General features: G+C 63.9%; 38 protein-coding genes, 2 tRNA genes and 6 pseudogenes (1 of these 46 cut by a window edge). 13 read left to right on the top strand and 33 right to left on the bottom strand.

The features are described 5' to 3' along the window. A pseudogene (locus ACMHYJ_RS09105) lies at positions 1-298 on the bottom strand (hypothetical protein); the annotation flags it as partial. A gap of 184 nt (positions 299-482) precedes the next feature. Between ACMHYJ_RS09105 and ACMHYJ_RS09100 the strand changes: the two are divergent. Further along, positions 483-1244 (top strand): hypothetical protein, encoded by a 762-nt coding sequence (locus ACMHYJ_RS09100; RefSeq protein WP_414245855.1) that lies wholly within the window; start codon positions 483-485, stop codon positions 1242-1244. A gap of 27 nt (positions 1245-1271) precedes the next feature. On the opposite strand, the pseudogene ACMHYJ_RS09095 reads toward ACMHYJ_RS09100, so the two are convergent. From ACMHYJ_RS09095 to scpB, 12 genes and pseudogenes are all read right to left on the bottom strand, one after another. Beyond that, a pseudogene (locus ACMHYJ_RS09095) lies at positions 1272-1619 on the bottom strand (GNAT family N-acetyltransferase); the annotation flags it as partial. 123 nt (positions 1620-1742) lie between these two features. Then, a pseudogene (locus tag ACMHYJ_RS09090) lies at positions 1743-2129 on the bottom strand (YqiA/YcfP family alpha/beta fold hydrolase); the annotation flags it as partial. 162 nt (positions 2130-2291) lie between these two features. Beyond that, positions 2292-2561 (bottom strand): annotated as a pseudogene (locus ACMHYJ_RS09085) (YqiA/YcfP family alpha/beta fold hydrolase); the annotation flags it as partial. Then, complete coding sequence (locus ACMHYJ_RS09080; protein WP_414245854.1) at positions 2518-3954, bottom strand: catalase; 1437 nt, start codon at positions 3952-3954, stop codon at positions 2518-2520. The pseudogene ACMHYJ_RS09085 and the gene ACMHYJ_RS09080, both read right to left, overlap by 44 nt. Before the next feature lie 531 nt (positions 3955-4485). After that, positions 4486-6306 (bottom strand): translational GTPase TypA, encoded by a 1821-nt coding sequence (gene typA / locus ACMHYJ_RS09075; protein WP_414245853.1) that lies wholly within the window; start codon positions 6304-6306, stop codon positions 4486-4488. After that, positions 6303-7061 (bottom strand): tRNA pseudouridine(55) synthase TruB, encoded by a 759-nt coding sequence (gene truB / locus ACMHYJ_RS09070; RefSeq protein WP_414245852.1) that lies wholly within the window; start codon positions 7059-7061, stop codon positions 6303-6305. The genes typA and truB overlap by 4 nt, the downstream gene beginning before the upstream one ends. Before the next feature lie 40 nt (positions 7062-7101). Beyond that, positions 7102-7512, bottom strand: a complete 411-nt coding sequence (rbfA, locus tag ACMHYJ_RS09065; protein WP_414245851.1) for a 30S ribosome-binding factor RbfA — start codon at positions 7510-7512, stop codon at positions 7102-7104. A 14-nt stretch (positions 7513-7526) separates the two neighbouring features. Then, a complete protein-coding gene (gene infB, locus ACMHYJ_RS09060) occupies positions 7527-10544 on the bottom strand; it encodes a translation initiation factor IF-2 (RefSeq protein ID WP_414245850.1) in 3018 nt (1005 codons plus the stop codon). Between the two features lie 54 nt (positions 10545-10598). Beyond that, positions 10599-12083 (bottom strand): transcription termination factor NusA, encoded by a 1485-nt coding sequence (gene nusA / locus ACMHYJ_RS09055; protein WP_414245849.1) that lies wholly within the window; start codon positions 12081-12083, stop codon positions 10599-10601. Then, the gene (gene rimP / locus ACMHYJ_RS09050) at positions 12080-12550 is read right to left on the bottom strand and encodes a ribosome maturation factor RimP (RefSeq protein WP_414245848.1); all 471 of its coding nucleotides are present in this window, start codon (positions 12548-12550) and stop codon (positions 12080-12082) included. The genes nusA and rimP overlap by 4 nt, the downstream gene beginning before the upstream one ends. Positions 12551-12764: 214 nt before the next feature. Continuing rightward, a complete protein-coding gene (gene rluB / locus ACMHYJ_RS09045) occupies positions 12765-14360 on the bottom strand; it encodes a 23S rRNA pseudouridine(2605) synthase RluB (protein WP_414245847.1) in 1596 nt (531 codons plus the stop codon). Beyond that, positions 14326-14952 (bottom strand): annotated as a pseudogene (gene scpB, locus ACMHYJ_RS09040) (SMC-Scp complex subunit ScpB); the annotation flags it as partial. The pseudogene scpB and the gene rluB, both read right to left, overlap by 35 nt. Positions 14953-15020: 68 nt before the next feature. Between scpB and ACMHYJ_RS09035 the strand changes: the two are divergent. Continuing rightward, positions 15021-15097 (top strand) — tRNA-Met (locus ACMHYJ_RS09035). 188 nt (positions 15098-15285) lie between these two features. On the opposite strand, the gene ACMHYJ_RS09030 is transcribed toward ACMHYJ_RS09035, so the two are convergent. After that, positions 15286-15501 (bottom strand): hypothetical protein, encoded by a 216-nt coding sequence (locus tag ACMHYJ_RS09030; RefSeq protein ID WP_414245846.1) that lies wholly within the window; start codon positions 15499-15501, stop codon positions 15286-15288. Positions 15502-15544: 43 nt separating this feature from the next. On the opposite strand from ACMHYJ_RS09030, the gene ACMHYJ_RS09025 reads away from it, so the two are divergent. Further along, on the top strand, positions 15545-15736 hold the full coding sequence (locus ACMHYJ_RS09025; protein WP_414245845.1) for a hypothetical protein: 192 nt from the start codon (positions 15545-15547) through the stop codon (positions 15734-15736). On the opposite strand, the gene ACMHYJ_RS09020 is transcribed toward ACMHYJ_RS09025, so the two are convergent. Next, positions 15733-15996 carry a hypothetical protein gene (locus ACMHYJ_RS09020; RefSeq protein ID WP_414245844.1) on the bottom strand — a complete coding sequence of 88 codons (264 nt, stop codon included), beginning with the start codon at positions 15994-15996 and terminating at the stop codon, positions 15733-15735. The genes ACMHYJ_RS09025 and ACMHYJ_RS09020 overlap by 4 nt on opposite strands. Positions 15997-16839: 843 nt before the next feature. On the opposite strand from ACMHYJ_RS09020, the gene ACMHYJ_RS09015 reads away from it, so the two are divergent. The 4 genes and pseudogenes from ACMHYJ_RS09015 (at position 16840) to ACMHYJ_RS09000 (ending at position 19497) form a co-directional block, all read left to right on the top strand. Next, positions 16840-17070 (top strand): hypothetical protein, encoded by a 231-nt coding sequence (locus tag ACMHYJ_RS09015; protein ID WP_414245843.1) that lies wholly within the window; start codon positions 16840-16842, stop codon positions 17068-17070. A gap of 129 nt (positions 17071-17199) precedes the next feature. After that, positions 17200-17675, top strand: a pseudogene (locus ACMHYJ_RS09010) (transposase). Positions 17676-17873: 198 nt separating this feature from the next. Then, positions 17874-18137, top strand: a complete 264-nt coding sequence (locus ACMHYJ_RS09005) for a helix-turn-helix domain-containing protein (protein WP_414245842.1) — start codon at positions 17874-17876, stop codon at positions 18135-18137. 7 nt (positions 18138-18144) lie between these two features. Continuing rightward, positions 18145-19497: a type II toxin-antitoxin system HipA family toxin gene (locus tag ACMHYJ_RS09000; protein WP_414245841.1), complete on the top strand. Its 1353-nt coding sequence runs from the start codon at positions 18145-18147 to the stop codon at positions 19495-19497. Positions 19498-19650: 153 nt separating this feature from the next. On the opposite strand, the gene ACMHYJ_RS08995 is transcribed toward ACMHYJ_RS09000, so the two are convergent. Further along, positions 19651-19929 (bottom strand): type II toxin-antitoxin system RelE family toxin, encoded by a 279-nt coding sequence (locus ACMHYJ_RS08995; RefSeq protein WP_414245840.1) that lies wholly within the window; start codon positions 19927-19929, stop codon positions 19651-19653. Continuing rightward, positions 19919-20167: a type II toxin-antitoxin system Phd/YefM family antitoxin gene (locus tag ACMHYJ_RS08990; protein ID WP_414245839.1), complete on the bottom strand. Its 249-nt coding sequence runs from the start codon at positions 20165-20167 to the stop codon at positions 19919-19921. Before ACMHYJ_RS08990 ends, ACMHYJ_RS08995 begins: the two co-directional genes overlap by 11 nt. A gap of 304 nt (positions 20168-20471) precedes the next feature. Between ACMHYJ_RS08990 and ACMHYJ_RS08985 the strand changes: the two genes are divergently transcribed. Next, positions 20472-20921, top strand: a complete 450-nt coding sequence (locus tag ACMHYJ_RS08985; RefSeq protein ID WP_414245838.1) for a hypothetical protein — start codon at positions 20472-20474, stop codon at positions 20919-20921. 10 nt (positions 20922-20931) lie between these two features. On the opposite strand, the gene ACMHYJ_RS08980 is transcribed toward ACMHYJ_RS08985, so the two are convergent. Further along, the gene (locus tag ACMHYJ_RS08980; RefSeq protein ID WP_414245837.1) at positions 20932-21663 is read right to left on the bottom strand and encodes an N-acetylmuramoyl-L-alanine amidase family protein; all 732 of its coding nucleotides are present in this window, start codon (positions 21661-21663) and stop codon (positions 20932-20934) included. Positions 21664-21693: 30 nt separating this feature from the next. After that, positions 21694-21783: transfer RNA gene (locus tag ACMHYJ_RS08975), tRNA-Ser, on the bottom strand. A 54-nt stretch (positions 21784-21837) separates the two neighbouring features. Between ACMHYJ_RS08975 and ACMHYJ_RS08970 the strand changes: the two genes are divergently transcribed. Next, entirely contained in the window at positions 21838-22821 is a 984-nt protein-coding gene (locus ACMHYJ_RS08970; protein WP_414245836.1) for an NAD(P)H-quinone oxidoreductase, read from the top strand. A gap of 268 nt (positions 22822-23089) precedes the next feature. Here the strand turns inward: ACMHYJ_RS08970 and pnp are convergent, their stop codons facing one another. The 8 genes from pnp to ACMHYJ_RS08930 form a co-directional block, all read right to left on the bottom strand. Beyond that, complete coding sequence (gene pnp, locus ACMHYJ_RS08965) at positions 23090-25243, bottom strand: polyribonucleotide nucleotidyltransferase (protein ID WP_414245835.1); 2154 nt, start codon at positions 25241-25243, stop codon at positions 23090-23092. Between the two features lie 158 nt (positions 25244-25401). Next, on the bottom strand, positions 25402-25671 hold the full coding sequence (gene rpsO / locus ACMHYJ_RS08960) for a 30S ribosomal protein S15 (RefSeq protein WP_414245834.1): 270 nt from the start codon (positions 25669-25671) through the stop codon (positions 25402-25404). Positions 25672-25839: 168 nt separating this feature from the next. Then, entirely contained in the window at positions 25840-26613 is a 774-nt protein-coding gene (gene pssA, locus ACMHYJ_RS08955; RefSeq protein WP_414245833.1) for a CDP-diacylglycerol--serine O-phosphatidyltransferase, read from the bottom strand. 10 nt (positions 26614-26623) lie between these two features. Beyond that, a complete protein-coding gene (locus ACMHYJ_RS08950) occupies positions 26624-27304 on the bottom strand; it encodes a phosphatidylserine decarboxylase (RefSeq protein WP_414245832.1) in 681 nt (226 codons plus the stop codon). A gap of 116 nt (positions 27305-27420) precedes the next feature. After that, on the bottom strand, positions 27421-28536 hold the full coding sequence (locus ACMHYJ_RS08945) for an alkene reductase (RefSeq protein WP_414245831.1): 1116 nt from the start codon (positions 28534-28536) through the stop codon (positions 27421-27423). A gap of 311 nt (positions 28537-28847) precedes the next feature. Further along, positions 28848-29864, bottom strand: coding sequence for a ketol-acid reductoisomerase (gene ilvC / locus ACMHYJ_RS08940; RefSeq protein ID WP_414245830.1), 1017 nt, complete (start codon positions 29862-29864; stop codon positions 28848-28850). A gap of 55 nt (positions 29865-29919) precedes the next feature. Next, positions 29920-30411 (bottom strand): acetolactate synthase small subunit, encoded by a 492-nt coding sequence (ilvN, locus tag ACMHYJ_RS08935; RefSeq protein WP_414245829.1) that lies wholly within the window; start codon positions 30409-30411, stop codon positions 29920-29922. Between the two features lie 11 nt (positions 30412-30422). Continuing rightward, complete coding sequence (locus ACMHYJ_RS08930; protein ID WP_414245828.1) at positions 30423-32144, bottom strand: acetolactate synthase 3 catalytic subunit; 1722 nt, start codon at positions 32142-32144, stop codon at positions 30423-30425. A 405-nt stretch (positions 32145-32549) separates the two neighbouring features. On the opposite strand from ACMHYJ_RS08930, the gene ACMHYJ_RS08925 reads away from it, so the two are divergent. Continuing rightward, positions 32550-34787, top strand: a complete 2238-nt coding sequence (locus tag ACMHYJ_RS08925; RefSeq protein WP_414245827.1) for an FUSC family membrane protein — start codon at positions 32550-32552, stop codon at positions 34785-34787. Here ACMHYJ_RS08925 and yaaA read toward each other — a convergent pair. Next, positions 34777-35562: a peroxide stress protein YaaA gene (yaaA, locus tag ACMHYJ_RS08920; RefSeq protein ID WP_414245826.1), complete on the bottom strand. Its 786-nt coding sequence runs from the start codon at positions 35560-35562 to the stop codon at positions 34777-34779. The two genes, ACMHYJ_RS08925 and yaaA, sit on opposite strands and share 11 nt — an antisense overlap. A gap of 214 nt (positions 35563-35776) precedes the next feature. On the opposite strand from yaaA, the gene ACMHYJ_RS08915 reads away from it, so the two are divergent. Next, a complete protein-coding gene (locus ACMHYJ_RS08915) occupies positions 35777-36076 on the top strand; it encodes a helix-turn-helix domain-containing protein (protein ID WP_414245825.1) in 300 nt (99 codons plus the stop codon). Positions 36077-36175: 99 nt separating this feature from the next. On the opposite strand, the gene ACMHYJ_RS08910 is transcribed toward ACMHYJ_RS08915, so the two are convergent. From ACMHYJ_RS08910 to ACMHYJ_RS08890, 5 genes are all read right to left on the bottom strand, one after another. Further along, positions 36176-36880, bottom strand: coding sequence for a TerC family protein (locus tag ACMHYJ_RS08910; protein ID WP_414245824.1), 705 nt, complete (start codon positions 36878-36880; stop codon positions 36176-36178). Positions 36881-37180: 300 nt separating this feature from the next. Then, positions 37181-38395, bottom strand: coding sequence for an MFS transporter (locus ACMHYJ_RS08905; RefSeq protein ID WP_414245823.1), 1215 nt, complete (start codon positions 38393-38395; stop codon positions 37181-37183). 20 nt (positions 38396-38415) lie between these two features. After that, positions 38416-38640 (bottom strand): hypothetical protein, encoded by a 225-nt coding sequence (locus ACMHYJ_RS08900; protein WP_414245822.1) that lies wholly within the window; start codon positions 38638-38640, stop codon positions 38416-38418. 104 nt (positions 38641-38744) lie between these two features. Beyond that, the gene (locus ACMHYJ_RS08895; protein ID WP_414245821.1) at positions 38745-40775 is read right to left on the bottom strand and encodes a bacteriohemerythrin; all 2031 of its coding nucleotides are present in this window, start codon (positions 40773-40775) and stop codon (positions 38745-38747) included. Positions 40776-40789: 14 nt separating this feature from the next. Continuing rightward, positions 40790-42220, bottom strand: a complete 1431-nt coding sequence (locus ACMHYJ_RS08890) for an NAD-dependent succinate-semialdehyde dehydrogenase (RefSeq protein ID WP_414245820.1) — start codon at positions 42218-42220, stop codon at positions 40790-40792. A 333-nt stretch (positions 42221-42553) separates the two neighbouring features. Between ACMHYJ_RS08890 and ACMHYJ_RS08885 the strand changes: the two genes are divergently transcribed. Together ACMHYJ_RS08885 and ACMHYJ_RS08880 are read left to right on the top strand one after the other, a co-directional pair. Next, positions 42554-43429: a branched-chain amino acid ABC transporter permease gene (locus ACMHYJ_RS08885; protein WP_414245819.1), complete on the top strand. Its 876-nt coding sequence runs from the start codon at positions 42554-42556 to the stop codon at positions 43427-43429. Between the two features lie 4 nt (positions 43430-43433). Further along, a protein-coding gene (locus ACMHYJ_RS08880) for a branched-chain amino acid ABC transporter permease (protein WP_414245818.1) crosses the window boundary here: on the top strand, positions 43434-43740 show its start. The gene runs 626 nt beyond the window's last position; 307 of the gene's 933 nt are visible here — the first part of the coding sequence; it begins with the start codon at positions 43434-43436; its stop codon lies off the right edge, out of view.

Here is a 43740-nt window from a genome sequence, read left to right as displayed (position 1 = left end):
GCAGGGCTTGCGGGCCGTCCAGGCGGTGTTCGACTTCCACATGGATCAGCAGCCAGGCACGCGTGCCGTCGCGCAGGTGCACTTGCGCCAGCTTATCGACCAGGCGGCGGCCTTTTTTGCCTGGCAAGACGATAGCTTGCAGTTCCTTATCGAGGAATTCCGGGGGGATGGCCCAGTCGATGGCCTGGTACAGTGCGGGGGTCAGCAGGGCCAGGGCCTGTGAGAAGTACAGTTCCAGCGCCAGCTTCCAGGGGCTGTCGTGGTCGTCGGCAGTGGACGGGGGCGGGCGTTTGGGCATGGCGGGCATCCGAGGGCATGGATGCCTCATTATTCCGGGGATCACCCGGCCCCAGGCGGGCAAGGGGACAGAAAGGGCATACCCGATTTCTCACGACAAAAAATCTTCACACGTCATGAAACCGAAACCTGTCCCCTGTTTTTCGCTTAGGCAATTGCAGCATGCCGCCCGGTACAATAGCGCCATGGATTCCAACAAAACAGCTTTTCTGCTTACCGACCCCCTGGCCGACCAGGTATCCGCCCAGGATCAGGCCCAGGGGGCCCTGCTGGCTCAAAACCTGTTTACCCAGGTTTTTCGTGAGGCCACCCAGGGCAAAACCCTGTCGCCCGCCATCCAATCCCAGTTGGAAGCCGCCCTGGGCTGGGTGCACCGGGCCGGTGACCTGGACGCTCAGGCGGCACGGCTGGAGTTGCTGTTGATGGGGCTGGATCAATGGGGGCTGGCATTCAGCCAGGCGTTCCAGATTACGGCCATGCCTGGCCTGAGCGCCCTGATCAGCCAGCTGCGCACGGGCCTGTCCCCCCAGGCCGAAGCCAGGTTCTTGCAGAAATTCGAGCAAACCCAAACCCAGCCAGGCAGCGGGATTGATTTCAAAATCAATCTGCGGCGGCAAATCCATCTGGCGTTATGGCATGCCATGGGCAGCGCCGCCACGGCGGATGAAGCCCAGCCGATCCTGCAGGCGCTGGGCAGCCAATTGCTGGCGCTGAACCGGCAGATGCCCGACCTGGGCTGGCGTCTGGTGGCCGACGCCCTGGCCCATATGCAAATCCGCCTGCTGCGGGACGCCCAGGCTTCCGGGCAAAGCCAGGCGGGCACGCAGCAGCTGCTGGCCGCGCTGCGCCAAGCCATGCCGCTGGACGACTACCAGCGCATCATGGCCCATGCCACGCAGGCGCTGCTTGCCTGGCAGCGCCACCCGCGCCAGACCGAGCCGTCCTGAACAGCCCGGGCCCGGCGCACATCCCGATCAAAACACCAGGCGCATCAGCCGATGGGGGATGCCGGCGTCCATGAAAGTGTCGCCTTCTTCGACAAAGCCATGACGGGCATAAAAGGGCCGGGCATGCAATTGGGCGGCCAGCACCACCTGGGTGTCGCCCCGTTCGCGGGCCGCCCGCACCAAAGCCATCAATAATCGGGATCCCACCCCCTTGCCCCGCCCAGGCTGGCGCACGGCCATGCGGCCGATGTGCCCGTCGGGCAGCAAGCGCCCCGTGCCCAGGGGGATGCCGGCTGCATCAAAGACCAGGGCGTGCAGGCACTCGGCGTCCATGGCGTCCATCTCTTCTTCAGGCGGAACATGCTGCTCCTGCACGAAGACTTCCAGGCGAATGGCGGATGCCTGGTCGCCCAGCAAAGCCCAATCGCCCAGCACCAAACGGTTCGCATCGGCATCCGGCGCATCCGGCGCACCGGACGGACGCCGCGACGAACCGGCCAGCACGAAGTCCAGGACTTCGGGCAGATAGGCGTCAAAATCCGCAATCCCGTGGTCGCTGCCCTGGATGATGCGCTGCCGGGCACCCGCGAAGCGCGCCTGCATCTCGCGCCAATCCAGAACTTCGTCGCCCGTGGCGGCCAGCAGGAAATAGCGGTCTGGCTGCGTCAGCGCGGGAATATCCGCTTCGGCGCGGGCCAGTTCATCGACATGAACGGGCAGGAATTCAAAGGGTTCATCCCCGTGAAACGTGCGGTGTGAGCCCACCTGGGTAGCCAGATCGCGGGCGGCCCGCACCACGGGATTCAACAGCACGGCGCGGCAGCCCAGGCGTTCGGCCAGCCAAGTGGCATAAAAGCCCCCCAGCGAAGACCCGATGACGACCAGGGGCGGCGCCGGCGGCAACAAAATATCAGCCCCGGTCGTCGCCCCGATCTGCCCCGACGACAAGCTATCAGCCCCGGTCGCCCTGACCTGCCCCGGCGACAAGATATCGGCCCCGGTCGCCCCGATCTGCGTCGGCGACAAGGTATCGACCCCAACCGGCCCGGGCGGCAAAGTGCCCGCCGCCCCGGTGCCGCGGGCCGACGCCGGCACATACCCCCGCGCCGCCGCCAAATCCAGCGCCAGGCGCAAGGCGGCGGCCGGGCTGGCGGGCAACTGCGGACAGCACCAGCGCGCCGCCAGGCCGCGCCGGGCCAGCTCGGCCGCCATCAGACGCGATTTGTACGATTCGGGCGAAGACCGGAAGCCGTGCAAATACAGGATCACTGGCTTACCCCTGCAAAGCCTGAATCGCGGCCGCCACCCCGGCCCCATAGGCCGGATCGGCCTGGGTACAGTGCTGGATGTGCAGCGCATGCACATCGGGCGTGACCCCCGCAATGGCCCGCGCGGTATTGTCGAACAGCGCCTGCTGCTGGGCGGGCGACATCAGGCGGAACAAATTGCCCGGCTGCGAAAAATAATCGGTGTCCTCGCGGTGGTTCCAGTGATCCGCCGCGCCTTCCAGGCTGAGGGGCGGTTCGCGGAATTCGGGTTGCTCGGCCCATTCGCCGGCGCGGTTGGGCTGGTTGCCCGTCAAGCCGCCGTGATTGCCGTCCACCCGCATGGCCCCATCGCGGTGAAAGCTGTGATAAGGACAACGCGGCGCATTGACCGGAATCTGGTGGTGATTGACCCCCAGACGGTAGCGCTGGGCATCGCCGTAGGAAAACAGGCGGGCCTGCAGCATGCGGTCGGGCGAAAAGCCGATGCCCGGCACCACATTGGCCGGCGTGAACGCGGCCTGTTCGACTTCGGCGAAGAAATTGTCGGGATTGCGGTTGAGTTCCAGCACCCCCACCGGGATCAAGGGATAATCGCCGTGCGGCCAGACCTTGGTGAGATCAAAGGGATTCAGGTGGTAGCTGCCGGCGTCTTTTTCCGGCATGATCTGCACCGACAGCGTCCAGCGCGGGAAATCGCCCTGGGCGATGTGTTCGTGCAGGTCGCGCTGCGAACTTTCACGGTCGCGGCCGATGATCTCGCCGGCCTGGGCATCGCTCAGGTTGCGGATGCCCTGCTGGGACTGGAAATGGAATTTCACCCAGAAGCGTTCCTGATCGGCATTGATGAAGCTGAAGGTATGGCTGCCGAACAAATGCATGTGGCGGTAATCGGACGGAATCCCCCGGTCGCTCATGACGATGGTGATCTGGTGCAGGGCCTCGGGCAGGCCAGTCCAGAATTCCCAGTTGTTCTGGGCGCTGCGCAAGCCCGTGCCGGGATCGCGTTTGACCGCGTGGTTCAGGTCGGGGAATTTCAGCGGGTCGCGGAAAAAGAACACCGGCGTATTGTTGCCCACCAGATCCCAGTTGCCTTCTTCGGTGTAGAACTTCATGGCCACGCCCCGGATGTCGCGCTCGGCATCGGCGGCGCCGCGTTCGCCGGCCACCGTGGAAAAACGGATGAACATCGGGGTCTGTTTGCCCACCTCGGAAAAAATGGCCGCCCGTGTATAGCGGGTGATGTCGTGGGTGACGGTAAACGTGCCATGGGCCCCGGCCCCCTTGGCGTGCATGCGGCGCTCGGGGATGACTTCGCGGTCGAAGTGGGCCAGTTTTTCGAGCAGCCAGACGTCCTGCAGCAAGGCGGGGCCCCGCGGGCCGGCCGTCATGATGTTCTGGTTATCGACAACAGGGGCCCCTGCGGCAGTGGTCAGTTTTTTCATGGATGTTCTCCTGTAGAGTCCAGCAGTGCCCGCGGCACTGCAATAGCCGGGACATCGGCATGGCATTCAGTCTAACCAAGCCAATGATTTAAATAAAATTAATTATTTCTTATAAATCATTAGCTTTAATCTATGGATTGCCGACCGGCCGCCAATGTCAACCGCCTGGCCGGCGCCCTCAGCGTACCCCCGGCCGCCCAGCACAGGCAAGCCACCCGCTGTTGCAAAGTTTCAGGCGCGATCCCGCACGCGGCGGACAATCATCAAAACATCCTGGCGATGGAATCGGCATCCCATTTCGGGAGGCAGTCCATGCCGGGCGCACCAAATAAAAACCACCGCCTGCAATCCAACAAGCGGTGGTTCAGTGTTCAGCGCGCCATCTGCCCGCCAGGCATGCGCGCCCGCATCGCTCGGTGCACAGGCCGGCGGCGGCCACCGCGCCTCACGCGGGCGGTCACGCACCAGCGGCCGAATGCGCCCCGATGCGGGTCTGCACCCGCGCCTGACGCGAGGGCAGACGCCGGCGGATCAGGCGGATTCGCGCAGGCTGCGGCGGCGTTCGTGTTCCTGCAGGTAGCGCTTGCGCAAGCGGATGGATTTCGGCGTGACTTCGACCAGTTCGTCATCGGCGATGAATTCCACCGCGTATTCCAGATTGAGCGCCACGGGCGGCACCAGGTCGATGTGCTCGTCCTTGCCGGACGCCCGCACGTTGGTCAGTTTCTTTTCCTTGATGGGGTTGACCACCAGGTCGTTGTCGCGCGAGTGGATGCCGATGATCATGCCTTCGTACACCGGATCCTGGGGCGAGACAAACATGCGGCCGCGTTCCTGCAGCTTCCACAGGGCATAGGCCACCGCCGTGCCGTCGTCCTGGCTGATCAGCACGCCATTGCGGCGTTCGCCCACGCCGCCTTCGCGCATCGGCGCGTAGTCGTCGAAGATATGGCTCATCAGGCCCGTGCCCCGCGTCAGCGTCATGAATTCGCTTTGGAAGCCGATCAGGCCACGGGCGGGGATGCGGTATTCCAGGCGGGTGCGGCCCCGGCCATCGGGCTGCATATCCTGCAAGTCGCCCTTGCGGCGGCCCAGTTCTTCCATCACGCCGCCCTGGTGCGAATCCTCCACGTCCACGGTCAGCAGTTCGTAGGGTTCGCAGCGCACCCCGTCGATATCCTTGTACATCACGCGCGGGCGCGACACGGCCAGCTCGTAGCCTTCGCGACGCATGTTTTCCAGCAGGATCGTCAGGTGCAGTTCGCCCCGGCCACAGACCTCGAAAACGGTGTCGTCGTCGGTGTCGTTGACCCGCAGCGCCACATTGGATTTCAGTTCTCGATCCAGGCGTTCGCGCAGTTGGCGGCTGGTGACGAACTTGCCTTCGCGCCCGGCCAGCGGCGAGGTGTTGACCATGAAGTTCATGGTCAGGGTGGGTTCGTCGATGCGCAGCATGGGCAGGGCTTCGGGCGTTTCCGGGTCCGTCAGCGTGCAGCCGATGCCGATATCCTCAATGCCGTTGATCAGCACGATGTCGCCCGCCTCGGCGGAATCCACCAGCACGCGATCCAGGCCATGGAATTTCAGCACCTGATTGACGCGGCCCTTGAAGGACTGGCCGTCCGGGCCGAACTTGCCGACCACGTCCTGGCCCGCGTGCAAGCGGCCCCGGTTGATGCGGCCCACGCCGATCTTGCCCACGTAGCTGCTGTAGTCCAGCGAAATGATCTGCAGCTGCAGGGGGCCGTCGGCGTCGTCTTCGCGCTGCGGCACGTACTGCAGAATGGCATCGAACAAGGGGCGCATGTCGCCCGAACGCACCTCGTCGGTCAGGCCGGCGTAGCCGGACAGGCCCGAGGCGTAGATCACCGGGAAATCCAGTTGTTCCTCGGTAGCCCCCAGCTTGTCGAACAGGTCGAACGTGGCATTCACCACGAAATCCGGGCGCGCGCCCGGGCGGTCGACCTTATTGACCACGACGATGGGCTTCAGGCCCAGGGCCAGCGCCTTGCGCGTCACGAAACGGGTCTGCGGCATCGGGCCCTCGACGGCATCGACCAGCAGCAGCACGCCGTCCACCATGGACAGCACGCGCTCGACTTCGCCGCCGAAATCGGCGTGGCCCGGGGTGTCGATGATGTTGATGTGTGTGCCTTCGTATTCGACCGCGCAGTTCTTGGCCAGGATCGTGATGCCGCGCTCGCGTTCGATATCGCCCGAATCCATGACGCGCTCGGACACCTGCTGGTTGTCGCGAAACGTGCCGGACTGCCGCAGCAGTTGGTCGACGAGAGTGGTTTTGCCATGGTCCACGTGGGCAATGATGGCCACGTTGCGCAAAGCTCGCTTCATAGGATGTTTTCCTCGGTAGAAACACTTGCTGGACGCAGTCCGTCCGGCAAGGCATGTAAAGGGATCAGCGCCGATGCCGGCGCTTCGAGGGCCTGCAAGGCTTCCAGGCCGATGGCCTGTTCAATGGAGAACGGCCCCGCCGCGGTGCGCCGCAAGGCCGACAAATGCCCCAGGCAGCCCAGGGCGCGGCCGATGTCCTGGGCCAGGGTGCGGACATAGGTGCCTTTGCTGCAATGCACGCGCACGCGGGCGGTCTGGCCGTCGCACGCCAATAAATCCAAGGCATGGATGGTGATCCGCCGGGGCGGACGTTCCAGTTCGATGCCCTGGCGGGCGTATTCGTACAAAGGCTTGCCGTCGCGTTTCAGGGCCGACACCATGGGAGGAATCTGTTCGATTTCCCCGCGAAAGCCCTCCAGCGCGGATTCCAGGGCATCGGCCCGCACCCCGGAAAAATCCGCGCCGGCACGGGCGACGATATGGCCGGTCAGGTCGCCACTGTCGGTTTCTTCGCCGAACGTGATGGTGGCCTCGTAGATTTTGTCGGCTTCCAGCATGGCGGCGGAAATCTTCGTGGCCCGGCCAAAGCAGCAGATCAGCAGCCCCGTGGCAAACGGATCCAGCGTGCCCGTGTGGCCCGCCTTGCGGGCGTCCACCGCGCGCTTGGCGCGCTGCAGCGCGTGATTGCTGGAAAGGCCTTCGGGTTTGTCCAACAGCAGGACGCCGTCGAGCAACTGCCCACGTCGGGAAGCCATCGTTCTATCCGTTTTAAAAAGATGAGTGACGACCGCCCGATCAGGGCTGGTCGTCCGGGTGTTCGAGTTCGGGGATGTCCGAGGCGCCTGCCTGGGGACGATTGGCCCGGTCGATGAGCTGGGAGAGTTCGATCCCGCGTGCCAGGTGCGCATCGTGGAAGAAGCGCAGGGTGGGAACCGTGTGGATGTGCAGCAGCTTGAACAACTGCGAATGCAGCCAGCCGGCCTTGTCGTTCAGGGCCTTGGCAGCGGTATCGGGCTCGGCCCCCAGCACGGTGAAATACACCTTGGCGTGGGCATAATCGGCAGACAGCTCCACCCCGGTCAGGGTGATGAGCCCGGCCTGCGCGATGTCCAGTTCGCGTTGCACCAGGCCGGCCAGATCCTTTTGGATTTGATCGGCCAGGCGCGTATTGCGACTGGGATTGGGTTTGGATTGATGACGGCCCATGATGATCCCTGCCCTTACAGCGAGCGGGCGATTTCCTTGATTTCAAAGACTTCGAGCTGGTCGCCGATCTCGATGTCGTTATTGCCCCTGAGGGTAATCCCGCAATCGAAGCCGGACTTGACTTCCTTGACATCGTCCTTGAAGCGGCGCAGGGAATCCAGCGTGCCGGTCCATTGAACCACGTGGTTGCGCAGCAGGCGAACCTGCGAATCGCGGCGCACCAGACCTTCCAGCACCATGCAGCCGGCGATGTTGCCGACCTTGGAGACAGTGAAGATCTCGCGGATTTCGACCATGCCGATGACTTCCTCGCGCTTTTCGGGCGCCAACATGCCGGAGAGCGCGTTTTTCACATCGTCGATGGCGTCGTAGATGATGTTGTAGTAGCGCAGGTCGATGTCGTTGGTCTCGGCCAGCTTCTTGGCGGACTGGTCGGCGCGCACATTGAAGCCGATGATCACGGCGCCGGAGGCGATGGCCAGATTGACGTCGCTTTCGGAAATGCCCCCGACCGCCGCATGCACCACCTGCACCCGGACTTCGTCCGTGGACAGCTTGAGCAGCGACTGCACCAGCGCTTCCTGGGACCCCTGCACGTCGGTCTTGACGATCAGCGGCAGGGTGCGCACGCCCTCGCCCAGGTTGTCGAACATGGATTCGAGTTTGGCGGCCTGCTGGCGGGCAAGCTTGACATCGCGGAACTTGCCCTGGCGGAACAAGGCGATTTCGCGGGCCTTGCGCTCGTCGGCCAACACCAGAACCTCGTCGCCCGCCGCGGGGACTTCGGCCAAGCCCTGGATTTCGACCGGCGTGGATGGCCCGGCCTCGGCGGTGGACTTGCCGGTGTCGTTGAGCATGGCGCGGATCTTGCCGAACGCCACCCCGGCCAGGACGGCATCCCCGCGATGCAGAGTGCCGCTTTGCACCAGAATGGTGGCCACCGGGCCACGGCCCTTGTCCAGGCGGGCTTCGATGACGATGCCCTTGGCCGGCGCATCCACCGGGGCCTTGAGTTCGAGGATTTCGGCCTGCAGCAGGACGTTTTCCAGCAGGTCGTCGATGCCCTGGCCGGTTTTCGCCGACACGGGAATGAAGGGCACGTCGCCGCCGTATTCTTCGGGCACGACTTCTTCGGCCACCAATTCCTGCTTGACGCGCTCGGGGTTGGCTTCGGGCTTGTCGATTTTGTTGATGGCGACCACCAGCGGCACATTGGCCGCCTTGGCATGGTGGATGGCCTCGCGGGTCTGCGGCATGACGCCGTCGTCCGCCGCCACGACCAGGATCACGATGTCCGTGGCCTGGGCGCCGCGGGCGCGCATGGCGGTAAAGGCTTCGTGGCCCGGGGTATCCAGAAAGGCCACCACGCCACGGTCGGTCTTGACGCGATAGGCGCCGATATGCTGGGTAATCCCCCCGGCCTCGCCCGTGGCGACCTTGGTGCGGCGGATGTAGTCCAGCAGCGAGGTCTTGCCGTGATCGACGTGGCCCATGACCGTGACCACCGGCGCACGCGGCAGGGCATCGGCCTCGGTGGCTTCGGTATCGGCCAGGAAGGCTTCCGGGTCGTCCAGCTTGGCCGCGATGGCCGTGTGGCCCAGTTCTTCCACCACGATCATGGCGGTTTCCTGATCCAGAATCTGGTTGATGGTGACCATCTGGCCCAGCTTCATGAGGTGCTTGATGACCTCGGCGGCCTTGACGGCCATCTTGTGGGCCAGATCGGCCACGGAAATGGTCTCGGGGACGTGCACCTCGCGGGCGATGAATTCGGCCTGTTGAGGTTCCGGGTGGTGTTCGGCCTGGCGGCGGCCCTTGCCCCGGCCGGATTTGCCCCGGCCGGATTTGCTGCCCGAGCGCCAGGCATCCTTGCCCGCCCCGGCGGACAAGGTATCGGCCTTGGAAGGTTTCTTGCGGCCGTCGTTGGACCAGCTGGAAGACACGTCCGCCGTCTTGATGACCTTCTTGCCTTCGGATTCTTTCTTGACGGCCGCTTTGCCCGCCGGCTTGTGCAGGGTCTTGGCGGCCTCGTCGGGCTCGGGCGCGCGCAGCACCTTGCGCGGCTGGCGCATCATCTCGCGCAGGGCGGCGGCTTCGGCCTCGGCGGCCTTGCGGGCGCGTTCGCGGTCGGAATCCGCCGGGGCGCGGCGGGCCTTGCCCGGCGTGGCGGCGGGGGCGGCCACAGGCGCAGTCGAGGATTCGGGGCGCGCGCTGCCGGGCTTGTGATTCTGCCGGGAGTCGGGCTGCGTGCGGGGAGTATGGCTAGAAGACGCCTGGCCGGCAGCGGACTGCGGCTTGGCAACAGGGGTGTCGATCACGATTTCCTGCTTGGTTTCCTTGGTTTCGATGGGAGCAGTGGCGGGCGCTGCCGGTGGGGCGGATTGCGGTGCGGGCGTTTGCGCCGCGTCGCCCGAAGCCGCCGTGACGGCCTGGGCGGGTGCGGCGGGCGCATCCTGGGGCGCGCCGGCCGGCGGGGTGTCCGCCGCGGCGAGCGTCGCCGGCTGGGCCGGGGCTTCGGCTTGCGGCGCGGCGGTGGGCGCGACGACGCCAGCCGAGGCGTGCGGATTTTCAGCGGGCACGGGGGCGGCGGGCGCCTGGGGCGCGGAGGCCGGCGCTTGCGGCGTGGCCGCCTCGGGGGCCGCAGCGGCAGGCGCGGCCTGCGATTGCGATCCGGCTTTGGCCTGCGCCGCCGCCAGTTGGGCCGCCTCGGCGCGCGCGGCATCCAGGAGTTCGGTGCGGTCGCGCTTGACCAAGACACGCTTCTTGCGGACTTCGACCTGGATGGTGCGCGACCGCCCGGAACCATCGGCCTGATGGATCTCGGACGTCTTGCGCCGGGTGAGGATGACCTTCTTGCCGGAGTCGGTGCCGTGCGAACGCCGCAGGGATTCCAGCAAGGCGCCTTTATCCGCCTCGGTCACGTCCGCGTTCACCGAGTCGAGCTGGACGCCGGCCGCGCGGAAATGATCCAGCAGAACGTTGGCGGGCATATTCAGTTCTTCGGCGAATTGGGCGACAGTGTTACTCGGCATTCGACTCTCTCTTTGACTTCGTTAATGGGGCGGCGGGGCTGATGAGACCGGAGGCTAGGCCTCGTCGTCTTCAAACCAGTGGGCCCGCGCCTGCATGATCATGTCGCTGGCGGCGTCTTCCGGCAGCCCCGTGATCTCGGCCAGTTCGTCCGCGGCCAGTTCGGCCAGATCGTCCAGGGTGACGATATGGTTTTCCGCCAGCTTGGCCACCAGTGCGGCATCCATGCCCTGGATTTCGAGGAGATCCTGGGCGGTCTGGACGCGCTCCTCCTGGGCGATGGCTTCGGTCAGCAGGGCGTTGCGCGCGCGGGTGCGCAGTTCGTTGACCGTTTCCTCGTCGAAGGCTTCGATATCCAGCAATTCTTGCAGGGGCACATAGGCCACTTCTTCCAGCCCCGTAAAGCCTTCGTCGATCAGGATGTCGGCGACTTCCTCGTCCACGTCCAGGCGGGTGACGAACGCATGGCGCAAGGCCGTGCGCTCGGCATCCTGGCGATCCTGGCTTTCCTCGGGCGTCATGATGTTGATCTGCCAGCCGGTGAGCTCGGATGCCAGGCGCACGTTCTGCCCCCGGGCACCAATGGCCTTGGGCAGGTTTTCTTCGTCGACCACGACGTCCATGGCATGTTTTTCCTCGTCCACCAGGATGGATTCGACATGGGCGGGGGCCAGCGCGCCAATGACGAATTCGGCGGGATCGTCGGCCCAGAGGACAATGTCGACCTGTTCGCCGCCGAGTTCGTTGCGCACGGCGGTAACACGCGAACCACGCATGCCCACGCAAGTGCCGATCGGGTCGATACGCTTATCGTAAGCCACCACGGCGATTTTGGCACGCACGCCGGGATCGCGGGCGGCGGCTTTGATTTCAAGCAGGCCCTGTTCGATTTCCGGGACTTCGTTCTCGAAGAGTTCGCGGATGAAATCGGGGGCGGTGCGCGACAGGATGACCTGTTGGCCGCGCGCGGCATGGTCAATTTTAAGCACCCAGGCGCGCACGCGGTCGCCCGCGCGGATGTTTTCCTTGGGGATCATTTCCGCACGCGGCAAGCGGGCCTCGACCCGGCCGATTTCAATGATGGCATCGCCCTTGTCCAGGCGCTTGACCGTGCCCGCGACAATGGTTTCCCCCCGGTCGAGGAAGTCGTTGAGCACTTGTTCGCGCTCGGCATCGCGGATTTTCTGCAGGATGGCCTGCTTGGCCGCCTGCGCCCCGATCCGGCCGAACTCGATGGGTTCGAGAGGCTGCTCGATATACTCGCCGATCTCGATGCCCGGCACGATATCCTGCGCGTCGGTCAGGAGTTCCTGCGCGTCGGGTTCTTGCAGCCCGGCCTCGTCGGGCACCACCAGCCAACGACGAAAACCTTCGTGTTCGCCGGTCTGGCGGTCGATCGCCACGCGGATATCGACGTCTTCCTTGAAGCGTTTTTTCATGGCCGAAGCCAGCGCGCCTTCGAGCGCCCCGAAAACGACTTCGCGTTCGACGTTTTTTTCACGCGCCAAGGCGTCGACCAATAGAAGAATTTCGCGACTCATCGCTTCTTACCTTTGAAATCGAGGACGGGGTCCAGGTTGGCCCGGTCCACATCGTCAAAAGAAAACGGCAGCGTCTGGGGCTGCCCTGCCTGATCTTCGTATGCCAGACTGAGGACGGGGGTTTCGGTGCCTTCAACCTGCAAAATGCCGGTGAAGGCCTTACGCGACTGGACGGGTTCGCGCAGGCGGATCTGGACGCGCTGGCCGGCAAAGCGGACGTAATCCGCCAGGCGGCGCAACGGCCGATCCACCCCGGGGGAACTGACTTCCAGGCGTTTGTAGTCGATGTTCTCGACCTCGAAGGCGTGCGACAGCTGGTGCGAAACCTGTTCGCAATCCTCGATGCGCACCCCGCCGGGACGATCAATCGTGACACGCAAAAGCCCCAGAGGCGCGCGTTCCACATCGACCAGTTCCACATCGAACCCCAGCAAAGCCTGCTGGGTGACTGCAAAGATATCCGCCATAAAATCCAAAAAAAAGGGGCTGTCCAGCAGCCCTTGGTAGGCCCTGCGGCCTGTGCCGCAAGACGGTCTGAAGAATCGCCGAAAACCTGCGCACAGCACCGGGCAACACCAAAAGCCGCCACAATGCACCGCAGGTTTCCTTGGGCACAGCACAAAATGCTGTAAAGCCTTAGATTATAACAGCATTTGTTGTGGACATCAGGTTTTTTTAATTTCAACGTCCACGCCCCAGGCGGGCCAGTTGGGACTCGTGCGCGTGCGCCCCCTGTGGCTGGTGCTCGCCGCCCCCCTGACCCCGAGGCTTGCCGGGCCGGCGGCCAGGCTTTTTGGCCTGAGGCTTGGGGGGCTTGACCGCCTTCGGCGCCGGCGGCTGGGTGGCGGCCCCGTCTTGCCGCGCCACAGCCTTGGCCTTGTGTCCCTTGGCTTTGTGCGGCTTTGCCGCCTGCGCCGCCGCAGCCTTGGGCGGCGCGGATTTTTTCGCCGCCGACCCTGCCGCCCGGGCCGGCTTAGCCGGACGCGCGCCCTGCGGCTTTTTATTGCCGCGCGGCTTGTGGCCGTCGACGTCCATGCCCCGACCCGCATCGGGATGACCATTGGCCAGCCCGCCGCTGATCAGCAAGCCCGTGGTGAAGGGGTCGATGGCCTGCTGGCGCCCGCCCGACAAACGGCCCCGGCGGTTGAATCGGGCGCCGTTCTGGCCATTCTGGCCGGGCGTGCCGAAGCCGGGCGGCAAGGCGCTGGCATGCGACAAGGGCTGGCGCTCGGACTGCTCGTCGGCATCGTCGTCCACGGCCCGGATCAGGCCCAGGTGCACCATCAGGCCGCCCACCAGTTGGTCATCGAGCTCGTCCCAGCGGCCACGGCGCAAATTGCTGGGCAGGATGACCTCGCCGAAGCGGGTGCGAATCAAGCGGCTGACGGTCACGCCGGCCGCCTGGAACATGCGGCGAACCTCGCGGTTGCGACCCTCGGACAGGGTGACGCGATACCAGCGGTTGCTGCCTTCTCCGCCCAGGTATTCCAGGGAATTGAACTGCGCCGGGCCATCTTCGAGCTGGATGCCGTGGGTGAGCTCGGTTTGCTTTTCGTCGGTGAGCTCGCCCAGCACGCGCACCGCGTATTCGCGTTCGGCCCCGTACCGGGGATGCGACAAACGGTTGGCGAGTTCACCCGAGGTGGTGAAAATCAGCAGACCCTCGGTATTGAGATCCAGCCGCCCCACCGAGAGCCACTTGCCGCTGCGGATGCGCGGCAAGCGGGCAAAGACGGTGGCGCGGCCACCGGGATCGTCGTGGCTGACGATCTCGCCCGCCGGCTTGTGGTACAGGATGACGCGCGGCAGCTTGCCCGCCTTGGGGCGCGACACCAGCCGGCCATTGACCCGCACCTTGTCGTTGGGGCCCACCCGCTGCCCCACGTGAGCGGGCTCGCCGTTGACCGACACCCGGCCCGCCACGATAAGGTCTTCCATGTCGCGGCGCGACCCCACCCCGGCCTCGGCCAGCACCTTGTGCAGCTTGGGCATCAAGGCATCATTATGCAGATACGCATCCAGCCGCTGGGCAGTCTGATGATCGTTCAGGTAAGCCAAGGCGCGGTCGGCTTCTTCGGCGGTGCCCGCATCCGGCTCGGGACTGCGTTCGGCACCGGCGGCGTCCGCCGGGGCATCGCCGCGCCGGCGCCGGAAGGGGGTGCGCAACTTGCGCCCGCCGCGGGATCGCGCCGCTGCGGGGCGATCTTCGGACGGGGCCGATGACTTAGCGGCGGTCTCCGGGGTCGCCTGAGGCGTCACTTCGTGTTCTGCTGTCATGGAGTTCGGTGATTCCTTGAGGTTCTAATTGTGAGATCGAGGGTTCATCCAGGGGCAGTGCCCCCAGGGCGCGCTCCGCGGACTGATCGTCCAGGGCGGGCAGTTCGTCCAGCGCCCGCAGGCCCAGGTCATCCAGAAAACGGCGTGTCGTGCCCAGCAAAGCGGGCCGCCCCGGCGCATCCCGGTATCCCAGGGTTTCAACCCAGCCCCGGTCTTCGAGGGTGCGGATGATCTGCGCCGAAACGGTCACCCCGCGAATGTCCTCGATGTCGCCCCGGGTAACGGGCTGGCGCCACGCGACAATGGCCAGGGTTTCGAGCAGTGCACGGGAATAACGAGGGGGCTTTTCTGGATGAAGGCGCCCAAGATAACGCTGCATATCGGGACGGCTTTGGAACCGCCAGCCGCCGGCCAACTGCACCAGCTGCAAGCCGCGTTCTTGCCAATCGAGCTGCAGGGCAGCCAGATGGCGACGCAGGTCGTCCCCGGAAACGGTGTCTTCAAAGAGACTGCGCATCTGCACAATGGATAACGGTGCATCCGCACACAACAAGGCGGTTTCTAATACCCGCAAGATTTCCGTTGCCATCATTTTATCGTGAACTCCAAAGCTTTGCTTGCATTATTTTTGCAGACTATGTTATAGTTTAGTTCTTCAGACGCGGGATGGAGCAGTCTGGTAGCTCGTCGGGCTCATAACCCGAAGGTCATAGGTTCAAATCCTATTCCCGCAACCACCTTTAGAGATGGGTCGGTCACTAAAACGTGCCGGCCCATTTGCATTTCTGCCCACACGTGACCATCGGCGGCCAAATCCGGGCACACCGGCACCAGCATGTCGCCCAGCACCACTCGGGCTTGCTTCGTATCTGCCGCCAGGATCCTTCTGAGGCGCAACAGCATCTTCTTATAGATGGCCCCCATTCTATTCTGCACGACCGTCATGAGGCCCCCAACCGCGCACCGCGATAGCCTCGGCCACGGGCCGCACCCAGATCGGCGTGCAGGACAGCTGAAAGGTCTTGCCCGTGCGGGCCAGCAGGATGGTGCGGCCGATCTCCTTACCGATGGCCCGGGCGGTGCAGCGTGGCACGGCGTTGCCAATGTGCTCGCGGTGCACCTGGTCGGACGCGCCGTGCATCAGAAACGATCCACGGTTGGCCTCGGCGTAGTCGTCGGGGTATTTGACCCTGTCGGATCACGATGGGCTGCTGGAATTGCCGCGCACCCACGCGGTCATCAACGATATCCAGTGGCTGATCAAAAGCCTGCGCCACACGATCAACGATCAGGGCCTGACAACGGCCCTGGAGTTGGGGCGAATGGGGGGGGATGATGAGGGGGCGGCTGAAGAAAACGGGCAGGCCGAAGATTAAAGCCAGCCAAAGCCCTTGGCCATGACCGCCAGCATCGCTGCGAAACCGCCAATGATCCAGTAAAATTGGGTGCGCATGTCCCCGCGCATCTGACGGATGTCTACCCGGATGTCTGATATATCGCGCTGGATGTGTTCGACAGCGGCTTCAAGTTTTGCGACACGAGCTTCCATGTGCCCATTATCGCCGCCGCCACCCCCTGGCGCAACAACTTGCAGCGGATCGGCTTGGCCGAACAAAGAAACAACGTTATTTGCCATCGAGGCCACCTGTTTGCAATTGATTTTCAGCCCATTGCAGAACCATTCCCAAATCGAACAAGCGGATGTTGCCGCAGTTTCTGCAACGCATGCTGATGATGTCCACCCCGTACCGGCTCAAGTGAATCGCGCCATCGGTGCCAGAAGGCAGCACCTGGTGCTGACCATCCCCCCTGGTGTATACGTCCCAGCCTTCTGCGCCGCATTCCCGGCACCTTGTTTGTAATTTTTTGGCGGCAGAATACTGTCAAAAAATGCTGATTAAATCACCCGCCTGGATTTTTCGCTTATCACCATCATTTCCTTAAATAGCTTTTTGCGCCGCTGGCTGAATAGCAAAACTGCCCGCCTCTGGGGCCAGTACAGTAAGACCCGCTATTGCAAGTGCAGTGGCCAGTAGCCTGGCCCTCTTTGCCCTTGCTGACCGGCGCAAAACCATTACCCCCGGCATTGCCTGCGGAACAGCTTCGTTTGGATGCGCTGACCGACCCGTCGTTACAAACGAACGTCTTTCCCTGGCAGTGCGAGATGCCACCCTTTTTCCCAGAGCAGGGTTGATTGGCCGCCCAGGTTTGAGCTGAGAAAACAAGCAAAGGGAGCGCTAGGAATACGACATGGAATTTTTTTCTCAAACTGGAATTTCCCCCGTCGCCAGCATCCAGCCAAACGCTTCTTGATCCATCAGCACGACACCCATGGCTAACGCTGCGGTGAGTTTGGCGGGGCCTGCGTTTGGACCGGTGCACAGAAAGGGCAGCTTGGTTGCGACGCTTTTGCGTACGAGTAGCCCGGCTTCGCCAACCTGGAAATTTCGTCAAGCCCATAAAAAGGGATAGGCAATTCTTGCCCGAGGGCTTATGGTTATTGGTTCTCACGCCACACAACCAAAAAGAATCGCCGATACCAAATCGTACCACTGAACAACTGGATTTTGGGCGCCTCGGGCGGCGCCATCTGGAAGCGAATTTCGAGGGTGGAGACCTCAGTTCAGACGGCGGGCTGATGCCGCTGCGCCAGATTGACGCCCGCACGGGCCTGTCGCGCATGGCGGCCCGTGCGCTGACCGAGCGCTGACCGAGCGCCGAGCAGCCGGTCGTATTCAGCATCGCCTGCACGACATGCTGGCCCAACGCCTGTACGGCCTGTGCTGCGGCTACGAAGACCTGAACGATCACGATACCTTGCGCGCCGACTTGCTGATGCATGCGGATCATCATCCGGGGCGACTCGGGCTTTTGCCGCCAGCGGCTGATCCGCTGGTGCGAACGCAGCGACGTGCAGTACATCATTGTCATCGCCTGGAATACGGCGCCCAGGGCGCCAATCCGCGCTTCGTGGTCACCAACATTGCGGGCTCGGATGCCATGCAGTTGTACGAGCGACTGTACTGTGCCCGAGGCGAAGCCGAGAACCGCATCAAGGAAGCCCAGTTCGATCTGTTTGGCACGCGTGCCAGCTGCCACCGGTTCCTCGCCAATCAGTTCCGGCTGCTGCTGGCCGCGCTGGCTTATACGCTGATGCAGCGTCTGCGCGAGGTGGCACTCAAAGGCACCGAGCTGGAACGTGCCAGCGCCGCGACCATCCGGGTGCGTTTGCTGAAAATCGGTGCGGCGATCGTGCGCAATACCCGCCGGGTGCGCATCCTGCTGGCCTCGCACCATCCGCTGCGCCACGGTTAGAGCGACTTCACCTCTTTCTAAAACCCACGAAGAACAGCCAAAGATAAATGCCCACTTTCTGCTGATTCACCCTTCCACAAACCATAGACTGTAAATATAAAATACAATTTATGGACTGTATTTTTCTTATCTCGCCAGTTGCATATCGTCGTTTTACAAAGTAAAATTTGTATACTGGAAATACAAAGAGAGGTTTGTATGTCAGACTTCACAATCCGCACCGCGGAGCAGCTTCCCCTGCTGTTGCAAGCATTCCGAAAGCAAGCCGGTTTCACGCAAGCTGACCTCGCAAGCCGACTGGGCGTCACACAGCAGACGCTTTCCTCTCTGGAGCGCAATGCAGAAAAAGTCAGTGCTGGCCGACTACTGACGCTGTTGAGCGCACTCGGGGTAGAAATCGTGCTGCGTCAAAGCGGTGCCCCACACACACCCAAACCGCCATCAACCGCTCCCGACTGGTGAGTGTGACATGGGAAGGCGCTCACACACACGGACTCTGTATCTTTGGATGAACAACGCTTTCGTCGGCACTTGGCGCGTGCATCCCCATACGAGCGAGATGCTGCAGTATGACGACGGCTGGGTGGCCTCCGAACAAGGCCGACCGCTATCTCTATCCCTGCCGTTTACTCCAGGCAACCAGCCGCACCGCGGCGATGCTGTACGAGCCTACTTTGAAAACCTGCTCCCAGACAGCAAGACCATTCGCGAACGCATTGCGCGCCGGTTTCAGGCGGGCTCGACGCAGGCCTTCGCGTTGCTGGCCGAAGTCGGGCGGGACTGCGCAGGCGCATTACAAATACTTCCCGATGACGCCCCACCCCAAGGCGTTGAAGCGGTAAACGCCACGCCGTTGGACAATACGGGCGTGGCTCGTGTGCTGCGCGGCGCCCTGACGCCAGCACCACTGGACGGCCGAGACCTCGATGCAGATGATTTCCGAATTTCCATCGCGGGTGCGCAGGAAAAGACCGGACTGCTTTGGTTCAACGGCCAATGGCATCTACCCCGCGGGGCAACGCCAACTTCGCACATCCTCAAGTTGCCGCTGGGCTTGGTCGGCAATTTCAGGTTTGACATGAGCGAGTCAGTGGAAAACGAATGGCTATGTTCCAGAATTTTGCACGCCTATGGTCTGCCAGCGGCACAAACACAGGTTGTCGAGTTCGAGGATATGAAGGCGCTTGCCGTCGAGCGCTTCGACCGCAGGTGGTGGGAGGGTAAACAAGGCAATCGGTGGCTTCTGCGGCTGCCACAAGAAGACATGTGCCAGGCAACAGGGACGCCGCCGCACCTGAAGTACGAATCCGACGGCGGGCCTGGCATCCGCACCATCATGGAATTGCTGGCCACATCCAGCAAATCTGTCCATGACAAGCGCACATTCTTCCAGGCCCAAGTCCTGTTCTGGATGCTGCGGGCCACCGATGGCCATGCGAAGAACTTCAGCATTTTCCTGCGCGCCAGGGGCGCCTACGAACTTGCGCCGCTATACGATGTACTTTCCGCCTACCCGGTCATCGGCTCGGGAGCAAACCAGCTATCCCCATTCAAAGCGAAGATGGCCATGGCGGTACGCTCCAAGAATGCACATTGGGTCATGCGTGACATTGCACGACGGCATTGGGTGACAGTAGGGACAGTGCACGGCATCATGGCGCCGGACGGTCGGGGCGTCGAAGCGGTGCTCGACGAAATGGTCGCCCAAACCCCGGAGGTCGTGCATACGATTCGTGCGCAGTTGCCTGACGGATTCCCCGCGCACGTGGCGGACAGCATCCTCAGCGGGTTGCAGGCAGCGGCTGAAAAATTGGCCAAGTAACCAAGCATGCGAGCATGTTCGTCCACTCCTTCATGTAGGCGCTTTCGCCGCTGCCATGCGTAACAGCACACTGCTCATACAAAAATAATACAAAGTGATGAACCTCAATCGACGCGCATTCCGTACTTTGCTACCTGCCTTCGTTGCGAAGAATCAGCGCTTGTCCGCCACCGCATAGACTGCATTGCGTTCGCGCTTGCCGATGACAACAACGACGACCACTTCGGCATCGCGTACCTCACAGACCAGCCGATAGCCACTGGATTTCAGCTTGATTTTGTAGCGGTCGGCGTGGCCGGACAGCTTGGCGGCAGGCACATGCGGGTCTTGCACACGTTCAGTGAGTTTTTTCTTGAATTGTTCGCGCAGCGTGTTGTCGAGCTTGTGCCACTCTTTCAAGGCCTCGTCTTTGAACTTCAGCCTATAGGTCATCCAGGGAGACCTCGATTTCCGCTTGGCCTTGGCGGGCATTGGCGATAGCGTTCAACTCAAGGTCTTCCAGGCGGTTCAGCAAGGCTTCATAGGCCTTTGCAGGGACGCAATAGAACGCGGGCTCGTTGCGGTTGAGGATGGCGACGGGCGCCCCCTCGCCCGCCGCCACAGTACCCATGGGGTTGCGTTTGAGCTCAGAAACGCTGGCCGTCGTTTCGGCAAGAACAGTGTGAGCCATGTGGAGAGCCTCTATAAGAGTATTGTTAGATACCCTCATATTAGCACTCTAAACAGCTCTTTCAAATGAAAAAGACCGGAATGGTAAGCAAGGCTCGACACCGCCGTCCGGCTCAAGCCGATACAGATTTCTTTAAATCAGCCAAGGCTTCTTTGCCATGACTAAAATTTTCCCACGTCGTCGGCCATAAGAAGCCAGGAGCCCGAGGCGAACGCGAAAGCGAAAGCGGAATCGCTTGCTCCCGGCACGCCGGGCATGACATTATCTTCAGCCTGCCCAACATCCGCCAACCCACGGAGGCATCATGAACACAACGGCTTTGCGCATCGCCCTGGCCGGCGCACTGGCGGCCACCGGCTTGCCGGCCCACGCCGACGACGCCATCAGCTGCCGGCTGGAAAACGGGAAGACCCTGGCGCTGTCCGAGCTGGGCACCCAGCCGCGCTATACCTATGGCAAACCGGGTCAGCCCGAACTCGCGCTGCCCGCCGGCAAGGCCAAGCAGCAGGTCTACAAAGGCCGCGCCATGTTTTCGGGAGGCGGGGCCACCTACCTGCGTTTCACCAACGGGCCGTATAGCTATGTCGCGTACAGCGGCATCGGCAAGGGCTGGGAATTCACCGGGCTGATCGTCTACAAAGCCGACAAGGTCATCATGGCATCACGCTGCGCGTATTCGGATTTTCCCCTGGACAGCGACGCGATCCATGCTGCGGAAGACCCGGACGAGCAGTTTTCCTTCCCCCCGGAATAAGCGGATGCTTTCAGCGCCGCCCCGGCTGGCCACCGTATTGGCGGATGGCCGCCGCCACCCGCGCCACCATCGCCCGGCGCGCATCGGCCCGATCAAGCCAGGCCGCGTCCTGCCGGTCGGTCATCACCCCGATCTCCAACAGCACGGCGGGCACTCGGCTATGACGCAGCACCGCCAGGCCATCGTATTGATACACCCCCCGCCGCGCATCCAGAAAACGCCGGTTTTCACCGGGAATCTCGCGCGCATGGTAGGGGTTGGGTGAACGACCCATGGCATTCAATTGGTCGCCCAGCAGGGTTGCCAGTCGCAACGACCCGGCATAGTCGCCATTTTCAGCCGACACGAAAAGCGCATACCCCTGCACGGGCTGCCGGGTTTCATAGCCTGTCCGGCCCTGGCAGCGCACCGCCTTCAGGTCGTCCGGCTGAACCGAATCGTGGTGGATGGACAACAGCAGGGTGGCGGACAGCAGGTTCGCCAGTTGGGCACGGTCGAGCAGCCCGATGTCCTGACCCGGGCGACGCGTCAGCACGACCCGCCAGCCCGCGCTTTCCAGCGCCAGCGCCAATTCGCCGGCGAAGCGGTCGTTGTAGACGACTTCCCGCGCGCCGCAGACCCCCGTCGCCCCCGGGCTGGACGGGCCATGCCCGGGATCAAGCACCACCAGGGGGCCCGCCGCCGACGCATGGCAGGCGACAAACAGCATCAGGCCGCAGCCGGCCACCCGGAGCGATGTCATGCGACCAACCTGTGAAAAAAAGGGGGATTCTGGCGGAAGCGGTGAGATTCGAACTCACGGATGAGTTGCCCCATCGCCGGTTTTCAAGACCGGTCCATTCAACCGCTCTGGCACGCTTCCCCGGTGAAGACCGCAAGTTTAACGCATAATTAAGCCTGTGTTAGGAGTCCTGCCATGCAAGCCATTGAAATCACCCGCCCCGGCGGCCCCGAAGTCCTGTGCCTGACGGATCGCCCTACCCCGGTGCCCGGGCCGGGCGAGGTTCTGATCCAGGTGATCGCCGCCGGGGTCAACCGCCCCGACGTGTTCCAGCGTCAAGGCAGCTATCCTCCGCCCGCGGGGGCGTCCGATCTGCCCGGCCTGGAAATCGCGGGCCGCATCGTCGGCGGAGAGCCGGAAGCCGCCGGGCTGTCCCTGGGCGACGAAGTCTGCGCCCTGGTGGCCGGCGGCGGGTATGCGCAATACTGCGTGGCGCCCGCCGCCCAATGCCTGCCGGTGCCGCAAGGCCTGTCCATGATCGAGGCCGCCGCCCTGCCGGAAACCTATTTCACCGTCTGGAGCAACGTTTTCGACCGGGGCCGCCTGGCGCCCGGCGAGACCCTGCTGGTGCACGGCGGGGCCAGCGGCATCGGCACCACCGCCATTACGCTGGCGCACGCTTTCGGCCACACGGTGTACGCCACGGCGGGCAGCGCCGAAAGGGTGCAGGCCATCGAGGCCATGGGCTGCGCCACAGGCATCAATTACCGCACCCAGGACTTCGTCGAGGAAATCCACCGGCTGACCAATCACCGGGGCGTGGACGTCATCCTGGACATGGTCGCGGGCGACTACCTGCCGCGCAACCTGAAAGCCCTGGCCGATGATGGCCGGCTGGTGATGATCGCCCAACTGGGCGGCGCCCACGGCAACATGAACTGCTGGCAAGTGATGGCGCGCCGCCTGACAATCACCGGTTCCACCTTGCGGGCGCGGCCCGTGGCGTTCAAGGCGGCCATTGCCCAGGCCCTGCAGCAGCGGGTCTGGCCACTGCTGTCGTCGGGCGCCATCCAGCCCAAAATCTACGCCACTTTCCCCTTGAACGAAGCCTCCAAGGCTCATGCCATGATGGACGCGGGCGAGCAGATCGGGAAAATCGTCCTGACCCTGGACACCTGAACAGGCATCACTGTCAGGCGCATCGGCCCATGCTGCCGCCATCGGTCGCCCGGACGCGCCATCGGCGGCACACAGACAAGCCGTCAGGACAAGCGGACGGCCTCACCCAACGCCAGGGGGTGGCCCCGGACAATCGAAAACGCCCCGATACTCGGATCGGGGCGTTTCGTTGTCTTGCAACAAGCGTTTGAGCCGCAGCCCCCACTTCGCCGCGTCGCCGGCCGGCGGCGCGGCAACAACGCAAAGGGGACCGCGCGGCTCCGCTTGCTTACTCGGCTGCCGGGGCCGACCCGGGCGCCGCGGGGCCGCCTTGGGCCTCGATCCCGCCAATGGCCTTGACCGACAGACGCAAGCGGCCACGGTCGTCGGCTTCCAGGATCTTCACGCGCACCGACTGGCCGACCTTCAGCACGTCGTTGATGTCGGCGATGCGGTAGTTGGCGATCTCGGAGATGTGCAGCAGGCCGTCGCGCCCGGGCAGCACCTGGACGATGGCGCCGAAATCCAGCAGGCGCTGCACCGTGCCCTGGTATTCCTGGCCCACTTCCACGTCGGCGGTCAGTTCCTTGATGCGCCGCTCGGCTTCGTGGGCGCGATCCAGGTCGGCGCTGGCGATGGTGATGTTGCCATCGTCGCCGATGTCGATCTGGCAGCCGGTTTCTTCCGTCAGAGCGCGGATGGTGGCGCCGCCCTTGCCGATCACGTCACGGATTTTTTCCGGGTTGATCTTCACGCGCAGCATGCGCGGCGCGAAATCGGAGAGTTCCTGGCGGGAGCCGTCGATGGCGGCGCGCATTTTTTCCAGAATGTGCAAGCGGCCTTCGCGGGCCTGGGCCAGGGCGACCTGCATGATTTCCTTGGTGATGCCCTGGATCTTGATGTCCATCTGCAAGGCCGTGATCCCCGTGACGGTGCCGGTGACCTTGAAATCCATATCGCCCAGGTGGTCTTCGTCGCCCAGAATGTCGGTCAGCACGGCGAACTTGCCGCCTTCCTTGATCAGGCCCATGGCCACCCCGGCCACATGATCCTTGACCGGCACGCCGGCGTCCATCATGGACAGGCTGCCGCCGCACACCGAGGCCATCGAGGACGACCCATTGGATTCGAGGATTTCGGACACCAGGCGCAGCGTGTATTGGAAGTCTTCGGGATCGGGCAGCAGGGGCAGCAACGCACGCTTGGCCAGGCGGCCATGGCCGATCTCGCGGCGCTTGGGCACCCCGAAGCGGCCGGTTTCGCCCGTGGCGAACGGCGGCATATTGTAGTGCAGCATGAAGCGGTCGCGGTACTCGCCCATGATGGAGTCAATGATTTGCTCGTCTTGCTTGGTGCCCAGCGTGGTAGCCACCAGGGCCTGGGTCTCGCCCCGGGTGAACAGGGCCGAGCCATGGGCGCGCGGCAGCACGCCCAGGCGGATGCTGATGGGGCGCACGGTGCGCGTGTCGCGCCCGTCGATGCGCGGTTCGCCGTTCAGAACCTGGCCGCGCACGATCTCGGATTCAAGCGCGAACAGCATGTTCTCGACTTCGACGTGATCGGGGGCTTCGTCGCCCCGCGCCGCCGCGTGCTCGGCCAGCTTGGCCTTGACATCGGCATACACCTGACGCAGCTGGACGGTGCGTTCTTGCTTGTTGCGCACCTGATAGACCGCTTTCAGGGCGTCGAAGGCGGCGCTGCGCACCGCCGTGGCCAGGACTTCGTTGCGCGGAGCGGGCCGCCAGTCCCATTCGGGCTTGCCGGCCTCGGCCACCAGATCGTGAATGGCGTTGATGCAAGCCTGCATTTGTTCGTGGCCGAACACCACGGCGCCCAGCATCACGTCTTCGGGCAGTTGCCGGGCCTCGGATTCGACCATCAGCACGGCGGCTTCGGTGCCGGCCACCACGAGATCCAACTGGGACTGTTCGCGCAGCTGCGTGGTGCTGGGATTGAGCACATACTGGCCGTCCACATACCCCACACGCGCCGCGCCCACCGGGCCGCCGAAAGGAATGCCGGAGATCGCCAGCGCCGCCGACGCGCCGATCATCGCCGGGATGTCGGGATCGATTTCAGGATTGACCGAAACGGTGTGGATGATGACCTGGACGTCGTTGTAGAAACCTTCGGGAAACAGCGGGCGCAGGGGCCGGTCGATCAGGCGCGAGGTCAGGGTTTCTTTTTCGGAGGGTTTGCCTTCACGCTTGAAAAAACCGCCGGGGATCTTGCCGGCGGCATAGGTTTTCTCGACGTAATCGACGGTCAGGGGAAAGAAATCCTGGCCGGGCTTGGCGGTGCGGGCGGCCACGACGGTGGCCAGGACGACGGTATCATCCACCGAAACCAGCACGGCGCCAGATGCCTGGCGGGCCATTTCGCCGGTTTCCAGGACGACGGTATGCTGGCCGTACTGGAAAGACTTGCTGACTTTGTTGAACATTTTTTTATCCTATAAAAGGGCTGTCTGCGGGCACGCGCCCGCACTCCATCCACGACGGATGGAAAACGCTGTGGACAGCCCATGACAAAAAGCCGCGCACACTGCGGACAAGGCGGCAGCGTGCACGGCTAAAGCTAGGGGATCGAAGCCCCCGGGCATTATTTGCGCAGACCGAGCTTTTCGATCAGGGCGCGATAGGCGTCGGGGTTGCGGCCCTTGAGGTAATCCAGGAGCTTGCGGCGGCGGCTGACCATGCGCAGCAGGCCACGGCGCGAGTGATGGTCTTTCTTGTGGGCCTTGAAGTGGCCGGTGAGTTCATTGATGCGGGCGGTCAACAGGGCCACCTGGACTTCGGGAGACCCCGTGTCGCCGGCGGCGCGTTGAAATTGCGCCACGATGTCGGATTTGACGATTTCTGCAACAGACATTGTGTTTTAACCTCGAAAACAGGCGGCAGCACCGAGGCGCGCTGCCGTGGGATGAAAAAACGCCACGCAAAACGTGGCGCGTCTTGAATTATATAACGGATTCCGCCAGGCGCGCATGACGGGATGCTGCCGCTGCGGCGCACACGCCGGGCGCACGTGGAGGGAGGGTCAAGGGTGATCTTCGGCCTCGGCTTCGGCCCGCATGCGCTGACCCAGGCGGCGCGCCCGGCGCACGCGCCACAGCAATACCACCCAGCCCGACAAGCTATACAGCACGAACAAGGCAAACAGAACCACGGGCGGGTCGCTGGAGACAAACACGAACACGGCCACCAGCAGCAGCATGACCCAAAAAGGCACGCTGCGCCCCAGGGCAAAGGACTTGCCGCTGAAAAACGGCGCGTTCGACACCATGGCCACCCCGGCGTAGATGGTCATGGCCAGGGCCGCCCAGGGCACCAGCCCATCGGCCATGGATAATTTGTTATCCACCGACAGCCAGATGAAGCCGGCCACCAGGGCCGCCGCCGCCGGGCTGGGCAAGCCCTGGAAATACTGCTTGTCGACCTTGCCGATGTTGGCATTGAAGCGCGCCAGGCGCAGGGCCGCGCCCACCACATAGATGAAAGCGGCCAGCCAGCCCCAGCGCCCCAGGCCCTGAAGCGACCACTGGTACATGACCAGCGCGGGCGCCATGCCGAACGACAGCATGTCGGCCAGGGAATCGTACTGCTCGCCGAAAACGGACTGGGTGTTCGTCAGGCGCGCCACCCGCCCGTCCATGCTGTCGAAGACCATGGCCAGGAAGATGGCGATGGCGGCGATCTCGAAGTGCTGGTTCATGGACTGCACCACGGCATAGAAGCCGGCGAACAGGTTCGCGGTGGTAAATGCGTTGGGCAGCAGGTAAATGCTGCGGCGGCGCTGTCTTTCGTCTGGCATGGAAGGGGAATCAGGCGGGGGAATGTTCATCGTCGGGGGCATCGGGCAGCACGGCCAGCACGGTGCTGGTGGCCTGAACCTTGTCGCCGATGGCCACCCGGGGGCGCGCGCCCAGGGGCAAGTATACGTCCACCCGCGAACCGAAGCGGATAAAACCGTAGCGCTGGCCCGCATACAGGGTCTGGGCCACCTGGGCGTGACACAGAATGCGCTTGGCCACCAGCCCGGCCACCTGCACGGCCGTCACCGTGTGGCCCTGCAGGGTGCGCAGCACCAGGGCGTTGCGTTCATTTTCCAGCGACGCCTTGTCCAGGGCGGCATTGAAGAACTTGCCCGGAAAATACGTGATCGACTGGACTTTGCCATCGACCGGGGCACGGTTGGAATGCACGTTGAAGACATTCATGAACACGCTGATCTTCAGGGCTCGGCGCCCCCCGGCATAGGGGTCGGGCGCATCCTCGACGCAGACGATCCGGCCATCGGCGGGGCTGAGTACCAGCCCATCGCCCTCGGGGGCGGAACGCGCGGGGTCGCGGAAAAACTGCAGGGCGAACAGCGTAAAAAGCCAAAACGGAATGGCTGCCCAGCAGGACCAGAAGCTGACCAGCACCGAGGCCGCCAGGCTGCCGGCCAGGATGCCCCAGCCTTCGCGGGCGATGCGGGGATGCGGATAAGGAGGGATTTTCATGATAGGCGCAAGAATAACCCAATTTTGACAAGGGGATGGCCCGGCGCTGCCTGAGCATGCCCTGGCCCCGCCCTCAGCCGCAGCGCCCACGACGAACGGCAGGGCGCGCGCCGCCGTTATCCGCCCCGGGTCGGATAGTCGGTATATCCGTGTTCGCCGCCGCCGTAGTAGGTGTCGCGGTCTCCTGGATTCAGCGCGGCGCCTTGGCGCAGCCGCTCGACCAGATCGGGATTGCTGATGAAAGGCCGCCCAAAAGCCACCAGATCGGCGGCGCCGCTGGCGACCGCTTGTTCCGCAAGCGCCAGGTCGTAGCCGTTGTTCACCATCCAGGCGCCTTGTCCGCCAGCCTGGCGGTAGGCTTGTTTGAACGCGGCATAGTCGAACGGCGCATCGCCTTGCTGATGATCGCGCGGCCCGCCGGTCGCGCCTTCGATGACGTGCACATAGGACAGCGCATGCGCGGCCAGGCCACGCGCCACGTATTCAAACAGCGGCTGCGGATCAGCGTCGATGCTGTCGTTGGCCGGGGTGACGGGCGACAGGCGGATGCCGGTGCGCGCGCCGCCGATCTCGGCGGCGATGGCGGCAACCACCTCGAACAAAAAGCGGGCGCGGTTTTCAATGGCGCCGCCATAGGCGTCGGTACGCTGATTGGATCCACGGCGCAAGAACTGGTCGATCAGATAGCCGTTGGCCGCGTGGATTTCGACACCGTCGAAACCCGCGTCCATCGCCGCGCGCGCGGCGCGCCGATAGTCTTCGACGATACCGGGCAGTTCGCCGGCATCCAGGGCGCGCGGCGGCGAGGTCGGGATGAATTGACCGCCGCCCCCGGCATCGAGCACATAGGTTTTCGCCTTGGCCTGGATGGCGGAAGGCGCAACCGGCGCTTGGCCGCCGGGCTGCAGCAGCGTGTGCGAAACGCGGCCGACATGCCAGAGTTGCACGACGATTTTCCCGCCTTGGGCATGCACCGCGTCGGTCACGGCGCGCCAGCCCGCCAGGGCTTCGTCGGAATACAAGCCAGGCACGTCCGCATAACCTTGCCCCTGCGGGGAAATGGCCGTGGCTTCGGTGATCAGCAGCCCGGCGCTGGCGCGCTGCGCGTAATACGTGGCGGTGATGGGCAGCGGCACGGCGCGTGGCGAACGGTTACGCGTCAGCGGCGCCATGACGATTCGATTGGCCAGTGTCAGGCCCGACAGCTGAAAGGAATCAAACAACGTGGTCATACAGTATCTCGGGGAAAAAGAAACGGATGTCTCGCTTCACGATCCCTGGAATTTTCGCGGCAACCCGGTGGCTGCTTGCTTCTTATGGGCTAAGTTTTTATGGACTAAGCCGGCGCCCATCATCGACAACCCGGTGTTCAATTGCCACAAACCTTCGTGCAAGTCTCGTGCTTTGAGCATTGCGGCCACAGCGGACTGCGGCTGCTGGAACACGGACGCGGGGGCGCGCAAGCAGCCCGCCCCCGACCCATTGAATCGGCGCGTACCCGGGATCATCGGAGCCGAATGATCCCGGGCACGCGCCTGGGGGCTTAGTTCTTGGTCTGATCCACCAGCTTGTTGGCCGTGATCCAGGGCATCATGGCGCGCAGCTTGCCGCCCACCTGTTCGATCTGGGATTCGGCGTTGATGCGGCGGCGCGAGGTGAGTTCCGGCGCGCCGGCGGCGTTTTCCAGGATGAAGTTCTTGGCATACACGCCCGACTGGATGTCGGCCAGGCACTGGCGCATGGCGGCGCGGGTGGCGTCGGTGACCACCCGCGGGCCGGTGACGTATTCGCCGTATTCCGCGTTGTTGGAGATCGAGTAGTTCATGTTGGCGATGCCGCCTTCATAGATCAGGTCAACGATCAGCTTCAGTTCGTGCAGGCATTCGAAGTAGGCCATTTCCGGGGCGTAGCCGGCTTCCACCAGGGTTTCAAAACCAGCCTTGATGAGTTCGACCGTGCCGCCGCACAGCACGGCCTGTTCGCCGAACAGGTCGGTCTCGGTTTCTTCGCGGAAATTGGTCTCGATGATGCCGGCCCGCCCGCCGCCGTTGCCCATGGCATAGGACAGGGCCAGATCGCGGGCCTTGCCCGACACATCCTGGTGCACGGCGATGAGGTGCGGCACGCCGCCGCCCTGGGCATACGTGCTGCGCACGGTGTGGCCCGGGGCCTTCGGGGCGATCATGATGACATCGACGTCGGCGCGCGGCACGACCTGGCCGTAGTGCACGTTGAAGCCGTGGGCAAAGGCCAGGGCGGCGCCGGGCTTCAGATTGTCGGCCACCTGGCTGCGGTAGACTTCGCCGATGTTTTCATCGGGCAGCAGCATCATCACGACGTCGGCGATTTTCACGGCCTCGGCCACTTCCTTGACGGCCAGCCCGGCGTTCTCGGCCTTTTTCCAGGAGGCCCCGCCCTTGCGCAGGCCCACCGTGACGTGCACGCCGGAATCATGCAGGTTCAGCGCATGGGCATGGCCCTGGGAACCATAACCGATGATGGCCACCTGCTTGCCTTTGATCAGGGACAGGTCGCAATCTTTGTCGTAGAAAACGTTCATGTAAAGCTCCAGTATTCTTTGAATAGGTAATAGAGGGTTGGGCACAGCCCGGAGGTTAGAGTTTCAGGACGCGTTCGCCGCGGCCCACCCCGGACACGCCGGTGCGGACGGTTTCCAGAATGGCGCTGCGGTCCAGCGCGCCGATGAAAGCGGCGATCTTGTCTTGCACGCCGGTGAGTTCGATGGTGTAGGTTTTATCCGTGACGTCGATGATGCGCCCGCGAAAGATTTCCGCCATGCGCTTCATTTCGTCGCGTTCCTTGCCCACGGCGCGCACCTTGATCAGCATGAGTTCGCGCTCGACGTGCGGGCCCTCGGACAAATCCACCACCTTGACGACATCCACCAGGCGGTTCAGGTGCTTGGTGATTTGCTCGATGATTTCATCCGAGCCCACTGTGACGATGGTCATGCGCGACAACGTGGCGTCTTCCGTGGGCGCCACGGTGAGGGTCTCGATGTTGTAGCCGCGCGCCGAAAACAGCCCCACCACCCGCGACAAGGCCCCGGGTTCGTTTTCCAGCAAAACAGAAATGACGTGTTTCATGGTTTATTCCCTCACAGATCCTCGGCGCCCAACAGCATTTCGGTCAGGCCGCGGCCTGCCTTCACCATGGGCCAGACGTTTTCGGTCTGGTCGGTGATGAAATCCATGAATACCAGGCGATCCTTGTATTTTGTGAAGGCTTCGCGGATGGCCGGCTCGACATCCGCGGGCTTGTCGATACGCATGCCGATATGGCCATAACTTTCGGCCAGCTTGACGAAATCCGGCAGGGCATCGACATAGGATTCGGAATAGCGCGAACCGTATTCGATTTCCTGCCACTGGCGCACCATGCCCAGATAGCGGTTATTGAGGCACAGCACCTTGGGCGTCAGGCGATACTGGCTGCAGGTGGAGAGCTCCTGGATGTTCATCTGGATGGAACCCTCGCCCGTGATGACGGCGACGTCCCGATCCGGGTTGGCCATCTGCACGCCCATGGCGAAGGGCAGGCCCACCCCCATGGTGCCCAGCCCGCCGGAATTGACCCAGCGGCGGGGTTCGGGGAAAGGATAATACTGCGCGGCCCACATCTGGTGCTGGCCGACGTCCGACGTGACGAACGCCTGCCCGCGGGTGACTTCCCACAGCTTCTGCACCACGAACTGGGGCTTGATGACGGTGTCGGAGTTTTCGTAGTCCAGGCACTTGCGCGCGCGCCAGGTGTCGATCTGCTGCCACCAAGCGGCCAGCCGCTGCTCGTTGACGTTTTGTTCGGCCAGGGTCTGCGCATACAGGCCGATCAGATCCTGCAGGACTTCGCGCACGTCGCCCACGATGGGGACGTCCACCCGCACCCGCTTGGAAATCGAGGACGGGTCGATATCCACGTGGATGATCTTGTGGGCCACCTGGGCAAAGTGTTTGGGGTTGCCGATCACGCGGTCGTCGAAGCGCGCCCCGATGGCCAGCAGGACATCGCAGTTCTGCATGGACATATTGGCTTCGTAGGTGCCGTGCATGCCCGGCATGCCGACGAATTTTTCGTCGGTGCCCGGCAAGGCGCCCAGGCCCATCAGGGTGGTGGTGCAGGGCGCGCCCGTCATGCGCACCAGCTTGCGCAGTTCGTCGGCGGCATTGGCCAGCACCACTCCGCCGCCGGCGTAGATCATGGGGCGTTCCGCGGCCAGCAGCATCTGCACGGCTTTTTTGATCTGCCCCTGGTGGCCCTTGGTGACCGGCGCATAGGAGCGCATCTGCGTGGGCCCGCGCTTGGGGGTGTACTTGCAGGTGGCCACGGACACGTCCTTGGGGATGTCCACCAGCACCGGGCCCGGACGGCCGGAGCGCGCGATGTAGAACGCGCGGCGCATGGTTTCGGCCAAGTCTTTGACGTCGCGCACCAGGAAGTTGTGTTTCACGCACGGCCGGGTAATGCCCACGGTATCGCATTCCTGGAAGGCATCCTGGCCGATGGCATGGGTGGGCACCTGGCCGCTGAGGATGACCATCGGAATGGAATCCATGTAAGCCGTGGCAATGCCGGTGATCGCATTGGTGACGCCCGGGCCGCTGGTCACCAGGCAGACCCCGACTTTATCGGAGGATCGGGAGTACGCATCGGCCGCGTGGACGGCGGCCTGTTCGTGCCGCACGAGGACGTGCTGGAATTTGTCTTGTTTGTAGATCGCGTCGTAGATGTAGAGGACTGCGCCGCCGGGGTAGCCAAACACGTGGTCTACGCCTTCCTCGATCAGACAACGCACGACGATATCGGCGCCATTGAGTTCCATGATGGATTCCTTTCGTAACCTGTGCCTCACACCAAGCGGCCGTAAAGTCGCCCGGGCCAGTACCGGAGGCCGCAACATATCCGACGCTAGGCGGTTCACGGAACCGCTGTGCCCGGACACCCTGCGGGGCCAGCCTGCACCCCTTGATGTGGAACACGCGCGCCATCCGGCGCATTGTGGTGGGAATGGACGTCCTGGATCACGCTTTTGGCGCATCCGGGGACATAAAATCGGAAGGCGAAAAAAACCGGGTGTGTAACCCGGGGGTTTCGCCACATCGGCGCACCGCGATGGGGCGCGACGATGAGCTAATTTACCGCGTTGCAACATAGGCTGCAAGCGCAAATGCGATTTTGCCTTCCTTTATACTGCGAACATCTTGGCCTTCCCCCGGGTTTTGGCTGCATGACGACACTGACGCCGCAATGGCAGCGCTTTTTTTACAGCCATCACTTTTTCGGCGGCCTGCGGCAGGCCGTGGGCGTCCTGCTGCCCGCCCTGGTGCTGTCCGGGCTACTGGGCTGGATGGCCGACGGCTTCGTGGCGGCGGTGGGGGCCGCCTGCGTCGCCATCCTGGATCAGCCGGGCGGGCCGCGCCGCTACGGCATCAACGGCATGTTCGCCGCCCTGTGCCTGGGTTCGCTGACCACGGCCGTCACCGGGCTGGCGGCCAGCCACACACTGCTCATCTGGCTGGCGGTGCCAGCCCTGTGCTTCGGCTTCTCGATGCTGACGGTGTACGGCAAACACGGCGGCCTGTTGGGCTTCGCCTGCCTGCTGATCATGACCCTCACCCTGCGCACCCCGCTGACCTCGCACGACGTGCTGCACCACACCCTGGTGTCTTTCCTGGGGGGCGCCTTCTACCTGGTATACAGCGTCGCGGCCCACCGGCTGCTGTGGTATCGCGAAGAACAGCAGGTGCTGTCGGCCGCCCTGTTCGCCACCGCCGACTACATCGCCAGCCGCGCCCGCTTCTACGACATCCACCAGGATCTGGACGCCGTCTACCGCCAGCTGATCCATCACCAGGCCACTATGACGGACGCCCACCAGGCCGCCCGGGACATGGTGCTGCGCGAGCTGCCGCGCGGCACCACCCGCCGCCCCGACCGCCTGCGCCAGGGTCTGCTGAATTTATTCGTGGACATGATCAACCTGCTGGACAGCACGGTGGCCACCCACACCGATTACGCCATGCTGCGCCAGGCCCTGCCCGACAGCGATGCCCTGTTGTTTGTACGCGACGCCATGCGCAAGCTGTCCGACAATGTTTCCAGCTTGGCGCTCAACGTGGCCCGCAACCGCCATGCCCGGGTGCGCAACAGCGTCAAGGCCGAACTGCGCGCCCTGGAATTCGAGCTGCAGCATCTGCGCGAAACCGGCCTGGCCGCCCGGCAGCCGGAAATCTACGCCCTGCTGGTGCAAGTGCTGCGCCGCCTGCGCAACATGACCCGGCAGGTCGCCCGCATGGCCGATCACTCGGTCAATCCCATGCCCCGGGACGCCAGCAACCTGGCGCAGGCCAACCGCACGCTGAACCGCTTCCTGACCCGCCAGAAATGGCGCATCGGGCTGCTGACCCACAACCTGCATGCGCGCTCGGCGCCATTTCGCTACGCCGTGCGGGTGGCGATTGCCGCCCTGCTGGCCATGGTGGCGGGCACCCTGCTGGCGACCATCCCTCTGGTGAACACCCTGGATCCCGGCATCGCGGGCCACAGCTACTGGATCGTGCTGACCGTGCTGATCATCATGAAGCCCGGCTTCGCCCTGACGCGCCAGCGCAACGGCTGGCGGCTGATGGGCACCCTGATCGGCTGCGGCGGGGCGCTGCTGCTGTTTTCGCTGGCGCTGGACGCCCGGCTGTACCTGCTGATCCTGGTCAGCTGCAGCATCCTGGGCTACGGCCTGGTTCAGGTCAACTACACCCTGTCGGCCATGTTCAACACCCTGTTCGTGCTGCTGGTGTTTCATTTCCTGATGCCGGGATCCGACACCATGGTGGGCGAACGGCTGATCGACACCGTCATCGGCTGCGTCCTGGCCCTGAGCTGCAGCTACATCCTGCCCGCCTGGGAACGCAACAGCCTGGACGCCATGGCGCAGGCCCTGCTGCAGGCCAACCAGGCCTTTTTGCAAAGCGGCCTGGCCTGGGTGGACATCGGCCGCCAAGACCGGGCGGCGGGGCGGGCGGCCTCGCCGGCGCAAAACGAAGCCGACACCCAGTGGCGGCTGGCGCGCAAAAACGTGCATATCGCCTTCAGCAATTTCGCCAGCGCGTTCTACCGCATGATGGACGAACCCGCGCGCCGCCAGCGGCACGTGCCCGAACTGAACCGCCTGATGATCCAGCACCACACGCTGGCCTCGCAAATCGCGGCCGTCATCCCCGCCCTGGAAAAACTGGACACCGAGCCCGACGGCATCCAGCAGGCGGTCACGGCCGCCAAGAACCTGCTGGCGGGCCACCCGGCGGACATCCCCAACGTGATCGACGCCGATGGCCGCCACGCCGGCCTGGCCTACCCGCTGCGCCAGATGATCAAGGCCGCGCAACAGATCGGCGAAGACATGCGGGCGCTGGCGGCCCCGGCCGCCCCGGCCACCCCGACCGGGACCGTCCGGCCCGTCACGGGATAAACCGCTCCGGGCGCCGAAAAACCAGCCGCGAGGGGGTGGATTGACCCGCATCGAAGGCATAACCTTCGGCGGCGAACTCTTTCAAGCCTTCGGTGCGGTCCAGCCGCTGGTCGATGACGAAACGCGCCATCAGCCCGCGTGCCCGCTTGGCGTGGAAACTGATGACTTTCCAGACACCGTTTTTTTCGTCCTGGAACACGCAATCGACGACCTGGGCCGTGAGCGTCTTGCGATCCACCGACTTGAAGTATTCCTGGGAGGCCAGATTCAGCAAAACGGCCGGGCCGGCCTGGGCGGCCAGGCGCTGGTTGAGCGTCCGGGCGATCCGGTCGCCCCAGAATTCGTACAGGCTGTGGCCACGGCCGGTTTTCAGCCGGGTGCCCATTTCCAGCCGGTGCGGCTGGATCAAATCCAGCGGGCGCAGCACCCCGTACAGGCCGCTGAGTATGGCCAAGTGGTCTTGCGCCCAGGACAACTGGGCATCGGACAGCTGCGCCGCCCGCAGACCCTCGTAGACATCTCCATTGAACGCCAGCACGGCGGGCCGGGCGGCGGCCGTATCCGGCTGGTCGACCCAGGCGCGGTAGCGATCGGCATTCAGCTGGGACAGGGCATCCGATAAATGCATCAACCCGGCCAAGTCCCCGGGGGACAGGCCTTGCAGCACCGACACCAGCGCCCGGGTATCGGCCGGGAACACGGGCGCCGTGTGCAGCGCCGTGCGCACCGGCGAATCGAAATCCAGTTTTTTAGCCGGAGACAGAACCATCAGCATAGCAAGCAAACCCGCAAACAAAGACCACCCAGTGTAACCGCTGGCCGGCTGCTTTTTTGCGGCCGCAAAACGGGGCGGCAAACCCAATCGCCTGAAACAAGAGGCAAAATCCAGGAGCGGGGAGAACCCCCGCCGACGACCCGCGCTTTCGTGACAGCGCCGGGCCGACGGCCTATCATGAGGCTGTCGCAATGCTTAATTCAGGAGCGCCGCCATGATGACTGGACCGCAATGCCACGCCGCCCGCGCCCTGGTCGACCTGACCCGGGAACAGCTGGCCACCCTGTCCGGCCTGGACAAAGACACCATCACCCGCTTCGAGCGCCAACTGGCCCAGCCCAGCCCGGATCAGTTGGATACCCTGGAACAGGCGCTGGAATCCCTGGGCGCCACGTTCATCCACGAAAGCGACGGCGGCATCGGGGTGCGCCTCAAGTTCGGCGCGGCCGAAGCCCGGCAGGTGGCCACCATGGAAGACGAAGGCGGCATGGCCGCCGACGATAAAGTACTTTAGCCCAGGCACCAGACAAAACACGTCAAGCGCCGACCGCCGGCCGCCAACCCCGCACCCCAGCGCCGGCCCGCGAAAGCGCCGCCGGGGCCGTGCCCCGGGTCAGGCCGAAGCCGGGGCGGTCTTGCGGCGCGCCAACAGCTTGCCCAGCGCCACGACCAGCAGGGCGACCGCCAGTTCGATGCCGATTTTCACGCCGGCGGCGGGCGTCCCGAAGTGTTCCGCCACCACGACGTCGGTGACCAGCATGCCCCCGGCGATCCAACCCAGCAGCGCCGCGCCAAAGGTCACCACTGCGGGGAAGCGGTCAATCAATTTCAGCACCAGCGTGCTGCCCCAGATGATGATGGGCACACTGACCACCAGGCCAAAGGCCACCAGGCCGATCTGGTGGTCGGCATGCGCGTTTTGCGCCGCCCCGGCGATGGCGATGACATTGTCCAGGCTCATGACGAAATCCGCGATCAGGATGGTCTTGACCGCGGCCCAGATGGATGCGCCGCCGCGGACGTCGCCATGCGCGCCGTCTTCCGGGATCAGGAGCTTGACGCCGATCCACAGCAGCAGCAAAGCCCCCGCGATCTTCAGGTACGGCACGCTCAGCAGCGTCAGGGCGAAGGCGATCAGCAACACCCGCAGGCCAATCGCCCCCGCGGTGCCCCACAAAATACCCTGCAGACGCTGCCTGGGCTGCAAGTTGCGGCACGCCAGCGCGATCACCACGGCATTGTCCCCTCCCAGCAGGATATCGATCAGGATAATCTGGAATACAGCGGCCCAGCTGAGGGTTTGAAAAAATTCGATCATGGTCTTCCTTGAAAAAACGGCCTGGAAACCCATCTGCGGGCCAGGCCGTTTTTGAAAGAAGACGCGCCTTGCCCCTGTACCCCCGACCCGGGTATCGCGGCGCCCGAGGCAACGCAATATGCGGATTGAAAGCACGAGATGGCAAGGTCTTGCTCACGGTCGGCGTGGGCCGACCGCCCGAACACCGGGTGCCTGCAAGCAGGCACCGTCATGACGATGTGGCGGCGAAGGAGCTACTCCCCTTGAGTTGCGGATTATACGCGAAACCCGCCCCGCCGCCGCAGGCGGTTTCAGGTGGTTTCAATCCACCGGCCGGGTTTCAGCCGAGCGGGCGGCCGGGGCCGGCGGCGCCGGGATGAAGCGCCAGGCAATCAGCCCCCCCACGGCCTGCACCGCCAGCAGCACGACGACCGTCCCGAGCCAGCCATAGCGCGCATAAGCGATGCCGCACAGCCAAGCCCCGGTAAAACCGCCGCAGTAGTAAATCGAGTAATACATCCCGCTGGCCAGCGAACGGCCGTAATTGATGCGCGAGGCAATGAAGCTCATGGTGGCCGATTGGGTGACGAAAACGCCGCAGGCCGCCATGGCCAGGGCCGTCACGATCAGCCAGGAGGACGTCGTCAGGGTCAGCGCCACCCCCAGGGCCGACAGCAGCAGCATGGACAGAATGGTGCGCCGCGCCCCCAGGCGCGGAATCAGGCGCCCCGCCAGCGGGGTGACGACCACCCCCAACAGGTACACCGTGAAGATGTTGGCCAATTGGCCCGAGCTGAAATGGAAAGGCGCCGCCGCCAGATGCAGGTTGACGAAGGTAAACAGCGCCACCAGCATGAACAGCACGGTGAAGCCCAGGGCGCAGGCTGCCTGCAGGTGCGGGTTGCGCAGCAACTGGCCCAGTGTCAGCAGGCTGGATCGGACGCGGGTGTTGGCCACAAAATGGCGCGACGCCGGCAAGCCGCGCCAGACCACCACGGCCCCCAGCAGATTCAGCACCGCCATCAGCAGGAACGCCGACCGCCAGGGCATGTATTCCGTCAGGTGGCCCATCAGGAACCGCCCGGCGAAGCCGCCGAGCACGCAACCCGACACATAGAGGGTCACGATGCGGATCATGGTGGAGCCGCGGAACTCCTCGCCGATGTAGGCCACGGCCACCACAGAAACCCCGGGAACCGCCAGGCCCTGCCAGAAGCGCAGAACCAGCAGGCCCTGCACGCTTTCGACCCAGGGCATCAAGGCGGTGGGCACCGCCAGCAGAAAAACCGACCCGACGATCAAGCGCTTGCGGCCCACGGCGTCGGACAGCATCCCCACGAAGGGGGAAACCAGGGCAACCGCCAGAACCGTCATGCCCACCGCGTTGCCGATTTCGACCACACTGGCGCCGAGGTCTTGCTGCAGCTGCGGCAGGATGGACTGAATGGAATACACCTGGATGAAGGCAAACACCCCCACCAGCACCATGGTCAGGCGCAGCAGACGGCCCGGATGATCGTGATAGTCGGCAGCCATGTCGTCGCGCCGGCGCCCGATCAGAATTCAATCCGGCGCAGGCGTTCGGCCTCGGCGCGGTTCAGGCGCTGGGCCTCGGCTTCGGCGTAGCCGCGCTCGCCCGGCTCGTAGGCGCCCTCGAACAGGCAGCGGGTCGGATCGGCCCGGCAGGGCGCGGCGGGATCCGCCGCCCCGCCCCAGGAGCAGGCGGACAACATCAGGGGCAAGCCCCCCAGCACGGCAAATGCCAATGATCGGATACGCACCAGACAAACACTCGGAAATACAGCTTGTCAGAATAACACCGATCGCCCCGCGCCACATGCGCCGCGAAGCGGCTGCGGCGCATGTGGCGCGACCGCCCCGGCGGCTACCGCAGCGAGGCCTTCATCACCGGGGCGTAGTCCTTGTCGGTCTTCATGATGTGGGTACTGAGCCAGTTGCGCAGAAAATTGGACAGCTCCACCGACACCATGGAATGCCCCGCCCGATAGCTTTCGCGGAATTCCACCACTTTCTTGACCAGATTGTCGTGGATTTTCTTGTGCTGCTCGTAGCCGGTATAGCCCGCGTCCAGCATCATCTGTTCTTCACGCGTGAAGTGATCCTGGGTGTAGAAGATCAGTTCGTCCAGGATTTTCCCAATTGCCGTCTTGCTGTGGCCTTTCGCCATGGATTCGTGCAGGGCATTGATCAGGCTGACGAGCTTCTGGTGATCCTTGTCGATGACCGCAATGTCCACTTCGAGTTCGCGCGTCCAGGGGTAAAAGGCCGACCCGTCGGTCTTGGGCGCCTGCAGCAAAGTGCGCGAATACGACAGGGTATCGTTGCCTTCGATCATCTCGGTATCCACCGGGCCGGACAGATGGAACGCCGAAGCCAGTTGGGACAGGGCATCGGCCTGCGCCTGCAGGGCGGCGGCCGCGGCGGCGGATTGTTCGACCAGGCTGGCGTTTTGCTGAGTGACGCTGTCCATCTGGCTGATGGCGGAACGGATTTCTTCGATGCCGGTGGCCTGTTCGCGGCTGGCGGCGCTGATTTCCCCCATGATCCCGGTGACGCGCCGGATACCCTCGACGATGTCGCCCATGGTGCTGCCCGCCCGCCCCGCCTGCTGGTTGCCCTTGGCGGCGGACTCGACCGAGGCGTCGATCAGGGTTTTGATTTCCTTGGCGGCCCCGGCGCTGCGCTGCGCCAGCGCCCGGACTTCGGCCGCCACCACCGCGAAGCCACGGCCCTGTTCACCCGCGCGGGCGGCCTCTACTGCGGCATTCAGCGCCAGGATGTTGGTTTGAAAGGCGATGCTGTCGATCACGCTGACGATATCGGCCACCTGCTGCGCCCGGCCATGGATTTCCCCCATGGTGTCGACCAGTTCGGTGACGATGGCCCCGCCTTCTGTGGCGGTCTGCGCGGCGGCGCTGGCCAGGTCGTTGGCCTGCTGGGCGTTGTCCGCATTCTGGCGCACCGTGGCGGTCAGTTCTTCCATGGTGGCCGCCGTCTGGGCCAGGGAACTGGCCTGGGTGTCGGTGCGCGAGGACAGCTCCATGCTGCCCGCAGTGATCTGCCCCACCGCCCCCGCGATGGAGCTGGATCCCAGCTGCATGTCGCCCACCAGCCGGGCCAGGTTGGCGCGCATGCGCTTCATGGCATACAGCAGGCTGGATTTATCCTTGGACTGCACCTGGATATCCACGTCCAGGTGGCCCTTGGAGATGCGTTCGGCCACCAGCGCCGCATGCCCGGGCTCGCCGCCCAGCTGGTTTTTCAGGCTGCGCGTGATCAGCCAGGCGAACAGAGGCATCAGGATGACCGCAACCAGGGCGGCCAGCAGCAGGATCGGCAGGCTGGCCTGGCCATCGCGCACGGCGGTCTCGCTGGTTTCGCGCACCAGGCGGGCCTGCTGATCGGCAAAGGCGGAAATCCGCTCGACGTAGTGATCCAGCCGCTGCGGGACTTCGGTTTCGTACAGGTTGGTGGCGCGGATGATATCGCCCTTGTCCTGCGCGGCCCGGGCCTCATCCCGCGTCGCCAGGAAGGCCTGCCTGGCCGACAGGATATCCTGGTACAGGGCCTCGTCCCCGGCGTCGTGGATCAGGCCCTTGACCTGCTGCTCGACCTGGTTGATCCGCTGGCTGGTCTGGCCGATCAGGTCTTTCAGGGTGGCGATCTGGTCGCGGTTGGTCATGACCCCGATGGCGCGGTCGCGTTCGCGGTTGACCTGGGTCAGGCGCAGCCACTGCAGGCTCAGGGTATGGACGTCCTGCCGGTACAGCAGCTCGGTGTTGGTGTTCTCGGCGCTGACGATGCGCCAGACCCCGATGCCGGAAATCAGGACGATGAGCAGCACGGCCAGGCTGAAACCCAGCAGCAGTTTGGTGCCAATTTTCAAGTTTCGCATGGTTTTACTTTGGATCAGATCTGGGTAACGAATTTAGTGACAAGATAGCCGTCGAAGGTTTCACTGCCGCCCTCGCTGCCGATGCCGCTGTCTTTGACGCCGCCGAAAGGGGTTTCGGGCAAGGCACTGCCGAAGTGGTTGATGTTGACCATGCCCGCCTGGAGTTCCTGCGCCGCCCGGTGGGCCCGCCGCAGGCTGCAAGTGAACACATACGCCGACAGGCCGTAAGGCAGCGCATTCGCCCGGCGCAGCACGTCGTCCTCGTCGCTGAAGCGCGCAATGGGCGCAATCGGCCCGAAGGGTTCTTCGGTCATCAGCAAGGCGTCGTCGGGGACATCGCCCACCACGGTCGGCTCGAAGAAAAAGCCGGGCCGATCCAGCGGATTGCCCCCCAGCAGAACCCGGGCGCCCCGCGCCCGGGCGTCTTCGACGAAGCGCGTCATCGCGGGCACGCGGCGCGCATGGGCCAAAGGCCCCATGTCGGTGTGTTCGTCCAGGCCGTCGCCCACCCGCACCTTGCGCATTTCGGCCACGAAGGCCTCGACAAAGGCGTCATGGATGCGATCGTGAACATAAAACCGGGTGGGCGAAATACAGACCTGGCCGGCATTGTGAACCTTGAACCGGGCCAGATGCCGCGCTGCGCGGGCGACGTCCGCGTCTTCGTGGACGATGACGGGCGAATGGCCGCCCAATTCCATCGTGACGCGCTTCATGTGGGCCCCGGCCAGGGCCGCCAGCTGCTTGCCCACGGCCACCGAGCCGGTAAACGATACTTTGCGCACGATGGGCGAACGGATCAATGTATCGGATATTTCGGACGGCACGCCCCAGACGACATTGAGCACCCCGGGCGGCAGGCCGGCATCGTGGAACATCCGCGCAATGGCCAGCACGGCGCTGGGCGCGTCTTCCGGGCCTTTGAGGATGATCGCGCAGCCCGCGCCCACGGCGGCGCAGATTTTACGGATGGCCTGGTTGTAGGGGAAGTTCCAGGGGGTGAACGCGGCGCAGACCCCGACGGGCTCGCGCAGCACCATCTGGCGGATTTCTGGCTTGCGGGCGGGGATGACGCGTCCATAGATGCGGCGACATTCCTCGGCATGCCAGTCGGCGTGATCCGCACAGGACAGCAGTTCGTTGCGGGCCTCGGCCAGCGGCTTGCCCTGATCCAGCGTCATGTGGCGCGCAATCGCGTCCGCCCGCTCGCGGGTGAACGCCGCCACCTGGCGCAGAATGGCCGCGCGATCCATGGGCGAACTGAGGCGCCAGCCCTCGAAGGCACGCTGGGCGGCCCGCAGGGCCCGATCCAGGTCGGCGGCGTCGGCATGCGGCAGGCGCCCCAGGATTTCGCCGGTCGCCGGGTTGACGACGTCCTGGTGCCGGCGGCCGTCGCCGGCCAGGAGCTCGCCGTCGATATACAAGGCAAGCGGGGTGTAGTTCATCTTTGATCTCCCTGTTTACTGCGATGATAGCCATGAACACAGAGACCGCACAAGACATGATACCGATTTGTTTTGAAAAGATTTTTTTTCGTAGTGATTAAAACCTGGATTATATATTTGTTAGTCAAATGAATGGATTTGCCCAGCTGATAATTATTTGCTGGTTTACCCGGATATTTGTCAGATATTAGCGAATTTCTATTGATCTGATGGATCAATTCCACTATGTTTTAAGCGATACCAAATGCCATTTTTTTATTAGGGTATTTGTAATACAAGCAAGCAGCGGGCGGATCAAAGTCCGTACCAACCGACCCCCGTAGGAGACTCTTCGTGCAAGCAGAATTTCTGCAGTTCCTGTTTTCAGGGCTTACCGTCGGGGCAACCTATGCCCTGGCCGCCCTGGGCTTCAATCTGATCTACAACGCCAGCAACGTCATCAACTTCGCCCAGGGCGAGTTCATCATGCTCGGCGGCATGCTGGCCGTCTACTTCACCCAATCGGGCCTGCACTGGGCGCCGGCGTTCGCCCTGGCGGTCTTCCTGCCGGCGATCGTGGGCATGCTGATGGAAAAACTCACCATCGAACCCGTCAAGCACGCCGATACGGTCACGCTCATCATCATCACCATCGGGGCCTCGCTGGTGATCCGCGGGCTCGCCCAGGTCTGGTTCGGCAAAAACGCCCACAGCCTGCCGCCCTTCTCCGACCAACCGCCCCTGAACATCCTGGGGGCCACCCTGCTGCCCCAAAGCCTGTGGGTGTTCGGGGTGACGGCCATCGTCGTGGTGCTGCTCTGGTATTTCTTCACCCGCACGCTGGCGGGCAAGGCCATGCTGGCCACGGCCATCAACCAGGTCGCCGCGCAGCTGGTGGGCATCAGCACGGGCTGGGTTCTGCTCATGAGCTTCGCCCTGGCGGCCGCCCTGGGCGCGCTGGGCGGCATCCTGATCACGCCCATCACCCTGACGTCCTATGACGTCGGCATCATGCTGGGGCTGAAAGGCTTTGTCGCCGCCGTGGTCGGCGGGTTGGGCAACGGCCTGGGGGCCGTGGTCGGCGGGCTGCTGGTGGGCATCCTCGAAGCCATGGGGGCGGGCTACATCTCGTCGGCCTACAAAGACGCCATCCCCTTCGTGCTGATCCTGCTGATTCTTTTCTTCATGCCGCGCGGCCTGTTCGGCGGTCGTTCAACCGATCGGGTGTAAGCACATGAACCGTCGTTCCACTATTGGCTTGGCCCTGCTGGCCGCCGTGCTCTGTGTGGTGCCCTTCCTGGTGCCCAACAGCTTCTATCTCGACATCGTCATCCGCATGGCCATCAACGCCATCATCGTCCTCAGCCTGAACCTGCTGGTGGGCTATGCCGGCCAGATCAGCCTGGGGCATGCGGGCTTCGTGGGCCTGGGGGCCTACGCCAGCGCTGTGCTGCCCTCGCACTTCGACGTGCATCCGCTGCTGGCGCTGCTGGCGGGCGCGGCGGGTTCGGGGGTGCTGGCGCTGCTGGTGGCCCGGCCCA

The organism is Castellaniella hirudinis, assembly GCF_047468865.1.
Classification (GTDB): domain Bacteria; phylum Pseudomonadota; class Gammaproteobacteria; order Burkholderiales; family Burkholderiaceae_B; genus Castellaniella; species Castellaniella hirudinis_A.
This window is presented reverse-complemented; position numbering and strand designations above follow the sequence as displayed.

Coding starts and splice junctions, on each gene's coding strand:
- ACMHYJ_RS09100 (WP_414245855.1), top strand. CDS start 483: ATGGATTCCAACAAAACAGCTTTTCTGCTTACCGACCCCCTGGCCGAC.
- ACMHYJ_RS09080 (WP_414245854.1), bottom strand. CDS start 3,954: ATGAAAAAACTGACCACTGCCGCAGGGGCCCCTGTTGTCGATAACCAG.
- typA (WP_414245853.1), bottom strand. CDS start 6,306: ATGAAGCGAGCTTTGCGCAACGTGGCCATCATTGCCCACGTGGACCAT.
- truB (WP_414245852.1), bottom strand. CDS start 7,061: ATGGCTTCCCGACGTGGGCAGTTGCTCGACGGCGTCCTGCTGTTGGAC.
- rbfA (WP_414245851.1), bottom strand. CDS start 7,512: ATGGGCCGTCATCAATCCAAACCCAATCCCAGTCGCAATACGCGCCTG.
- infB (WP_414245850.1), bottom strand. CDS start 10,544: ATGCCGAGTAACACTGTCGCCCAATTCGCCGAAGAACTGAATATGCCC.
- nusA (WP_414245849.1), bottom strand. CDS start 12,083: ATGAGTCGCGAAATTCTTCTATTGGTCGACGCCTTGGCGCGTGAAAAA.
- rimP (WP_414245848.1), bottom strand. CDS start 12,550: ATGGCGGATATCTTTGCAGTCACCCAGCAGGCTTTGCTGGGGTTCGAT.
- rluB (WP_414245847.1), bottom strand. CDS start 14,360: ATGACAGCAGAACACGAAGTGACGCCTCAGGCGACCCCGGAGACCGCC.
- ACMHYJ_RS09030 (WP_414245846.1), bottom strand. CDS start 15,501: ATGCACGGCGCGTCCGACCAGGTGCACCGCGAGCACATTGGCAACGCC.
- ACMHYJ_RS09020 (WP_414245844.1), bottom strand. CDS start 15,996: ATGGCAAATAACGTTGTTTCTTTGTTCGGCCAAGCCGATCCGCTGCAA.
- ACMHYJ_RS09005 (WP_414245842.1), top strand. CDS start 17,874: ATGTCAGACTTCACAATCCGCACCGCGGAGCAGCTTCCCCTGCTGTTG.
- ACMHYJ_RS09000 (WP_414245841.1), top strand. CDS start 18,145: ATGGGAAGGCGCTCACACACACGGACTCTGTATCTTTGGATGAACAAC.
- ACMHYJ_RS08995 (WP_414245840.1), bottom strand. CDS start 19,929: ATGACCTATAGGCTGAAGTTCAAAGACGAGGCCTTGAAAGAGTGGCAC.
- ACMHYJ_RS08990 (WP_414245839.1), bottom strand. CDS start 20,167: ATGGCTCACACTGTTCTTGCCGAAACGACGGCCAGCGTTTCTGAGCTC.
- ACMHYJ_RS08985 (WP_414245838.1), top strand. CDS start 20,472: ATGAACACAACGGCTTTGCGCATCGCCCTGGCCGGCGCACTGGCGGCC.
- ACMHYJ_RS08980 (WP_414245837.1), bottom strand. CDS start 21,663: ATGACATCGCTCCGGGTGGCCGGCTGCGGCCTGATGCTGTTTGTCGCC.
- ACMHYJ_RS08970 (WP_414245836.1), top strand. CDS start 21,838: ATGCAAGCCATTGAAATCACCCGCCCCGGCGGCCCCGAAGTCCTGTGC.
- pnp (WP_414245835.1), bottom strand. CDS start 25,243: ATGTTCAACAAAGTCAGCAAGTCTTTCCAGTACGGCCAGCATACCGTC.
- rpsO (WP_414245834.1), bottom strand. CDS start 25,671: ATGTCTGTTGCAGAAATCGTCAAATCCGACATCGTGGCGCAATTTCAA.
- pssA (WP_414245833.1), bottom strand. CDS start 26,613: ATGCCAGACGAAAGACAGCGCCGCCGCAGCATTTACCTGCTGCCCAAC.
- ACMHYJ_RS08950 (WP_414245832.1), bottom strand. CDS start 27,304: ATGAAAATCCCTCCTTATCCGCATCCCCGCATCGCCCGCGAAGGCTGG.
- ACMHYJ_RS08945 (WP_414245831.1), bottom strand. CDS start 28,536: ATGACCACGTTGTTTGATTCCTTTCAGCTGTCGGGCCTGACACTGGCC.
- ilvC (WP_414245830.1), bottom strand. CDS start 29,864: ATGAACGTTTTCTACGACAAAGATTGCGACCTGTCCCTGATCAAAGGC.
- ilvN (WP_414245829.1), bottom strand. CDS start 30,411: ATGAAACACGTCATTTCTGTTTTGCTGGAAAACGAACCCGGGGCCTTG.
- ACMHYJ_RS08930 (WP_414245828.1), bottom strand. CDS start 32,144: ATGGAACTCAATGGCGCCGATATCGTCGTGCGTTGTCTGATCGAGGAA.
- ACMHYJ_RS08925 (WP_414245827.1), top strand. CDS start 32,550: ATGACGACACTGACGCCGCAATGGCAGCGCTTTTTTTACAGCCATCAC.
- yaaA (WP_414245826.1), bottom strand. CDS start 35,562: ATGCTGATGGTTCTGTCTCCGGCTAAAAAACTGGATTTCGATTCGCCG.
- ACMHYJ_RS08915 (WP_414245825.1), top strand. CDS start 35,777: ATGATGACTGGACCGCAATGCCACGCCGCCCGCGCCCTGGTCGACCTG.
- ACMHYJ_RS08910 (WP_414245824.1), bottom strand. CDS start 36,880: ATGATCGAATTTTTTCAAACCCTCAGCTGGGCCGCTGTATTCCAGATT.
- ACMHYJ_RS08905 (WP_414245823.1), bottom strand. CDS start 38,395: ATGGCTGCCGACTATCACGATCATCCGGGCCGTCTGCTGCGCCTGACC.
- ACMHYJ_RS08895 (WP_414245821.1), bottom strand. CDS start 40,775: ATGCGAAACTTGAAAATTGGCACCAAACTGCTGCTGGGTTTCAGCCTG.
- ACMHYJ_RS08890 (WP_414245820.1), bottom strand. CDS start 42,220: ATGAACTACACCCCGCTTGCCTTGTATATCGACGGCGAGCTCCTGGCC.